Source organism: Stenotrophomonas sp. RS-48 (assembly GCF_030053245.1).
GTDB classification, from domain to species: domain Bacteria; phylum Pseudomonadota; class Gammaproteobacteria; order Xanthomonadales; family Xanthomonadaceae; genus Stenotrophomonas; species Stenotrophomonas maltophilia_P.
Map to the genome: position 1 here is coordinate 1 of NZ_JASGBV010000016.1, position 56,399 is coordinate 56,399.

Genomic DNA, 56,399 nt, shown 5'->3' on the forward strand with positions numbered 1-56,399 from the left:
CCATGCCCCCGAGCAGGCCGACGTGCTCTGCCCGCTGGGCGGTGATGGCTTCATGCTGCAGACGCTGCATCGTCACGGCCACCTGGGAAAACCGGTGTTCGGCATGAAGCTGGGCACCGTAGGTTTCCTGATGAACCAGTACCGGGGCGACGACGACGTCAATGCACGCATCGCCCGCGCGGAACCGGCCAACCTGCGTCCGCTGGAGATGGTGGCGCTGACCGAATCGGGCACCAGCACCGGTTCGCTGGCGTACAACGACGTGTCCCTGCTGCGGCAGACCCGCCAGGCTGCGCACATCGGCATCGACCTCAATGGGCAGGAGCGGGTGGCCGAACTGATCGGCGACGGCGTGCTGGTTGCCACGCCCGCAGGCAGCACCGCCTACAACTATTCGGCCCACGGACCCGTGCTGCCCTTGGGCTCGCACACCATCGCGCTGACGCCATTGGCACCGTATCGCCCGCGACGCTGGCGTGGTGCCATTCTCAAGGCGGATACGGAGGTGCGCTTCCGCGTGCTGGACCCCTACAAGCGACCGGTCAGCGTGACCGCCGATTCGCACGAGACGCGCGACGTGGTCGAGGTGACCATCCGCGAGTCGCGCGACCGCCGGGTGACATTGCTGTTCGACCCGGAACACAATCTGGAAGACCGGATCCTGAGCGAACAGTTCGTTTTTTGAGGACAATAGGTTGCCGGTCGCGTCGACCGCCAGAAGGACCCCCACCGATGGGTGACAACTCCCCCCGTTTGCTGACCGTCGCGGTGACCTCGCGCGCCCTGTTCGATCTCGAGGAAAGCCACGCGCTGTTCGAGACCGATGGCGTGGCGGCCTATGCGGAGTACCAGCGCCAGCACGAGGACGACATCCTCGGTCCCGGCGTGGCCTTCCCGGTGGTGCGCAAGCTGTTGGCGCTGAACCAGGGCGCCAGCCCGGAGAACCCGCGCGTCGAGGTGATCCTGCTGTCGCGCAATTCGGCCGATACCGGCCTGCGCATCTTCAATTCGATCCAGCACTACGGCCTGGGCATCATCCGTGCCACCTTCACCGCCGGTGAGCCGACCTGGCCCTACGTGAAACCGTTCGGCACCGATCTGTTCCTGTCGGCCAATCCGGAGTCGGTCCGCAGTGCGCTGCGCCACGGAATCGCCGCTGCGACGATCCTGCCCAAGCCACCCGGCGAGACCGCTGCGGCCGCCGCGGACCAGATCGACACCGGCCGACCGTCCGGCCAGCTGCGCATTGCCTTTGACGGTGATGCGGTGATCTTCGGTGATGAAAGCGAGCGCATCTCGCGTGAACAGGGGGTCGAGGCATTCGGCCGCCACGAGCGCGAACGTGCGCGCGAACCGCTCAGCGGTGGCCCGTTCCGCGGCTTCCTGTCCGCGCTGCACACGCTGCAGGAGGTGTTCCCGGCCGGTGACAGTGCGCCGATCCGCACGGCGCTGGTCACCGCCCGCTCTGCGCCCGCGCACGAGCGGGTGATCCGCACGCTGCGCGAATGGGGCGTGCGCCTGGACGAGGCGCTGTTCCTGGGCGGCCGCCACAAGGGGCCGTTCCTGCAGGCCTTCGGTGCCGACATCTTCTTCGATGATTCGCAGCACAACATCGACAGTGCCCGCGAACACGTTGCCGCGGGCCATGTGCCGCACGGTGTCGCCAACGAGGGATGACGCGGTAGCGCCGGGCCACGCCCGGCGAGCGTAGCGGCACCTGTAGGAACGCCGGGCCACGCCCGGCGTTCTGCATCATGGGGTGCCGGCCATTCCCAACTGCACGTCAACCACTTTCCAGCGCAGCCCCTGCGGTTCCAGCACGACCTTCAACGGTGGTTGGCCCGGGCCGCGATCAACGTCGACGACGAAGCGGTCGAACGCTTCGAAACGGTGGCGGGCGTTCTTCAAAGGCCGTGCCGGTTCGGTCGCCGCGAAGGCATCTCCGCCCTGCAGCTCGTTGCGCCCACGCTTCCACAGCACATGGCCCTGCAGCATCGCACCGATGCCGGTCGGGGTCATCAGGGTGTCCACCGCTGCGCCCCCAAGCTGGTCGCCCAGGCCGTAGAGCAGGGCGCCGAACGGACTGCTGGCCACATCGGGGCCGGCCTGGCGCACGAGGTAATCATTGAGTTGCGCACGCAGGCTGACGCGCACGCGCGGAAAGTCGACGTAGCGTTCCAGTGCGGCGGTATCGCGCTGTTCGATGGCCTTGGACAGACCGTGTATGGTCAGGTAGGGGCCGCCGAACCACACGCCGGCCAGGGCAATCACCAACAGGACCACGATCGCAGTGAGCTTCTTCATGCCGCCAGACTGCCGCAAGTGCGGCCGGGCGGGGTGAAGACTCAATGACTGGGCGAACCGCTGCCGTCGCCATAGGCCGCGACCAGGCGTTGCCGGTCGGCGGGGCGCAGTGCTTCGGGTCGCGTGGCCAGCACCTCCTCCAGACTGCCGACGCGGGTAGTGCCCAGGATGCCGGCGGCCACGCCGGGGTGGCCCAGAACGTAGGCAAACGCAGTCTGGGCCGGACGCTGGCTGTCGATCGCCGCAATGGCCCGGCGCATCGCACGTGCGCTGCGCATCAGACGGCGGCTGCTGGGCTTGAGCCACGCGCGCGCCAGGTACCAGGCATCGGCCAATCTCGGCCGGCGAGGCTGGCTGGGCAGCAGGTGGCCCTGTGCGAGCACGGTGCCTGCCAGTACGCCGATTCCGGCCGCATGCAGCTGGTCGATCAGCGGCGCACGATCCTGCTGCAGCGCGTTGTAGTCCAGCAGGACCACGTCGAATGCCTGTGGATGCGCAAGCATCCAGTGCAGCGTCGAGGCTGAGTGGGTGTTGATGCCGGTGGCGCGGATCAGGCCACGTTCGCGCAGGCGCTGCAGCGCATCGAGCAGATCGTCGTTGATGTCGTGCGCGGTGGCGCCATGCAGCTGGTAGATGTCCAGGTAATCCAGGCCAAGGTTGCGCAGCGAGGCTTCGCAGCTGGCGGTGATGGCCGCAGGCGAGAAATCGCGCTGTTCTGCGCCACTGATGCCGGCCTGTCCGGTCAGTGTGCCGCCCTTGCTGGAGATGACCAGTGACTCACGCGGGTAGCGGGCCAGCAGCGGTCGCAGGATGCGGCCCAGGCGCGGTTCGGCATGGAAGCCGGAGTAGTTGTGGCCGGTGTCGAACAGGTTCACGCCCTGGGCCAGCGCGTGCTCGACGATCGCTGCGGCGGCATGCTCGGCAAAGCGGCGATGGCCCCAGAAGCCCGAACAGCCCAGCCCGACCGGCGATACGGACAGGCCGGTGCGGCCGAGCGGGCGGCGTTGCCGGGCCAGTGGCATCAGAACTCCAGATCCAGTGCCGCGCACAGATAGTCGACGAAGGGGCCGAGCGCGGCCAGATCCTTGCCGAGCGTGGACAGCAGGCGCGGCCCGGTCATCGTCTCATCGTCCAGCGAGCGCCACATCACCCAGTTGCGATGCTTGAGATCGTCGATGAACTCGAAATCGGCGGGGAAGCCACGCGGCGGCCTGACCAGCTTCTCGCTCTGCTCGAAATCGAAACGCCGGCGCAGGGCGGGTGCATGCGCTGCGGCCTTCCAGCTGCCGGGGTTGTCCAGGATGAAATGGCGCACGCGGCGCTGGGTGTCCGGTTCGGGGTGCCACAGGCCGGCACCGACGAAGCTCTCGCCCGGCTGCAGATGCACGTAGAACGACGGAGCGGCCACTTCGCGGCGGCGTTCATGGAACAGGCGTGCGCCCTGCCAGGTCTTGTACGGCGATTTGTCGTTTGAAAAGCGCGCATCGCGATGGATGCGGAACAGCGAACCACCGACGCCACGGGTATCGGCACGGAAATGCGCGCTGACCTCGGCCAGCGCGGGCTGCAGGTCGCCCAGCAGGCGCAGGAACGGCTGCCGTACATGGTCTTCGTACTGCTGGCGATGGTCGTTGAACCAGGCCTTTTCATTGTGCCGCGCAAGGCTGCGCAGGAACCTGAAACTGGCGTCGCTGAAATAGGTGCTCACAAGCTCTCCTGCAGATGCTGGCCCCAGTCGCGCAGCGATTGCAGCAGGGCCAGGCGGCGATCGTCGTCCGGCGCCTCGGCGGCCAGTGCATCGAGCTGCTGCTGGTACTGGGGCAGGTTGAGTTCGCCCAGGCGGCCGTCACCGAGCAGGCGCTGGCGGCGGTAGTCCTGCCAGCGCTGGCGCTCGGCCGGTGCCAGGGTGTCGGGATGGTTGCGGGCGCGATAGCGGAACAGCAGTTCGGGCAGGCGCGGATCGCGGAAGCGGCCTTCCAGCGCAGCCAGCTCTGCGGGCGGCGTGGTCCGCGCCAGGGCCAGCAGTGGCTTGTCGCCATTGCCGAGGAAGCCGTCGTACAGCGAAGCATCGACGTCGGCCACGACGGCGTCCCGTGGTTGGTTGTACACCTGCCGTGCCTTCTCGGCCAGTTGCGGCGCGAATGCACGCAGCCGCTCGACCTTGGCTTCGATGGCGGCGACATCCAGGCCCAGGCGGGCGTGATCGTCGGGCCGCAGGTGGTTCCAGGCGACCAGCGCCGGGACCTTGTTCAGATGTACTTCCTTCAGCGGCACCCGGGCGACGCCTTCGGGCAGTTCGCTGGCGCGCAGGTAGAGCCGCTCGGCGATCGTCTCGGCTGGCAGCTGCAGCAGGTCGTCGATGTCACCTTCCAGATCGAACACGATCACCCGGTTGTTGATCGTCGGGTGCACCGCCAGCGGCAGCACCGGAGCCGCGCACAGCCGGCTGGCCGGGTATCGCATGGAAATGTGCAGCACCGGCTTCAGCGCGCCCACGTCCAGCAGGCTGCCGACGAAACGCTTGTCGCGCAGTTTCAATGCGTACTCCCACAACCGCGGCTGCGACTGCTTGAACAGGCGGGCCATGCCGATCGTGGCGCGCACGTCCGACAGCGCCTCGTGCGCATCGCCATCGCGCACATTGTTGGCTTCGGCCAGGTGCTCGAGCTTGAACGACGTGGCGCCGTCCTCGCGCAGTGGCCAGTGGATGCCTTCGGGACGCAGGGCGCGCATCAGCCGCAGCATGTCCAGCAGGTCCCAGCGCGAGTTGCCGTTGCGCCACTCGCGCTCGTAGGGGTCATGGAAGTTGCGGAACAGACCGTAGCGGATGAATTCGTCGTCGAAGCGCAGGGTGTTGTAGCCCAGGGCACAGGTACCCGGGCGCGACAGCTGTTCGTTGATGCGGTCGAACGCTTCGGCTTCGCTGATGCCTTCAGCCAGTGCCCGCTGCGGCGTGATGCCGGTGACCAGGGTGGCCATCGGCGAGGGCAGCAGATCGTCGGCGGGGCGCACGAAGAAACTCACCGGCGTGTCGATCTCGTTCAGATCGGCATCGGTGCGGATCGCCGCGAACTGCGAGATGCGCGTTCGCCGTGGGTCCTGGCCGAAGGTTTCCAGGTCGTAGAACAGGAAGCTGTCAGCCATCAGTGTGCGCCCTCCAGAACCGGCAGCCGGGCATGGATCTGTGCCTCCAGAGCTGCCCAGTCGATGTTCTCCAGCGACGTATGGCCGATCGTGGCGGCCACCAGCATGTCGCGCTGGATGTCGGTCCGGCGCAGTGCCTCGGCGTAGGGCGTGTGCAGGAACGTGACCATGGTGTAGTGCGGTACGAAGCGGGTCGGCCAGCGATGCTGAAGCGCCTGCTCCAGCTCGCGCTGCAGCAGGAAGGCCGGGTCGGCGACGCGATCACGCATCTCCAGGTAGTTCTCCAGGGCCATCTGCTGGATTGCATGCGCGTTCGGCTTGCGTTCTTTCTCGAAGGCGGCGAACGCGCTCTGCAGGTCGTCGGCTTCCATCAGGTGGCGGGCCAGTGCCACGCAGTCCTCGAACGCGCAGTTCATGCCCTGCCCGTGGAAGGGCACCATCGCATGCGCGGCATCGCCGATCAGCACGGCCTGGCCCTGCTGGTGCCAGCGCTCCAGCGTCAGCGTGCCGAGCAGGCCGGGCGGATGCTGCTCCCAGTCCGTGCGCAGGTCGGGGATCAGCGGCAACGCATCGGCGAACTCGCGCGCGAACAGGGCTTCGGCCTGGGCGCCGGTATTGACGGTGGCGAAGCTGGGCTCGCCCTGGTTGGGCAGGAACAGGGTGACCGTGAACGTGCCTTCGTGATTGGGCAGGGCGATGCACATGAAGTGGCCCCGTGGCCAGATGTGCAATGCGTTGCGTTCGATGCGGAAGCCGCCATCACGGTCCGGTGGAATCTCCAGTTCCTTGTAGGAGTGATCGAGGAAGGCGATGTCCTCGCCCAGCGGCGCGCGCCGGTTCATCGCCGCGCGCAGCGCCGAGCCGGCGCCGTCAGCGCCGATCAGGCTGTCGAAGTGGATGTCGTGCGGGCTGTCGTCGCGATCGTCGATGAAGCGCGCATGGCCGGCATCGAAATCGACGGTATGCAGCCGGCGGTGGAAATGTACGGTGGCACCTGCCTGCTCGGCCAGTGTCAGCAGCGTGGTGTTCAGGTCCCTGCGATGGATCGACCAGATCACTTCGCTGTCGTCGCGGCCATAGCGCTGCAGCTGCGCGGCGCCTTCGCGCGGATGCACCATGCGTCCACGCATCATCACCGCGCGGGCCATCACCTCGTCCTCCACGCCGGCCTGCCGCAGCGCGTTGCGCCCGCGCTCGGCCAGCGCCAGGTTGATCGAGCGGCCGCTTTCGTAGTCGGCCACGCGTGGGTCGCCACGGCGTTCGTACAGGGTGATCCGCCAGCCCTGCCGCGACAGCAGGATGGCGAGCAGGGATCCGGCCAGGCCGGCACCAATGATGCTCAACGAGCGGGAGGCATGTGCGATCAACGAACTGTCCAGCAGGAGGGGAGGTGCCGGCTCAGAGGCCGGCCCAGGCTTCCACTTCCTCGACGAAATGGTGGACGTCCAGGTAGCGGTTGTAGAGCGGGGTGGGGGAGATGCGGATCACATCCGGCTCGCGCCAGTCGCCGAGCACGCCGACCGAGCGCAGGTGCTCGAACAGGGCGCGGCCACGCTCGCGGCCGGCGATCACCCGCAGCGAGAGCTGGCAGCCGCGCCGGTCCGGCTCGGCCGGGGTGACGATGTCGAGCACGTTGGCCAGGCGCGCGCGCACCAGGGCTTCGAGCATGCCGGTCAGTGCCAGCGACTTGCTGCGCAGGGCGTCCATGCCGGCCCGTTCGAACAGGTCCAGTGAAGCGCGCAGCGGCGCCAGGCCGAGGATCGGCGGATTGCTCAGCTGCCAGCCTTCGGCGCCGGTGGCGGGCGTGAACTGCGGGGACATCTGGAAGCGGGTGGCTTCGTCATGGCCCCACCAGCCGGCGAAGCGTGGCAGGGTGCTGTCACGGTGGTGACGCTCGTGCACGAACGCCCCGGCGACGGCCCCCGGGCCGCTGTTGAGGTACTTGTAATGGCACCACACGGCAAAGTCCGGCGCCACATCGTGCAGGCGCAGGGGCAGGTTGCCGACCGAATGCGCCAGGTCGAAGCCGATGCGCGCGCCCTGCAGGCGTGCGGCGCGGGTGATCGCATCGAGGTCGAAGGCCTGGCCGGTGCGGTACTGCACGCCTGGCCACAGCACCAGAGCCAGGCGAGGGCCATGCGTGGCGATCGCGCGTTCGATCGCGGTCATCGAGATCGTGCCGCTGGCCTCGTCCGGCTGCACCTCCACCAGGCAGTCGGCCGGGTCGAAGCCATGGAAACGGATCTGCGCTTCCACCGCGTGACGGTCCGTCGGGAAGGCGCCGGCTTCCATCAGGATCACCGGTCGTTCCCGGGTCGGCCGGTAGAAGCTGACCATCATCAGGTGCAGGTTCACGCTCAGCGTGTTCATCGCCACCACTTCGCTGGGCAGCGCACCGACCACCCGCGCCAGCTGCGTGCTGACCAGACGGTGGTAGGACAGCCATTGGGTGGGGCCGGTGAAGTGGCCTTCCACCGCCAGTTCAGCCCACTGCTTCATCACCTCCTGCACCGCCGCCTGTGCGCCGCGCGGCTGCAGTCCCAGCGAGTTGCCCACGAAGTAGGTCTGCTCGCCACCGCCGTGGCGCGGAATCAGGAATTCACTGCGCAGCGGCCGCAACGGATCCGCGGCGTCGAGAGCGATGGCATGGGTGCGGTTCAGCAGGTCGGACATGGTCGGGCAACAGGCTGCAACGGGGCTGCCAGTGTAGCGCCTGGGGCCTGCGTGATGCCGCGCAGTACGCTCGCCGGGCATGGCCCGGCGCTACCTGGAGATCACGCGCATCGGCCATGCCGGGCCATGCCCGGCGGGGGCATCAGCAATCGCAACACCGGTAGCGCCGGGCCATGCCCGGCGATCGATCAGTCCGCCGCCGGTGCCGGCAACGGGTCGATGTGGCCGCATTTGCCGCAGGTACGCAGTTCCAGGCTGGCGTGGTAACGCGCGAAGACCTTGGGCAGGTCGGTTTCGATGTTCTGCAGCGCGAAGAACTCCTCATGCAGCTTGTGGTTGCAGCGCTCGCAATGCCAGATCACACCGTCCATCTCGTGCGGCAGCCGCCTGCGTTCCACGACCAGCCCGACGCCGCCCGGTGGCCGGCGCGGCGAGTGCGGCACCTTCGCCGGCAGCAGGAAGATCTCGCCGGCACGGATCGGGATGTCGCGGACCGCGCCATCCTCCTGGACCTTCAGCACCATCTCGCCTTCGAGCTGGTAGAACCACTCGGGGCCTTCGTCGTAGTGATAATCGGTCCGCGAGTTCGGCCCGCCGACCACCATGACGATGAAGTCGCCGTTGTCGATCATCTTGTTGCCCACCGGCGGTTTCAGCAGGTGACGATGTTCTTCGATCCAGGCGTGCAGGTTGATCGGTGAGGCGAGCATGGTCGGGCTCCGTGGGGAATCAGTCGCGCTTGCCCTTGCGGGGGACATAGGAAAGCGCTTTCTCGTAAGCCGGCTGCAGATCTTCCGGCGAGCCGACATCGATGCCCATTTCGCGCACGCGGCCATCCTTCAAGCTGTAGACCCAGCCATGCACCATCAGCTTCTGGCCGCGTGCCCAGGCGTCCTGCACGATGGTCGAGCGGCACAGGTTGGCGACCTGCTCGATGACATTCAGCTCGCACAGGCGGGCATGACGCAGCTCGTCGGTCTCCAGCGCATCGATGATCGCCGCGTGCTTCTGCATCACGTCGCCGACGTGGCGCAGCCAGTTGTCCGCCAGGCCGACGCGGGTGTTGTGCAGGCAGGCATGCACGCCGCCGCAACCGTAGTGGCCCACGATGAGGATGTGCTTCACCTTCAGCTGGTCTACCGCGTACTGCACCACGCTCAGGCAGTTCAGGTCGGTGTGGGCGACCACGTTGGCGACGTTGCGATGCACGAACACTTCGCCCGGTGCCATGCCGATGATCTGGTTGGCCGGCACGCGCGAATCGGAGCAGCCGATCCACAGGTATTCCGGGTGCTGCTGCTTGGCCAGCTGATGGAAGAACTCGGGATCTTCCTTCTCGATGCGGTCGGCCCAGTCGCGGTTGTTCTGCAGCAGCTTGTGGATGTCTTTCATGTTCGGGTCCCTGACCTCGGTGGGGGCAAGTCGCGGCTGTCCGGCCGCGTCGTCGCGGGAGTCGGTGCGTTCAGCCGCCGCTGGCGGCCTCATCGCGGAACCAGCGCATCCACTGCGCCAGTTCGGTGGAAGGTGGGGCGTGCAGGCGACCCAACGCGTCGATCACCGCCTGCTGGTTGGCATCGGGATGGTTCTGGCTGAGCTTCAGTTTCAGCTGTACCTGTTCGACGTGGAAGTGAAACCCGACGATGGCGCGCAGCTCCGGGCCGTGCTCGGGACGATCAGCCTCGAACCGCCACTGCTGGCCGACGCTGGCTTCAAAGCGGTCGCTGATGTCGCCGACCAGCTGGGCCAGCGCATCGGTGCCGTCGAACGGCTGCAGCTGTCCGCGCAGCTCGGCAGCGGCATAGTTCCAGGTCGGAACGCGTGCCGCCGGTTCCTTGTCCGGATACCAGCTGGCCGAGACGTAGCCATGGGGGCCATCGACCAGCACCTTGGCGGTGCCTTGGCGACGCGACTGCGGGTTGGCCCGCGCCCAGTGGCCGCGCAGTTCGATGCGCTGGCCATCACGCCGGTACAGCACCGGCACGCGGGTCAGCTCGGGCAGGCCGTCGTCACCGGTGGTGAGCACGGTGACGAACGGATCGCGCGCCAGCAGGCGGTCCAGCCAGATCAGATCGGTCTCGGCGAAGGCGCGCGGAGTGAACATCGGCCTGGGCTCAGGCGCGCCCGCCCAGCGATTGCACCATGCGCCCACGCAGGCCCTCGTCGCTGTCGGCGTGCGGTGGCTGCACCTCATGCAGGCTGAAGCCGCGCACCAGCGCATCTTCTTCGTCCAGGCCGTCGAATTCGACGAAATCGGCGTCGAACAGCTGCGCGCGGGCGGTGTCCTCGCTGTCGTAGCTGAGGGTGTTGCCATCACTGTCGAGCACTTCGGCCGTGCCGGCCGGGCGCACGCGCAGGCGGGCCCAGATCAGGGTGTTGCCGAGGCTGGCCAGCCACCAGCTGTCGTGCGGGGCGGAGAGATCGTTCATGTAGGCGTTACCAGAGCGAAGCCAGCCAGAGCAGGGCGGCCATGCCCAGTCCGGCCAGCAGGGTCAGCAGCGAAACCCAGGCCGGCGTGGCCAAACCGGACAGCGAGCGATCCGGCTGCTGCCGGTAGTCGCGGCGCAGCAGCCAGGCCAGGGCATCGGGCTTGAGGAAGGCGCCGCTGCCGAAGCGCTGTGCCAGCGCCGGATGGCGGTCACGCACGTGCACCAGGGTCAGCGGCCAGAAGATCACGAAGGCACTGAACCCGGCCACTGCGACGCCGACAAAGCAGAGGGCGAAGAACAGGGTCATGGGGGCAGTACCTCCGTGGTCGGTGGTGGGGCTTAGAAGTCCGCGCTGCCGGGAGCGCGCGGGTAAGGAATCGCATCGCGGATGTTGGACAGGCCGCAGACGTACACCACCAGGCGCTCGAAGCCCAGGCCGAAGCCGGCGTGCGGCACCGAGCCGTAGCGACGGAAATCGCGGTACCAGCTGTAATGCTCACGGTCCAGGCCGAACTGGGCCATGCGCGCGTCCAGCACGTCCAGGCGCTCTTCGCGCTGGCTGCCACCGATGATCTCGCCGATGCCCGGCGCCAGCACGTCCATCGCGGCGACCGTCTTGCCGTCGTCGTTCAGGCGCATGTAGAACGCCTTGATGTGCTCGGGGTAGTTGGTCACCACCACCGGGCGGCCGACGTGTTCCTCGGTCAGCCAGCGCTCGTGTTCGGTCTGCAGGTCCAGGCCCCATTCGACCGGGAAGTCGAACTTCCGGCCAGACTTCTGCAGCAGGCTGACCGCATCGGTGTAGTCGATGCGCTCGAACGGCGCGTTGATGAAGTCTTCCAGCTTGGTGATCGCGTTCTTGTCCACGCGTTCGGCGATGAAGGCCAGATCATCGCTGCGCTCGTTCAGCACCGCGCGGAACAGGTACTTGAGGAACTCCTCGGCCAGGCGCGCATCTTCGGCCAGGTCGGCGAAGGCGATCTCCGGCTCGATCATCCAGAACTCCGCCAGATGGCGGGTGGTGTGGCTGTTCTCGGCGCGGAAGGTCGGGCCGAAGGTATACACCTTGCTCAGGGCCAGGCAGTAGGCCTCGACGTTCAGCTGGCCGGACACGGTCAGGAACGTCTCCTTGCCGAAGAAGTCGCGGCTGAAATCGATCGCGCCCTTCTCATCGCGCGGCAGGTTCACCATGTCCAGCGTGGACACACGGAACATCTGGCCGGCGCCTTCGGCGTCGGAGGTGGTGATGATCGGGGTGCTGATCCAGTTGAAACCGTTCTCGTGGAAGAAGCGGTGCACGGCCTGGGCCAGGCAGTTGCGGATGCGGGTGACCGCGCCGAACAGGTTGGTGCGCGGGCGCAGGTGCGCCACTTCACGCAGGAACTCCGGCGTCATCGGCTTGGGCTGGATCGGGTAGGTGAGCGGGTCTTCGACCCAGCCGACCACTTCGACCGCACTGGCCTGGATCTCGAACGACTGGCCCTTGCCCTGCGATTTCACCAGGATGCCGGTGGCCACCAGCGAGCAGCCGGTGGTGAGGCGCTTGATCTCGTCGAAGTTGACCAGGGTGTCGTTGGCTACGACCTGGATCGGGGCGAAGCAGGAGCCGTCGGTCACATTCACGAAGGCCAGATTCGCTGAACCGCGCACCGTGCGCACCCATCCGCGTACCGTGACTTCGCCGCCTTCCGGGATCTTCCCGGCAAGCGCATGTTCAACGCTGACCACCGTCATGACTTGAATCCTCTGCTGATCGACTCGATCTGTGAACACGGGAGTTTACCGGTTGCAGCGTTCTGCTTGCGAGGCATTTCTGCGGCCCAACGTCCCTATAATGTCCCTGTTCCTCTGGAGTAGTCCCATGGCTGTCAGCCTGACCCCCATTGCCTTCGAGCGCGTGCAGCGCTTCGTCGCCCAGACCCCGGGCGCGCTGGGCCTGCGCTTCGGCGTGACCAAGACCGGCTGCTCCGGCTGGGGCCACGTGACCGACCTGGCCCGTGACGAGCGCGAGGGCGATACGGTGTTCGACCAGGACGGCGTGAAGATCTACGTCGATGCACAGAGCCTGGCCCTGGTCGACGGCACCGTGATCGACTTCGGCAAGCACGGCCTGAGCGAGACCTTCACGTTCAGCAACCCGAACGCGACCGCCGAGTGCGGCTGCGGCGAGAGCTTCACCACGGACGCCGACAAGGCCTGAGGGCCGCTTCCCCGGGGGCCTGCCGGCCGGTCCTCGGGCAGGTCCCGGTGCTGCCGGGTTCAGGTTCGGCCGCGGTTGCCCGGCCGCCCCATCTGCGCCATAATGCGCGGCTTCCTGCCTTCCTGGCGGGAACCCTTGCCCCACCGCGGTCTCAACGGCGGGGGGCTGTCCGGCCGCAAGGCCACATCCGAAAGGTAGAAAAAACATGAGTCGTCATTACGAAATCGTGTTCATGGTCCACCCGGACCAGAGCGAGCAGGTCCCGGCCATGATCGAGCGCTACAAGTCGCTGGTCGAGAACGGCAACGGCACCATCCACCGTCTGGAAGACTGGGGCCGCCGCCAGCTGGCATACCCGATCCAGAACCTGGTGAAGGCGCACTACGTGCTGCTGAACATCGAAGCCGACCAGGCCGTGCTGAACGAGCTGACCGAAAGCTTCCGCTTCAACGACGCCGTGCTGCGCAACCTGGTCATCAAGCGTGACGAGGCTGACACCGAGCAGTCGCTGATCATGAAGAGCAAGGACGAGAAGGGTGACAAGCCGGAGCGCGGTGAGCGCCGTCGTCGTGACGACGAAGAAGGCGAGTCCACCACCACCGCTGACAACGAAGCCGGCGAAGACGCCGCTTCCGCCGCCTAAGGAGCCTTCCCATGTCCAAGTTCTTCCGTCGCCGCAAGTTCTGCAAGTTCACGGCTGAAGGTGTCAAGGAGATCGACTACAAGGATCTCAACACCCTGCGCCAGTACCTGACCGAGAACGGCAAGATCGTGCCGAGCCGCGTCACCGGTACCAAGTCGAAGTACCAGCGTCAGCTGGCGACCGCCGTCAAGCGCGCTCGCTTCCTGGCCCTGATTCCGTACACCGACAACCACGACGTCTGATGCCCGGCGGGGTGGCCGCGTGCCGCCCCGTTGTGCCAGCTATTCGGACAGCCTTTGTTGCGGGGCATCGCCTCGCTAACGAATAACTTATCTGGAGTAAAACCATGCAGCTGATCCTCCTGCAGAAGGTCACCAACCTCGGCAACCTGGGTGACCTGGTCACCGTCAAGCCGGGCTACGGCCGCAACTTCCTCGTGCCGCAGGGCAAGGCCGTGCCGGCCACCGAGAGCAACAAGGCAGAGTTCGAAGCCAAGCGCGCCGAGTACGAAGCCAAGGCCCAGTCCATCCACGCCGAGGCTGAAGCCCGCAAGGCGAAGCTGGAAGGCGCGAGCGTCACCATCGCCGCCAATGCTTCGACCGAAGGCAAGCTGTACGGCTCGGTCGGCCCGCGCGACATCGCCGAGGCCTTCACCGCCGCCGGCCTGCCGCTGGAAAAGAGCGAAGTCATCCTGGGCGAAGGCGCGTTCCGCAACATCGGCGAGTACGACGTGCTGATCCACCTGCACGCCGACGTCGAGACCACCGTCAAGGTCGTCGTCGAAGCCGAAGCCTGATCCCACGCCACAAGGCCTGGCATCACCGCAGAACGGGCGCCCGCGAGGGTGCCCGTTTTGTTTTGTCGGCCCGCCCGGCGGGTGCGCGGGCCCCGATGTTCCACGCCCATTCGTAGAACACGGCCACATCGGTATACTCAGGGCGTCACACCCGTTCCACGGTCGGCGATCCCAGCAGGATCAATGACTTGGAGGGTAAACGCAGGCCGCTTGCCGGCCCCAGTCCGGAACCCCTATGCGTCTTTCCACGATCAAGCTGTCCGGCTTCAAGTCTTTCGTCGATCCGACCACCCTGCATCTGCCGACCAACATGACCGGCGTGGTGGGGCCCAATGGCTGCGGCAAGTCGAACATCATCGACGCCGTGCGCTGGGTCATGGGCGAAAGTTCGGCCAGCCGCCTGCGCGGCGACTCGCTGACCGACGTGATCTTCTCCGGTTCCAACGCCCGCAAGCCCGTCTCGCAGGCCACGGTCGAGCTGATCTTCGACAACTCCGACCACACCATCTCCGGCGAGTACGCCTCGTTCAACGAGATCTCGGTCAAGCGCACGGTCAGCCGCGACGGCACCAGCAACTACTACCTCAACGGCACCAAGTGCCGCCGCCGCGACATCACCGATCTTTTCCTGGGGACCGGCCTGGGCCCGCGCAGCTACTCGATCATCGAACAGGGCATGATCAGCCAGATCATCGAGGCGCGTCCCGAGGATCTGCGCGTCTACCTGGAAGAGGCGGCCGGAATCTCCAAGTACAAGGAGCGGCGCAAGGAAACCGAAACCCGCATCCGCCACACCCGCGAGAACCTTGATCGCCTGGGCGACCTGCGTGAGGAGATCAGCAAGCAGCTCGAGCACCTCAAGCGCCAGGCCCGGCAGGCGGAGCAGTACCAGGCGTTGCAGGAAGAGCGCAGGGTCAAGGATGCCGAGTGGAAGGCGCTGGAGTTCCGAGGCCTCGATGGGCGCCTGTCGAAGCTTCGCGAGGGCCTGTCGCAGGAAGAAACCCGGCTTCAGCAGCTGATCGCGGACCAGCGCGACGCCGAGGCCCGCATCGAGACCTCGCGCATGCGCCGCGAGGAAGCGGCCGACGCACTCAATACCGCGCAGGCCGCGGTCTACCAGGTCGGTAGTACCTTGGCCCGACTGGAGCAGCAGATCCAGCACCAGCGCGAGCTGTCGCAGCGCCTGCACAAGGCCCGCGACGAGACGCGGCAGGCATTGGCCGAGCTGGGCCAGCACATCAGTGGCGACGAGGCCAAGCTGATGGTGCTGCGCGAGGCGGTGGACGCCGCGACCCCGCAGCTGGAGGCGCTGCAGGAAGAGAACGAGATCAAGCAGGAAAGCCTGCGCGAGGCCGAAGCCCGCCTGGCCGACTGGCAGCACCGCTGGGAACAGCACACCTCACAGAGTTCCGAGGCCTCGCGCGCCGGCGATGTCGAGCGCACCCGCGTGGACTACCTGGACCGGCAGATCCTCGATGCCGACCGGCGTCGCGAGGCGCTGGCCGCCGAGCGTGCCGGGCTGGACGTGGACGCGCTGGAAGAAGCCTTCGAGCAGCTGCACCTGCAGCACGACACGCAGAAGACCGCACTGGACGAGCTGAGCGAACAGGTCGAGCAGCGCAAGCAGGGCGTGGCCACCGTGCAGGAACAGCAGCGCAACGGTCAGAACGAACTGGCCGAGCTGCGCAAGCAGGTCAATGGCCTGCGCGGTCGCCTGGCATCGCTGGAAACCCTGCAGCAGGCCGCACTCGGCCAGGAGCAGGGCGCCGCGGTTGCCTGGTTGAAGGCGCGCGGGCTGGATTCGGCCGCGCGCGTGGGCGAGCGCCTGGATGTCGATGCCGGTTGGGAAAATGCGGTGGAAAGCGCCCTCGGCCAGCTGATCGAAGGCGTGCTGGTGGACGACCCGGCAGGCCTGGTCGATGCGCTGGGCGAACTGGGCGAAGGCCGCATCGCACTGGTGTCTGACGATGCCAGCGATCTGGACGTCGCCGCGACATCGCTGGCCGCGCGCGTGCGCGGACCGACGGCGATCCGACGCCTGCTGGCGCATCTGCATGGCGCGCGGGATCTGGACGAGGCCCGTGCCCTGCAGGCCCGGCTGCCCGCCGGTGATTCGATCATCACCCAGAGCGGTGAGCGTCTCGGCCAGGGCTGGGTGCGCGTGTCGCGCTCCGGTGCGGCCAAGCAGGGTGCGCTGCTGCGCGAGCGCGAGATCAATGAGCTGCGCGAGCAGATCGAACAGCTGCAGAACCGTGAGGTCGAGCTGGAAGATCAGCTGTCCGGCTTCCGCGAGCAGCTGCTGGCCGCCGAACAGCAACGCGAAGATGCGCAACGGGCGCTGTACCTCGCGCATCGTGCGGTATCCGAACTGGCGGGTCAGCTTCAGGGCCAGCAGGGAAAGGTGGAGGCCGCACGCACGCGCATCGATCGCATCGAAGGCGAGCTGAGCCAACTGCTGGAGACCCTCGAGGTCAACCGCGAGCAGGCGCGCGAGGCACGTTCGCGGCTGGAGAGTGCCGTCAGCAGCATGGGCGACCTGGAATCGACCCGGCAGGCCCTGGAAAGCGAACGCCGGCAGCTGGCCGAAGCACGCGACCTCGCCCGCGAAGCCGCACGGGCGGTGCGCGAACGCTCGCATTCGCTGGCACTGACCCTGGAATCGCAGCGCGCACAGGTGGCATCGCTGAGCCAGGCGCTGGAGCGCATGAGCACCCAGCGCGGGCAGCTGGATTCGCGCCTGGGCGAACTGCATTCGCAGCTGGACGAGGGTGATTCGCCGGTCGAATCGCTGCAGGCCGAGCACCAGAATGCGCTGGAAGAGCGCGTGCGTGCCGACCGCGTGCTGGCCGAAGCGCGTACTCTGCTTGACGGCATCGACGCCGAGCTGCGCAATTTCGAACAGACCCGCCACCAGCGTGATGAGCAGGCGCTGGCGCAGCGCGAGCGTATTTCCCAGCGGAAGCTGGACCAGCAGGCCCTGGTGCTCAGTGCTGACACCCTGCAGGCTGCGGTGGAGAAGGCCGGCTTCGTGATGGCCGACCTGCTCAACGCATTGCCCGAGGACGCCCGCCTGGGGGACTGGGAGCAGGCCGTGCACCAGATCGACGGTCGCATGCGCCGGCTGGAGCCGGTCAACCTGGCGGCGATCCACGAGTATGGCGAGGCATCGCAGCGGTCGGAGTATCTCGATTCGCAGCATGTGGACCTGACCACGGCGCTGGAGACCCTGGAAGACGCCATCCGCAAGATCGACCGCGAAACCCGCGGCCGATTCAAGGATACGTTCGACCGGGTCAACGCCGGTGTGCAGGCCCTCTATCCGCGCCTGTTCGGCGGTGGCCATGCCTATCTGGAACTGACCGGTGAAGATCTGCTCGACACCGGCGTGACCATCATGGCGCGTCCGCCGGGCAAGCGCGTATCCAGCATCTCGCTGCTGTCCGGCGGCGAGAAGGCGATGACCGCAGTGGCGCTGGTGTTCGCGATCTTCCAGCTCAATCCGGCGCCGTTCTGCCTGCTGGACGAAGTGGACGCACCGCTGGACGAGGCCAACGTGGGCCGCCTGGCCAACATGGTCAAGGAAATGAGCGAGAAGGTGCAGTTCCTGTTCGTCAGCCACAACAAGGCGACGATGGAAGCTGCGCAGCAGCTGTCGGGCGTGACCATGCGCGAGCCGGGCGTCAGCCGCCTGGTCAGCGTGGACCTGGAAGAGGCCGCGCGATTGGCGGGCGCGGCCTGACGTGCCATCCTAGTTACCTGAATGAACTAGCCGGAGAACCTATCGAATGTCCGACACGGCACTGTTGCGCATCGGCATCCTGGCCGCCGGCCTGCTGTTGATCGCCGCGATCTTCCTGTTTGGCCGTCCGAAGAAGAAGCCCCAGGGCCGCCGCGTGGAAGGCACCGAACCGACCAGCAGCGAGCGCCGCGAACCTGTCCTGGGCGAGGACGGCGTACCGTTGGCCGATACCCGCCTCGATCCGGCACTGGGCGAAGAGGGTCAACAGGCCGAACTGGGCCTTGCCGACACCGACGCCGGCGCGGCCAGCGACCTGGGCAAGCGCGCCACCCAGGATTTCGACAAGATCGTCTCGCTGTTCGTGGCCGCACGGGCCGGCGAGCAGCTGCGGGGCGAGGACATCGTCGTGGCGGCCGAGAAAACCGGTCTGGTGTTCGGCCACATGAACGTGTTCCATCGTCTGGTGGAGGGCCATCCGGAACGGGGGCCGATCTTCTCGATGGCCAGCATCATGAAGCCGGGCAGTTTCGACATGGCCAACATCCGCGCCATGGAGACGCCGGCCATCGCCTTCTTCCTGACCCTGCCGGCGCCGCTGACCGCGCTCGATGCCTGGGAGAAGATGCTGCCGACCGTGCAGCGCATGGCCGAGCTGCTCGATGGCGTGGTGCTGGACGACAGCCGCAACGCGCTCGGCCGCCAGCGCATCGCCCACATCCGTGACGAGCTGCGTGCCTATGACCGCCAGCACCAGGCGCCGCCCCTGACCAAGACCCCGCGCTGGTAAGCGCGGTCATCCCGGGCATGCCGACCCACGGTCGGCACCCACCACCACGGCAGATCCATCGCCTGCGTGGATGAAGTCAGGAAGGCACCCCGGCGACCTGGGCGAACGCGGCGCGGAACGCTGCCATCTCCTCCTCGGTGCCAACGGTCACACGGACGCGCTGCGGCCAGATCGGCCAGCTGCGACCGATCACCACACCCTGTGCGGCCATCGCCCTGGCAAAGGCGGCACCGTCGCGCTGGACGTCCACCACGAAACAGTTCGCTTCCGACGGCAGGCAGCTGAAGCCACGCTTGCCCAGCCAGGCGATGGTCGCCTGCCGGATCTTCGCGTTCTGCAGACGGCGCTGCGGAACCAACTGCGGATCGTGCAGGCTGGCCAGAGCGGCCGCCAGCGCCGGCACCGGCAACGGGTTGTCGCCGAGGCTGCCCAGCTCGCGCAGGCGATCGGGATGGGCCGCTGCCGCGCCCAGACGCAGTCCGGCCATGCCATACAGCTTGGAGAAGGTGCGCAGCACGATCAGGTCATCGCGCTCCGCCACCTGCGCGATCAGGCTCGGCTGGTCGCTGTACTGCAGGTACGCTTCGTCCAGCAGCACCCGGGTTCCGGCGGGCTTGCTGGCCAGCAGCCAGGCGAGCTCGGCGGGCGGGCTGATCGAACCCGTGGGGTTGTTGGGGTTGCACACATACATCAGCCCGGTCGGGCGCGCGTGCGCGGCAGCCACCATCGCGCGCACATCGTGCGCGCCGTCGCTGCGCAGAGGCACTCGGCTGACGTGTGCGCCCCGCGCGGCGGCCACGTCGCCAATCGCCTCGAAGGTCGGATCAGCCACGACCAGGCCCTGCTGCGGGCCGGTCCAGATTGCGGCGGCGCGGTTCAGGGGCTCGCTGGAGCCCGGGTACAGGCGCAGGTGATCGGCACTGACGCCGCTGTGTTCGACGAATGCATCACGGACCTGCGCCGCCAGCTCGAAGCGGTAGCGGCCGCAGCGCGCGATGCTGTCGCGAGCGGCCGATTGCGCAGCGGCGGAAGGCCCGTACGGGCATTCATTGAAGTTCAGCAGCACCGGCCCATCGGCGCGCGGCGACGCGGGAGCCGCAGCCGGGGCGGTTTGCGCGTATCCCAGGCCCGGCAGGCCACTGCCGGCGACGGCGAGGCCGGCACCGGCCAGCTGCAGGAAGCGACGACGGGAGGCAGGCAGGGTCATGGGCAGGTTTCCGGAGGGCGGCCGACGCACGCTAGCGCTGCCGGTGGAGGGCGGCAAGCCCGTCTTTCGCGGAGCGGGGCCCGGCACTGCCGGGGCGGGGACGTTACAGGGCATGACGGCCGGGCGCGGTAGAATCCCCAGCCGCCCCAGAATCACCGATCACGATGAGCCCCAGCCCCGCCGAACGCGTCGATGAACTCCGCCGGCAGATCGCCCAGGCCAACCGCGCCTATCACGAGCTGGATGCGCCGGAGATCCCCGACGTCGATTACGACCGGCTGGTGCGCGAGCTGGAAGCACTGGAACGTGCGCACCCCGAACTGGCCCGCGCGGACAGCCCGACCCAGCAGGTCGGCGCGCGTCCCTCCGGGCGTTTCGCTGAAGTCCGCCACGCGGTGCCGATGCTGTCGTTGTCCAATGCCTTCAGCGATGAGGAGGTGACCGACTTCGTGCGCCGCATCGACGAACGCCTGCGACGCGGTGCCGCGCGCTTTTCGGCGGAGCCGAAGATGGACGGGCTGGCGATCAGCCTGCGCTACGAGGATGGACATTTCGTTCTGGGTGCGACCCGCGGCGATGGCACGACCGGCGAAGACGTGACGGCCAACCTGCGCGAGATCGGCGACATCCCCCGGCGTCTGCACGGCAAGGGCTGGCCGGACGTGCTGGAAGTGCGCGGTGAGGTCTACATGGCCCGTGCCGACTTTGAAGCCTACAACGATCGCGCGCGGCTGCATGGCGGCAAGGTACTGGCCAACCCGCGCAATGCGGCGGCCGGGTCGCTGCGGCAGCTCGACCCGAAGATCAGCGCACAGCGCAAGCTCAGCTTCTTCGCCTACGGCACCGGAGAAGTGCAGGGCGGCGAACTGCCCGATACCCACTCGGGCACGCTCGCGCAGCTGGGTGCCTGGGGCTTCCCGGTCAGCGATCTGTGCAGGGTGGTGGAAGGCGCCGATGGATTGCTGGCCTACTACCGCGATATCGGCGCACGCCGCGATGGCCTGCCCTTCGACATCGATGGCGTGGTCTACAAGCTGGACGACCGCGCTGGCCAGCAGGCGATGGGTTTCGTCTCGCGCGCACCGCGCTGGGCCATCGCGCACAAGTTCCCGGCGCAGGAACAGAGCACCACGCTGGAAGCGATCGAGATCCAGATCGGCCGCACCGGCGCTGCCACTCCGGTCGCGCGCCTGGCGCCGGTCGCCGTGGCCGGCGTGATCGTCTCCAACGCAACCCTGCACAATGCGGACCAGATCGAGCGCCTGGACGTGCGGGTGGGTGACAGCGTGATCGTGCGCCGTGCCGGCGACGTGATTCCCGAAGTGGTCAGCGTCATCCTCGACCGCCGGCCGCCGGGCACCACGCCGTGGCAGATGCCCACGCGCTGCCCGGTCTGTGGCTCGGAGATCGTGCGCGAAGAGGGCGCGGCCGCGTGGCGCTGCTCCGGTGAGTTGTCGTGCCCGGCGCAGCGCAAGGAGGCCATCGCCCATTTCGCTTCACGTCGCGCGATGGATATCGATGGCCTGGGTGACAAGTACATCGAAACCCTGGTGGATGCCGGCATCGTCAAGGGCGTGGCGGACCTGTACCGGCTCACCCGCGACCAGCTGCTGCACCTGAAGCTGGTGCTCGACGCGGAAGATCCGTCCGCGCTGGCCGCCAGCCTGGCGCCGCACCTGCCGGCCGAAGGCAGCGGCACCGTGCTCAATGCCGTGCTCAAGCTCGATGGCAACGATGTGGCCTGGCGCGCGAACGCACTGGCGCAGCCGGCCAGCTTCGAGTGGAACACGAAGAAGATCGCGACCCGCTGGGCCGACAACCTGATCGCCGCGATCGACACCAGTCGTGCCACCACGCTGGAACGGCTGTTGTTCGCGCTGGGCATCGAACATGTCGGCGAAAGCACGGCCAAGGCGTTGGCGCAGTGGTTCGGTGATCTGGCCTTGATCCGACGGCTGCCCTGGCCACTGTTCAAGCGCGTGCCGGACATCGGTGGCGAAGTGGCACGTTCGCTCGGTCACTTCTTCGAGCAGCAGGGCAACCAGCAGGCCATCGACGATCTGCTGCAGGTCGGCCAGGTGCGCATCAGCGACGTGCATCCGCCCAGTGCGAAGCTGCGTGAGGGGCTGGACCTGGCTCAGCTGCTGGTGGAATCGGAGATCCCCGGCATCACCCGCCTGCGCGCGGAAAAGCTGGTGGCGGTGCTGCCCAGCGCGCAGGCCGTGCTCGATGCCGAGCATGGCCAGTTCGTCAATGCCGGATTGCCCGAGGACACCGCGCGCGGCCTTGCCCAGTGGCTGGAAGCGGACAGCCATGGCGTGATGCTGCTGGCTGCCGAGGAGGCGATGCAGCAGATCCTGGCCAAGGCGCCCGCGCTGACCGAAATCGTCGCCGGTCCGCTCGACGGGCAGACCGTGGTCCTGACCGGCACCCTGGCCCAGCTCACCCGCGATGTGGCCAAGGAGCGACTGGAGGCGCTGGGAGCCAAGGTGTCCGGCAGCGTGTCGAAGAAGACCCACTTCGTGGTGGCGGGTACCGAAGCCGGCTCCAAGCTGGACAAGGCGCTGGCCCTGGGAGTGCCGGTGTGGGACGAAGCGCGTCTGCTGGCCTTCCTCGCCGACCACGAATGATGACCCCGCCGGGCGTGACATGCGCCCGGCCCGAAACAGCAAAGGATTCCCGATGCAGACTGCCCCGCTGGACTTCCGCCTGGCCACCCGTGCCGACGAGGAACTGCTGATCTCGCTGATGCGCGCGTTCTACGCCGAGGACAGGATCGAGTTCGACGACGTGCGCGTGCGTCGCGGTGTCGATGCACTGCTCGCCGATCCGCGCAACGGCGAAGTGCTGCTGTGGCTGGACGAAGCCGGTCAGGTGGTCGGCTATGCGGTGATCGCGATGGGCTTCAGCCTGGAGCAGGGCGGACATTTCATGCTGCTTGACGAGCTCTATCTGGGGCCGCGGGCACGCGGCCGTGGCCGGGGCAAGCAGGCGCTGGCCATCTGCGAACAGCGTGCGCGCGGACGCGGGGTCAGCCGCCTGCGCCTGGAGGTGAACCACCACAACGAACTGGCGCGTCGGCTGTACCTGGCCAGTGGCTACATCGATGACACCCGCGACCTGCTGACCCTGCCGCTGGATCACCCGCGCCCGGAGGGCATCCTGTGAGCGACGCCCTGCGGCGCAAACTGCAGCAGCGTGCCGCGCTGAACGCGCTGGTGCGCCGCTTCTTCGCAGAGCGTGACGTGCTGGAGGTGGAGACACCGATCCTGTCGGTGGCCGGTAATACCGAGCCCAACATCGACAGCTTCCATACCGACTTTAGCGGCCATGTCGACGCCGGCGGCCGCCGTCGCTGGCTGCGCACCTCGCCAGAGTACCCGCTCAAGCGGCTGCTCGCTGCCGGTGTCGGCGACTGCTACGAACTGGGGCGGGTGTTCCGCAACGGCGAGGCCGGCGGGCGCCATAACCCGGAGTTCACCCTGCTGGAGTGGTACCGGGTTGGCTGGGACCATCACCGGCTGGTGCAGGAAACCGCGGAGCTGGTCCGCCTGGCTCTGGGCCTGGTCGGACGCAGCGCCAGCCTGCGTGTGCTGAGCTACCGCGAGCTGTTCCAGCAGCAGGTGGGCGTGGATCCGTTCCAGACCGATGAGGCCGGGCTGCGCGCTGCGCTGGGTGACGTGCATATCGACCCGGTCGGGCTGACCCGCGACGACTGGCTGGATCTGCTGATGACCCATCGCATCCAACCGCATTTCGATGACGCGGTCATGACCGTTGTCCACGACTGGCCGGCGAGCCAGGCAGCACTGGCCCGCATCCGCCCTGGTACGCCGCCGCTGGCCGAGCGGTTCGAGCTGTACCTGGGGGCCGTGGAGCTGGCCAACGGCTATCACGAACTGAACGATGCCGACGAACAACGGGCGCGTTTCCAGCACGACCTGCAGCGCCGCCATGCGCGCGGGCAGGTGCAGCCGGCGCTGGACGAGGCACTGCTGGCGGCGCTGCCCGCGATGCCTGCGTGTGCGGGAGTTGCGGTCGGCATCGATCGCCTGTTGATGGCGATGAACCGCACGCCCCGCATCGCCGACGTGCTGGCCTTCGATTTCGCCGACGCCTGAGCGCACGCGGCTTTCTGAACCAGACAGACTGAACGGATTGCCGCGTCCGCGCGCTTGATTCAGCAAGCACGATGATGCTCTCATCACTCCCGATGCCAGACACTGGCATGGCAGTTCGTCCAGTCCTATGGGGAAGGCTTTGGTCAAGTGGTTTGCGGTTGTGGCGGCACCGGTCTACTCCATTGCGATGTGGGGAGTGCTGACGCCGTTGCCGGCATCGGCGCAGCAGGCCGGCTATGACGGCGAAGTCGTCACCTGCGAGTCACGCGACATGGCATGGGTGCATTGCGATATCGATGTCAGCAACGGCGTCGATCTGGTCCGCCAGTTGTCCAGCAACAGCTGTATCCGTGGCAGCGAATGGGGCACCGACCGCAGCGGCGTGTGGGTCACCCTCGGCTGCCGTGCCGAGTTCCGGGCGCGCCCGGCGCAGGGAGTGGCTGCGGCCGAGCCAGGCAGCAAGCGCAAGGTGCGCCGCGTGGTCCGCTGTGAATCCAATGGCCGTCCGCAGAGTTGTCCGGTGCGTTTGGACGGCGCACCGGTGCGCCTGCTGCGGCAGCTGTCGGTGCTGCCATGCCGGGAAGGGCAGGGCTGGGGTTACAAGCGCAACGAGGTGTGGACCAGCCGAGGCTGCCAGGGTGATTTCGAGGTGGCCGATGAGGATGGCCGTTTCGTCGACGTGCCGCGCCGGTTGACCTGCGAATCAAAATCGAAGAAGCGCCGTTTCTGCGGCGCCAGCATCTCCGTCGGTGCCGCGGTGCGACAGCAGCTGTCCAGCACAGAGTGCGTGGAGGGCAGCACCTGGGGCTGGAGCCGCAACGGCATCTGGGTGGACGGCGGTTGCCGCGCCGAATTCTCGGTGAATTGAATCCGGCCGGGTGCCTGCGCGAGGGGGCGTGGCCCTACAATGGGCCCATGAACACTGCCACCGACCTCGATTACGCCCGCTACGACCACATCCGCCCGATCCTGTGGACCGGCGATGCCCTGCAACTGCTGGACCAGCGCAAGCTGCCGTTCGTGGTCGAGCATGTGGTATGCCGGGACAGCGATGAAGTCGCCGCGGCCATCCACGCCCTGACCGTACGTGGCGCCCCGGCCATCGGCATCGCGGCTGCCTGGGGCGTCGTGCTGGCGGCGCGTGAGGTGCAGGCTGCCGATGGCCCGCTCGCCCTGCAGCAGCTTGAGCCGGCGCTGCAGCGGCTGAACGCCTCACGCCCGACCGCCGTCAACCTGGCCTGGGCACTGGCGCGGATGCGTCGTTGCCTGGGCAGCGCCGGTGCGGACTGGAAGACGCTGCTTGAAGCGGAAGCGCGGGCCATCGCCGAGGAAGACCTGGCCGCCAACCGCCACATGGGGGCGCTCGGCGCCGGCCTGATCGATGCCGGCAGCGGCGTGCTGACCCACTGCAATACCGGCTCGCTGGCCACCGCCGGCTTCGGCACCGCGCTGGGCGTGATCCGCGCCGGCATGGCCCAGCACCGGATCGCCCGCGTATTCGCCGGCGAGACCCGGCCGTGGCTGCAGGGGGCGCGCCTGACCGTCTGGGAACTGCAGCAGGATGGCATCGACGCCACCCTGATCGCCGATTCGGCCGCCTCGCACCTGATGAAGACCGGGGCCGTGCAGTGGGTGATCGTCGGCGCCGACCGCATCTGCGCCAATGGCGATACCGCCAACAAGATCGGCACCTACCAGCTGGCCATCGCCGCGCGCCACCATGGCGTGAAGTTCATGGTCGTGGCGCCGTCCTCGACGGTCGACATGGAGACCGTCGACGGCAGCCAGATCGAGATCGAACAGCGCGATCCGGGCGAGCTCTACGGCGTGGGCGGGACGCGCACGGTGGCCGAAGGCATCGCTGCCTGGAACCCGGTGTTCGACGTCACCCCGGGCGAGCTGATCGACGCCATCGTGACCGAGCGCGGCGTGATCCTGAACCCGACCGTGGAGAACATGCGCGCCGCCTTCGGCGGTTGAGACGCACAGGCGGTCTGCGCCGCGGGAGCCGGGCGCATCTTCCGGGTTCGCCGCGGCCAGCCCCGGGCGTGGCCCGATGGGCCCCGTCCTGCCCCTAAGTTCCTGATTTGTGCCGGTAAAACCCCTGTAAACACAGGCGGGGAATGGTCCGATGTGGTAGTATCCACAGGTTGAATCGAGGTTCCGGCATGGTCACCCCCGCAGGTGTCCGCGCCGGACTGGACCGCTACCAGACAACGGAACCCGAATGGCAGAAACCGCCAAGGAAATCATCCAGGTCAACCTGGAAGACGAGATGCGCAAGAGCTACCTCGATTACGCCATGAGCGTGATCGTGGGCCGCGCGCTCCCGGATGCGCGCGATGGCCTCAAGCCGGTGCATCGCCGCGTGCTGTACGCGATGAACGAGCTCAACGCGCACAGCAACAAGCCCTACTTCAAGTCGGCGCGTATCGTCGGTGACGTCATCGGTAAGTACCATCCGCATGGCGATCAGTCGGTGTACGACACGCTGGTGCGCCTGGCCCAGCCGTTCTCGCTGCGTTACATGCTGGTCGATGGCCAGGGTAACTTCGGTTCGATCGACGGTGACTCCGCCGCGGCGATGCGATACACCGAAGCGCGCATGTCGCGCCTCGCGCATGAGCTGATGGCCGACATCGACAAGGAAACCATCGATTTCCAGCCCAACTACGACGAGAAGGAACTGGAGCCGACGGTCATGCCGACCCGGTTCCCGAACCTGCTGGTCAACGGTTCGGCCGGTATCGCGGTGGGCATGGCGACCAACATCCCGCCGCACAACCTGAGCGAATCGATCAATGCCTGCATCGCGCTGATCGACAACCCGGAAATCGACGTCGACGGCCTGATGGAGTACATCCCGGGCCCGGATTTCCCGACTGCGGGCATCATCAACGGCACCGCCGGCATCGTCGCCGGCTACCGTACCGGCCGTGGCCGCGTGCGCATCCGCGCCAAGGCGGATATCGAAGTGGCCGACAACGGCCGCGAATCGATCATCGTCACTGAAATTCCTTACCAGGTGAACAAGGCGCGTCTGATCGAGAAGATCGCCGAGCTGGTCAAGGAAAAGAAGATCGAAGGCATCAGCGAGCTGCGCGATGAGTCCGACAAGGACGGCATGCGCATCTACATCGAGATCAAGCGCGGTGAATCTGCCGAGGTTGTGCTGAACAACCTGTACCAGCAGACGCAGATGGAATCGGTGTTCGGCATCAACATGGTGGCGCTGGTCGACGGCCGCCCGCAGTTGATGAACCTCAAGCAGATGCTGGAGGCATTCGTCCGCCACCGTCGTGAGGTGGTCACCCGCCGCACCGTGTTCGAGCTGCGCAAGGCGCGTGCCCGTGCCCACGTGCTGGAAGGCCTGACCGTCGCGCTGGCCAACATCGACGAGATGATCGAGCTGATCAAGACCTCGCCCAATCCCAACGAGGCGCGCGAACGCATGCTCGCCCGCCTGTGGGAGCCGGGCCTGGTCGGGGCCATGCTGGGCGCCGCCGGTGCCGAGGCCTCGCGTCCGGAAGACCTGCCCAAGGGCGTGGGCCTGATCGAGGGCGGCTACCAGCTGACCGAGATCCAGGCCACCCAGATCCTGGAAATGCGCCTGCACCGCCTGACCGGGCTGGAGCAGGACCGCCTGACCGACGAGTACAAGCAGCTGCTGGAAGTGATCGCCGGTCTGATCCACATCCTGGAAGATCCCGATCGCCTGCTGCAGGTGATCCGCGAGGAGCTGGTCAGCGTCAAGGCCGAGTTCGGCGACGAGCGTCGCACCGAGATCCGCCACAGCGAAGAAGACCTGGACATCCTCGACCTGATCGCCCCGGAAGACGTGGTGGTCACCCTGTCGCACGCCGGCTACGTCAAGCGCCAGCCGGTCAGCGCCTACCGTGCCCAGCGTCGCGGCGGCCGTGGCCGCAGCGCGGCAGCGACCAAGGAAGAGGATTTCATTGAACAGCTGTGGCTGGTCAACACGCACGACACCCTGTTGACCTTCACCAGTTCAGGCAAGGTGTTCTGGCTGCCGGTGTACCAGCTGCCCGAAGCGGGCTCCAACGCACGCGGCCGGCCGATCATCAACTGGATTCCGCTGGAACCGGGTGAGCGCGTACAGGCCGTGTTGCCGGTGCGCGAATACGCCGATGGCCAGTTCGTGTTCTTCGCCACGAAGAACGGCACGGTCAAGAAGACCCCGCTGGGCGAATTCGCCTTCCGTCTGGCCCGCGGCAAGATCGCGATCAACCTCGACGAGGGCGATGCGCTGGTTGGCGTCGGCCTGACCGATGGCGAGCGTGACATCCTGCTGTTCGCCTCCAACGGCAAGACCGTGCGTTTCGGCGAGGACAAGGTCCGCTCGATGGGCCGTACCGCCACCGGCGTGCGCGGCATCAGGATGCCGCCCGGCGAGGAAGTGGTCAGCCTGATCGTGGCCGAGAGTGCCGGTGGTGCCGAGGACGAGAACGAGGACGACAACGGTATCGAGGAAGCGGTCGCCAATGGCGATGCGGTGATCGACGGTGCCGACGACGCCAACCTGCAGTACATCCTCACCGCCACCGAGAATGGTTACGGCAAGCGCACCCCGCTGCCGGACTATCCGCGCAAGGGGCGTGGTACCCAGGGCGTGATCGGCATCCAGACCACCGAGCGCAACGGCAAGCTGGTCGCTGCGGTGCTGATGGGCTCCAGCGATGAAGTGCTGCTGATCTCCGATGGCGGCACGCTGGTGCGCACGCGCGGTTCGGAAATCAGCCGCGTGGGCCGCAACACCCAGGGCGTCACCCTGATCCGCCTGTCCAAGGACGAGAAGCTGCAGGCGGTGGAGCGCATGGATGCCTCGATCGACGAGGACGAGGACGAGGTGGCCGCGGTCGCCCCGGCCACGGCCGAAGGCGCCCCGGTTGCCACCGGCAGCGAGGATGCCGCGCAGGAGTGATCCGGTCGCGCTGACGAGGTACCCGACGACGCCGGCCCCGTGCCGGCGTCGTCGTATGCGGGAGCATGGAATACGCACGCGCTTCACGGCGGCGGTGGGATAAGGGCAGCATGCTGCTCCCGGAGATCGCCGATGTCCGCCACGCCGCAGTCCGCGCCGGCGCCTGTGCGCCGCCACCCCTTGGTCACGGTCCTGTCGCTGCTGCTGGTCATCCTGGGCCTGGTGATCGGCGGGCTGGGTGCATGGCTGTTCCAGCTGGGTGGCTCGGCCTATTACCTCATCGCCGGCTGTGGCCTGCTGGCCAGCGGCATTTTGCTGTGGCTCAACCGTCGCAGCGGTGCGCTGCTGTACGCGCTGGTGTTCGTCGGCACGCTGCTGTGGACGGGGTGGGAATCGGGCAGCGATTACTGGCGCTGGGTGCCACGGCTGGGGCTGGTCACCGCGCTGGGCATCGTTCTGGCGCTGCTGACGCCGACGTTGCGCGCGCCGCTGTCCAAACGGCTGTCGTGCAGCATCGCCGCCGTGTTGCTGCTGGTGTTCGTCGGCGCGTTTGCCCTGGCGTTCAGTCCGCACGGCAGCGTGGACGGCCATGCGCCGTTCCCGGAAGCAGCCTTCAGCGCAGGCCTGGAGCCGACCCGCGACACCACCGGCCTGCAGCCGGCCGACCAGCCCGCCGAGGGTGACTGGCCCGCCTGGGGCCGCAGCAACGCCGCCACCCGCTTCTCGCCGCTGCAGCAGATCACGCCCGCCAACGTGGCTACCCTGCAACTGGCCTGGCAGTTCCGCACCGGCGACCTGCCGAAGAAGCGCTGGGGTGCCGAGACCACGCCGTTGAAGATCGGCGACCGGCTGTACCTGTGCACGGCACGCAACCGCCTGATCGCCCTCGAGGCCAGCACTGGCAAGGCGCTGTGGCGGTTCGATCCAAAGGTGAAGGACGCCTCCATTCCGTACACCGCCGCCTGCCGTGGGGTGTCCTACTACGAGCAGCCCGCCGTGCCGGTATTCGCCGATGCGGCATTGGCGGATGTGGCTGCCGATCTCGCCTTGCCCCTGCCACCTCCCAGCGTTCGACCGGGCGCGGCGGCGGGCGCGCGGCCTGCCTGCTGGGCGCGCGTCATCGAAGGCACGCTGGACGGACGCATCATCGCAGTGGATGCCGACAGCGGTCGGCCGTGCGTCAATTTCGGCAACAACGGCCAGATCGACATCACCCTCGACATGGGCGAGGTGCCGCCGGGCTATGTCTCGATCACCTCGCCGCCAGCCATCGTGCGCGGCGTGATCGTCACCGGCCACCAGGTGCTGGACGGGCAGCGCCGTGACGCGCCTTCCGGCGTGATCCAGGCCTATGACGCGATCAGCGGCAAGCTGCGCTGGGCGTGGGACATGGAGCGGCCCGAGCGCACCGGTCCGCCCCCCCGCGAGCAGGTCTATACCCGGGGTACGCCGAACATGTGGACCACCGCCACCGGCGATGAACAACTGGGCCTGGTCTACCTGCCGTTGGGCAATGCCGCCGGCGACTACTGGAGCGGCTCGCGCAGCGAGCAACAGAACCGCTATGCCACCTCGCTGGTGGCACTCGACGTGGCCACCGGCAAGCCGGTCTGGCATTTCCAGGCCGTACGCAAGGATGTCTGGGACTACGACCTCGGTTCGCAGGCCAGCCTGATCGATTTTCCGACCGCGGCAGGCAAGGTGCCCGCGATCCTGCTGCCGACCAAGCAGGGTGACCTGTACATCCTCGACCGGCGCAACGGCCGGCTGCTGACACCTGCCGAAGAGCGCAGGGTTCCGCAGGGCGGCGTGGAACCGGAGCAGCGCTCACCGACGCAACTGTTCTCGCTCTATCACACCCTGCGGCGCGAGCAGCCGCTGACCGAGCGTGACATGTGGGGCATCACGCCGATCGATCAGCTGGTCTGCCGCATCCAGTTCCGCAGGGCGCACTACCAGGGCTTCTATACGCCGCCCACCAGTGATCGCCATTCCATCGAGTATCCCGGTTACAACGGTGGCTCGGACTGGGGTGGCGTGGCCATCGATACCCGCCGGGGCGTGATCGTGGCCAACTACAACGACATGCCCAACTACAATCGGCTGGTCCCGCGTGCCGAGGCCGACCGGCGGGGATGGCTGCCGCGTGAGCAGATCCGCGCCGACCGCGGCGCTGGCGAAGGGGCAGGCGACCCGCAGGTGGGTACGCCGTATGCCATCGACGTCAATGCAGGATGGCGGCTGCCATTGACCGGCCTGTCGTGCAAACAGCCGCCGTATGGCGGCATCCGCGCGATCGATCTGCGCACGGGCACGCTGCTGTGGGACCGGCCGTTCGGAAGCGCGCGCGGCAACGGCCCGTTCGGCATCCGCTCCGGCCTGCCGATCGAGATCGGAACGCCCAACAATGGCGGTGCGGTGATCACTGCCAGCGGCCTGGTGTTCATCGCCGCCGCGACCGACGATCTGCTGCGCGCCATCGATCTGAAGACGGGCCGGGAACTGTGGCATGCCAGGCTGCCTGCCGGGGGCCAGGCCACCCCGATGATCTACGAGCAGGGGGGACGCCAGTACGTGGTGATCGTCGCGGCAGGCCATCACTTCATGGAGACCCGTCCCGGCGATTACGTGATGGCGTTTGCCCTGCCCGAACATTGAGCATCGTTCGCGGCGGGGCCTGTCCGCCGATTCCCGGAAGCGGCGATTTCCCACCCGATGACGTGGTGTCCACCGATGCAGTAGCGGTGTGCCGGCGGGCACGCTGTTGCGCATGCCCAGCCTGTCGAACCCTGTCAGTCGCGAGCCCATCATGGGCAATGTCCATCTGCTCACCGTGACCTGCTGCAATCGGCAGCGCCTGTTCGAGAACGCGGCGCATGCGGATGTCGCGATGCAGCTGTTGGCTGCGATGGACCGCGAGGGGCTGACCACCTCGCTGGCCTGGCTTGTCATGCCCGACCACGTGCGATGGCTGGCGCAGCTGCGTGGCTATCCACCCGGATACTGCGTACAGCGCTTCAAGGCGCGCAGCAGCTTCCTGATCAACCGCCATCGTGGCCGCAACGGAGCGGTCTGGCAGGCCGGCTATTTCGATCAGGTGATCGACAATGATGCTTCGTTGCCTGTGCGGGCCCGGCAGGTGCTGGCTTACCCGGTCAGTGCGGGGCTGGCCAGGCAGGTGGGCGAGTATCCCCATGGCTGGTGTCGCTGGCCGCTGCAGGACGCCACGATTGCGCGGTAGTGGCGTCCTGCCGTGTTACTGCGGCACCCGTACCATCTTCGTCATCAAATGTTCGACCACACCCGCCGGGTTGGCTGTGCGGCCCACATGCGTGCTGGACATCTGCACGATCGAGCTGCGTTTGGCGGTGAGGAAATGGAAGCGTGCGCGTGCCGGAAGCTGCGCGATGGGGCCGGCGGTGGCATCGCCGCGGCAGATGGCCACGATGGCATCCAGCCACGGTTGCAGCGCCTGCTGGTCCAGCGCCGGTGCGAACGCCTGCAGGCGTGCCGGGTCGATCTCGATGGCCGCTTCCAGATGACGCGCACCGGGACAGGACACGATCACCCCGACGTTGATGAATTCCTCGCGCTCCACCCGCGGTACAACGCGGATGACCGCATAGTCATACGTGTGCAGCGTGGGCACGGATGGCCTCCTGCACGAACACCGCACGCACCTTCAGGCGATGCTTGAGATAGTCGATGTAGCCCTGGCGGTAGGCCTGAGCGCTGTCGAACGCCGGCTCGTTGACCAGCCAGCTGTCTGGCACGAGGCCGACGATCCGCTCGATCTCGGCATCGGTCAGGCGAGCCGCCAGCTCGGCATCCACCTCGGCGATGCGGCTGGCGAACGACAGCAGCACGTGGTCGCGGATCAGCACGAACGGCCTTTCGCACGCATCGCCGGCGTTGGCCCAGTCGTGGTGGAAATACATCGCTGCACCGTGGTCGATCAGGTACAGCTGGCGGTGCCACACCATCAGGTTCGGGTTGCGCGTGGTGCGATCGACATTGCTGGTGAATGCATCGAACCAGACGATGCGCGACGCCAGGTCGGCGTCCACCGGCATGGCCGCCGGGTCGTAGTTGATCGCGCCGGGCAGGTAATCCAGGCCCAGGTTCAGGCCCTCGCTGGCGCGGATCAGTTCCTGGATCTCCGGATCCGGTTCGGTACGCGCGAACTCGCTGTCCAGTTCGACGAACAGCAGTTCGGGAATCGGCAGGCCCAGGGTACGGGCCATTTCACCTGCGATCAGTTCGGCGATCAGGGCCTTGGGCCCCTGGCCCGCACCCCGGAACTTGAGTACGGCCATGCCGTCGTCGTCGGTCTCGACCACGGCCGGCAGGGAGCCGCCCTCCCGCAGGGGCGTAATGTAACGAAGAGCATTCACGGTGCGCATGCACGCATTCTAGCGTGGCACGCGGTGCTGCATTGCATGCGCCGCAGAGCACACGCCGCGCATGCCGACGCAACGCAGGCAATGCTGAATGCACGCTGCGCAATGTGCCGCGCTTCACACGATCCTCCGGACGGCGCGGGCAACATGCTGTCCATGGCGTTCGCGGAAACGCCGCGCGGATCCTGCTCCACGATGTCTCCACCAGATGCGGAGGTACAGGGATGAGCGACCAACTGAATGCGGCACTGCCGCCTCTGGATGATGCCAAGGCCGAAGAAATGATCGGCAAGGTGGTGCTGGTGGGCGTCACCCGTTACGGCGGTGACGGGCAGGTTCAAGGGCTGGAGCAGTATGCCGGCACGGTGCTGCGCATCAGCGCGTTCGAAGGCGTGGTGCTTGCCGACGAAAACGATGGGCACGAGCGCTACCTGCCGCCCATGCTCGACCAGTACCTGCCAGCCCAGCCGGGCGAGTACTGCATGCGCTCCACCGGGATGATCGTGGTGGACCCGGACTATCTGGCCACCTGGGACCTGCACGCCCGGCAGTAGTGACCCGGCCTGCGCTTTGCCTTATCCGGTGACTAGCCCATCCGGCCCATTGAACGCGGGCCGGGCGGTGCTAGATTCGGCGCATGCCCGCTTCGCGGGCAGCCCGACACTACCAGGGGATAAGGATGCTCATCCGTCGTACCTCTCTGGCGGCTGCCATTGCCGTCGTTGCCGTCACGCTGTTGTCTGCAGGCCCGGCATGGGCCGACTATGCCAAGCCGCCGGAGCATCTGCTGAAGGTGCTGAAGGCACCGCCGCCGCCAATGCCGAACGTGGACCCCAGTGGCCAGCGTCTGTTGCTGACCACCGCGCAGACCTATCCGTCGATCAGCCGGGTGGCGCAGCCCTACCTGAAACTGGCCGGCGTGCGCCTGGAGCCGAAGAACCGCAGCCGCCATGACACGCCCGGAGGCTATGGCATACCGGCCTGCGTGGCCGACTTCACCCTGGTCGAGATCGGCAGCGGCAAGGAGACCAAGGTCAACCTGCCGCAGGGCTGCGCCGGTGGCGCGCTGTGGTCGGCCGACGGCAGCCACTTCGCGTTCCAGAATGCAGTCGAGACCAGCGTGCAGCTGTGGGTGGGCGATGCCGCCACCGGTCAGGTCAAGCAGGTACCGAACGTCCAGTTGAACCCGATTTTCGGCAGCACCGTGCAGTGGCTGGGTGGCAGCCAGACACTGCTGGTGAAGCTGGTACCGGCCAACCAGGGGCCTGCACCCTCCAATGGCGGCGTGCCGACCGGACCCGATGCACAGGAGTCGCTCGGCAGCAGTGGCGAGAGCAGCACCTATGAGGCACGCGACACGCTGACCAGCGTGCATGACGAAGCGTTGTTCGCCTACTACGGGGCCTCGCAGCTGGCGGTGGTGGATACCGCGGCGGGCACCGTGCGAACGGTCGGCCAGCCGGCCATCTACAACGATGTCAGTGCGGCGCCAGACGGCGTGCATGTGCTGACCGAGTCGATCAAGCCACCGTTCTCGCATGCGGTTACCTACCAGCGTTTCGCCAACGACGTCGCGGTACTGGATGTCAGCAGTGGGCGCACGACCCCCATCGCCCGCCTGCCGTTGGCCGACCGCGTGCCGGTGCACGGCGTGCCGGAGGGGCCGCGCGGTTTCGACTGGCGCTCCACCGATCCGGCGACGCTGGTGTATGCCGAAGCACTGGACAAGGGCGACTGGAAAGTGAGTGTGCCGCACCGTGACCGCGTGCTCATGCTCAAGGCGCCGTTCACCGGCAAGCCGGTGGAGATCGCGCGTACCGCGCAGCGCTTCGAAGGCATTGCCTGGACGGCGGACCCGGCCGTGTCGTTCCAGTTCGAGAATGACGAGAACCGGCACTGGGTGCAGACCCGCATCGTCGATGTGGACAAGCCCCGGCAGGAGGGCCGCCTGTTGTGGGACATGTCCAGCGACGAGCTGTACGGCGATCCGGGCAACCTGGTGTTCAAGCGCCTGCCCAATGGCGCACCGGTGGTGCGGCAGGAAGGGACGTACGTGTTCCTGCGCGGGCAGGGCGCTTCGCCGCAGGGGGATCGCCCGTTCCTGGACCGTCTGGACCTGGCCACACTGAAGAGTGAGCGCCTGTTCCGCAGCGATGCCGATGCCTACGAGCAGTTCCTGGGCTTCAGCAATACGCCCGGCCGCTACCTGACGTGGCACCAGTCGGTGATGGACCCGCCGAACGCCTTCCTGCGCCAGCAGGGCGATGCTGTGGCGGACGCCAAGCAGGGCGAGGCGCAGTACACCTCCACCGCGACGGCCCTGACGAAGCTGGTCGATCCCACGCCTGAAGTGCGGCAGATCAAGAAGCAGCTGGTGACCTACAAGCGCGCCGACGGCGTGGACCTGTCGTTCACCCTGTACACGCCGCCCGGCTACCGGGAAGGCCAGCGCGTGCCGGCCATCCTCTACGCCTATCCGGCAGACTTCGCCAATGCCGCGCAGGCCGGGCAGGTCTCCGGTTCGCAGCAGACGTTCACCCGCCTGCAGCCGTACCGCCTGATGCTGCTGGCCGGCTACGCGATCATCGACAATGCCTCGTTCCCGATTGTCGGTGATCCCAGGAACGCCTACGACACCTACCTGGAGCAGTTGGAAGCCGATGCCAAGGCGGCCGTGGACAAGGCCGTCGACATGGGCGTGGTGGATCGCAACCGTATCGGCGTGACCGGCCACAGCCACGGCGGCCTGATGACCGCGAACCTGATCGCGCATACCACCCTGTTCAAGGCGGGCGTGGCGACCAGCGGCTCCTACAACAAGACCTTCACTCCGTTCGGATTCCAGAACGAGCGGCGTTCGGTCTGGCAGGCACAGGATGTCTACCTGAAGGCATCGCCGTTCTTCTACGCCGACAAGATCAAGCTGCCGCTGCTGCTGGTGCATGGCGAGGACGATGCCAATCCGGGTACCGAGCCGTTCCAGTCGCGCAAGCTGTACCAGGCGATCCGTGGCAACGGCGGCACCACCCGCCTGGTGATGCTGCCGAACGAGCCGCACTGGTATACGGCGCTGGAGTCGAACGAGCAGCTGGTGGCGGAGATGCTCAACTGGTTCGACACCTACGTGAAGAACGCCAAGTGAGGAATGGAAAGGCCGCCCTCGGGCGGCCTTCCTGCATCCTGTGGAGCCGAGCCATGGTCGGCTGCTGTAGTACAGAGCCGGGGAAATCACATGAAGGCATGGATGTTGGCGCTCGCTCCGCTGTTGGTTTCTCCTGTGGCCATGGCGGTCCAGCGGCCGATGAGCGTGCACGTCACGTACGACTGGTCTGGCTGGGGTTCCGTATCTGAGCGCTGGGTCATCCGGCGCGATGCCTACGGCGTGACCACCCGCGTACAGGTGGTTGACGCGCCCGACGTGCAACCGCGGGTGCCGGAGCTGCTGCCGTTCGGCGCGATGTCAGCGTTCGAGGCTGCGCTGCAGGCAGCGCCGTTGACCCGGGATGCCACGGTGGATCTGATCGCTTCGCGGCTGGACCGGTCCACCATGCTGACGCTGGATCCACAGTTGCGCAGCACGCCGCCGGCCAGATGCTCGTTCGCCCAGCAGCAGGCCTGGGCACGCCGGGCGCTGGCCGGGCAAGGTCTGCAGGAGCGCGTTGCAGCGCATTTCCGCGGCCTCTGGACTGACGACCATCCCAGCATGACCGTGGTCGTAAGCCGTCCGGGCCGCCCGGACACCGTGCTGGTGTCCACTTCCCAGTACGCAATGATGCTGCCATGGAAGCGCGTGTCATCGACGAACTTCGACCAGCACGTTCTGGCAGGCGCGCAGGAGCAGTGGCGTCCGGCGTTGAGCGATGCACTGATGGCGCTGCTGCCTGCGGGGGAACCCAGCCGCGAACGTTTCAGGATCAGCTGGTTGCAGAACAGATTACGAGACGACATTGCCCAGGAGGCGCTGCGTTGTGGGACGCTGCGCAAGGAAACCGCAGATTGATCATCCACGGATGCTCTGCGATCAACGGTGCAGACTCGATAGCGACAGGTCGATCGCGGTGCGGCCGGACAGGCGCCCCAGCAGGGAAGTTGTGCGTGGAGAGCGCTGCCTGGGCATCCGCGCTCACGCCAGTGGCAGGCGGTCCTGCGCGTGCGAAAGGCGATCATGCAGGTCGCGCACATGCTCGGCCCTGGCATGTGCCCGGGTGGTGTCGCCGAAGCTGCGCAGATAGGCGCAGGCGGCGAAGCCGTCACTCTTGCTTTCATACTCCGTAATCCAGGCCAGTCGGTCCGGATTGTCGGCCTGCTCGGCCGACCACGCGGCGGCGGGCGGGCGGATGCGGTACTTCAGGCCGACACGCCATGGTTTGGGTGTCAGCCGGGCCCGGAAGCAGTGCTGCAGCCGGCACATGCGCGCGTACAGCGTGTCGGCGCCCAGTGCGTTGAAGAACGCCTGCAGCGCCTCGTCGCCGGGGGAGAACGTGGCATGCATGGCCAGTATCCGCAGCCCGGCCGGCGTCCGGTACGCGCGCAGATGCCAGTCCGGGTGCTGCCTGCTGAAGTCCGCAACCCGCTGCAGGGCCACGCCCTCGGCGCCACCGGCAGCGGCCAGGCGACGCCTGCGTTGCATCAGCATCGCGGTATTCACCAGAGCCACGGCTGCCACGCCCAGTACCAGCCCCACCAGCCAGTGCCAGAGCAGGGTGCCGATGAGGGCGACGGCGGGCAGCAGGGCTGCCGTGATGACGACGGGCATCACACATCCTGCCGGTGGTTGCGGGTGGTCAATGTCGGCGAACAGGACGTCCGGAGTGTTCAGGCACAGCGCACCGTAGCTGTTGCGGGTGATCACCACGCCGCCATCGCGCTGCACGATCTGCTCGCGGATCGGCACGCCTTCCACGCCGTAGTTGCTGCGGACCTCGCGGCGCGGCAGTGCCTGACCGGCGAGGATGGCATTGAGCGCTTCGTTGGCCCGGCGTTCGGCGTGGCCCTGAGCGTCGGCAGGGCTTGTGTCGGACCATCCGAAGCGGCGCACGACCACCGGCCGGCCGCGGAAACGGGCCTGCAGGCGGGCTTCGGCCCAGTACGCGGGAACGATCATCATCGTGCGGTGCGCCATCATCCATGGCAGATGCCGAGGTGAGTCTGGCACAGTGGCGTAACGGCCGCACCCGCCTGCTGCGACGAGGCGGGCGCAGTGATAGATTGCGTGCCTGGCATTGTCTCCAGCAAGGACGGATCGATGTTGGTTTCCCTGCGTGGCCTGCTTGCCCTGGCGCTGGCCGGGACGGCCGGCGTGGCCCATGGTGCAGCGCCCGGGCCCGAGATCCTGATATCCGACGCCAGCCGCTTCTATGCCGTTTACGACACAACCGATGGCCAGCCCAGCGTGGCCCAGTTGGCGCAGTACCTGGCCGAAGGGACGCCCAGCCTGGGCGAGTTCGCGAGCCGGCGACGGGTCACCGCCGAGCGCATCGCCGACGCCATGCGTCGTGACCCGGCGATGTATGCCAATGGCAGGGCCTGTCTCGATGAACTGCCTGCGGTACGCCAGCGGCTGGTGCAGGTGTTCGCCAATCTGCAGGCGATCTATCCGCAGGCGAGGTTTCCCCCGGTCGCGATCATGGTCGGTCGCGGCCGCCCGGTCGGCCTGACCTATCCGGGAGGCGTGCTGATCGGGCTGGAAGCCCTTTGCGCGGCTGACTTCATGAACCCCAATGTGCAGGACCGCTTCGTGCACGTGATCGCGCACGAGTACGTGCACATCCAGCAGACCGGTGCGATCGATTTCGAGCAGGGCGATCCGCGCGCGACGGTGCTGCGCCTGTCACTGGCCGAAGGCGTGGCCGAGTTCATCACCGAACTGGTTTCCGGCAACGTCGGCAACGGACGCCACGCGGCATGGACCCGGGGCAGGGAAGTGCACATCGAAAGTGCATTCGCGCTGGACCTGGACAGTACCGATCTGTCGCCCTGGCTGTACAACTACACGCCCGGTTCCGACGCGCCCTACGATCTGGGCTACTGGGTGGGCTACCGCATCGCCAAGGCGTACTACCTGCAGGCCAGGGACAAGCGCGAAGCGGTGCGCGCCCTGATCGAACAGGACGATCCAAAGGCGATTCTGGCGGCCAGTGGCTGGACGCCGGGCATGTGGATGCCGGCGAAGGTGACTGGCGTGGCCGCGCGTTGATGTTGATTGCTGGCGCAGCCATTCATGCTTGAGGAATGATCGCACCGTTGAGCATTCTGTATTAACGTTTAGCGATAAGGAGATCGCGTGATGAAGCTGACGGTGAATGATTACGCAGCAGTTGCCTCGGTGCTTGTTTCAGCAGTCTCGGCCCTTTGGGCATGGAGCAGCGCTCGGATTGCGAAACGCGCGCTTGCATTGGCGCAGGCTGAGGCTGACCAGAACCAGGAGGGAATAACCGCTGAGCTGATAAGAGCTCTGAAATGGCAGCGAAACGGTTCTTCCTTCATGTCGATCTCCTGCTCTGTCAATAACTCATCGAAATCGCCAACAGTCGTCAATAGAATGGAGTTGATGATTCACTTCTTTGATCCATCCGGTATAGGAAATAAAATGCTACTCCCTTCCTGTGCCTCATCACCGAGCGGTTCTGACTTCTCCAGACTGGAACAGCCTCTGAACATTCAGCCCAGGTCTGCAGTATCTGGTTGGGTATCGTTCGATATCTCACAGTTGCCCGAGGGTAGCAAAGTGGAGCGTCATGAGATGGTGGGTACGACCTGGTCTGGGAAGAGGTTCTCCGTCAACGTCTATCAATTCGTCCGGGAGGCTGGTGATGAAGGTGGTGGTCAGTAGGGTTGTGGAAGTTGGAGCCATTGCCAACCCTGTTGTGAGTGATCGCAAGCTTATTCCATATTTGACGATTGATTGCAGCGGGAATCGTGACTTGGAATTTGCGATTGAAGCGCATTCGAGCGCGGATGAGCCGGGGGACGTGACAGCTACCTGGGCCCTTCAGAGATTTTCTAAGAAGAGTGTCTTCCTTAAGCTCGAGTTCCAACGGCCGGGAATCGCGGTTGGATTCTTGGAGTTCGATCTGCAGGCTCACGGTTTTGCCGTGGAATGGATTAGGTCTGTTTATGGCGCATATCTGCAATCGCTCAAGTACGGTTCCCGTCTTTCAGAGGGAATGGGAGCTCCCGCCATCCTGGTCGAAGTTCCACACACCGCCACCTTTCCTTCTTGGAATGGGATTTATGAGAAGGCATTGCGGAAGAAGTTCCGAAATGCGGGTGTTCCCCGGTCGCAGATCTCTAGCGAGATCGTCAATTACAAAGCCCGAATGCGAGAGCTCTGGTATCGCTTCTCAGTCGATGCAAGGCAGAAGCGAGAGCCAGTAGAAATCGATACGTCGAGTTGATTCGCTGAGTCTCGTGCTGAGATTGGCCTTCATTGCAGATGAATATTTAGCTTCAGATTGAATAGTAGATCCATGCTCGTACAACGGATGCTATCGGCATGCACATTCCTGCTTTGACGGCCGGCGCCATCGCGCTGGCATTGGCGATGACCGGCGGTGTGAAAGGGGCCGATGCACCCGCCATCAACCCGTTGCTGACACGGCCAGTGGAGCAGCTGCGGCCGGACGAAGTCCGTTTCATGCAGCAGCGTCTGGCGGATTGGCCACAGCTGCAGCGCTATCGTGACGCCAACGCAGCACTGCCTGCTGCCCGGCCCGGACAGCCACGCGTGGTGTTCTACGGCGACTCGATCACCGAGGGCTGGGGGGCTGAGGGCAGTGCCGCCTTCTTCCCCGGCAAGGGGTATCTCAATCGTGGCATCGGGGGCCAGACCACGGCGCAGATGCTGGTTCGCTTCCCGCAGGATGTGCTTGCGCTGCATCCCCAGGTGGTGGTGATCCTGGCCGGCACCAACGATATCGCCGGCAATACCGGCCAGGCCACGCAGGCGATGATCGAAGACAACGTGCAGGCGATGGTGGCGCTGGCGAAAGCGCAGGGCATCAGCGTGGTGCTGGCCTCGGTGCTGCCGGTCAGCGAGTACCCCTGGATGCCTGGTATCGAGCCCGCCGCGAAGGTGCGCGCATTGAACCGTGCCCTGAAACGCCATGCCGACGAACAACAGCTGGTCTACCTGGACTACCACACGCCGTTGGCCAACGCGCAGGGCGGTCTGGATGCCGACCTGGCCGGCGACGGCGTGCATCCCACCACGAAAGGCTACGCGGTGATGGCACCGCTGGCCGAGGCTGCGATCAACCAGGCACTGGCGAGGCGCGCCGCCCGGTGATGGTCGGCAGGACCATGCCGCAGGTCGCGCTGTGCTGGTGGGAACTCAGTCGTCGTCGCGCTTCAGCGCAGCGTCGGCAGCCAGCAGAGCTTCGGCGGCGGCGCTGAGTGCGGGGGAGGGCGGCAGCGGCGAACCGATGGCGTCCATCATCTGCTGCATGCCCACGAATGCACGCGCGCGGCGATCATAGATACCGGTGACCAGCAGGGCGCGCGTGGCGATCTTCTGGCCGTCGCCGACCAGCACGCGCTGCTCCATGATCACGCGCGTGCCGACCCAGCCGGCCAGGCGTGTTTCCAGGGTGAAGCGCTGGAATGGCCGGAGCTCGCGGCGGAACTGGATGGTGCCGGCGCCGACGATCGGCGCCCATTTCTCGCGCAGCGCCACCTTGCCCAGGCCCATGCGCAGGATCAGGTCCAACCGGCCCAGATCGAAGATGTTCCAGTAGCGGCCGTTGGTCATGTGCAGGTTGCTGTCCAGATCGTTGGGCAGCACCCGGAACTGCAGCCGCGACACGCCGAAAGGCGCCTCCAGCCTGGGCCGGAACAGACTGCACAGCAGCAGATGGAGCAGGCGGAACCAGAGATTCATGATTATTACGAGTGTTATAGAATCGACGGTACGCTAGTCTATGGCGACTGTCTTAGCAAGGCGCAGCCATGAGTCCGCGAACGTCCGACGCTCCCCAGCGCGTGATCGATGCCGCCGCGCAGATGCTGGCTCGGGTCGGGCTGAATGCAACCAGCATCCGTGAAGTGACCAAGCTGGCCGACGCGCCGCTGGGGTCCACCTACCATCACTTTCCCGGCGGCAAGCAGGAGCTGCTGGCGCGCGCCACGCTTATGGCCGGCGACAAGGTGGAAGCGCTGCTGGTGGCGCTGCTGAAGGGCGGCGCAGTGCAGGGCCTGCAGCAGTTCCTGGCGATGTGGCGCGAGCGCCTGCTGCGCTCCGGGTTCCGCGCGGGTTGCCCGGTGCTGGCCGCTGCCGTTGAGGAGCCGATGGACGCGGTGCCGAGCCAACCCCGCGCAGCAGCTGCCGAGGTGTTCGCGCGCTGGCACGATCATCTCGCCAGGGCGCTCGTCGCCGAAGGACATGCGCCAGCCGCTGCGGGTGAGCTGGCCAGCCTGGTGATTGCCAGCGTGGAAGGCGCGGTGGCGATGTGCCGCGCGCTGCAGGATATCGCTCCGTTTGACCAGGTCGCTGCGCAGCTGCTCAGGGCTGTCGCGCCACCTGCGCGCTAGAATCAACGCGAACGCGCTGCTGCGTGCCCGGCAAGGACGTCCCCATGTTGCACCACCTCTCCCTCGGCGTCCGTGACCTCGATGCCGCAGGCCGCTTTTACGATGCCGCACTCGCCACGCTTGGGTTTCGCCGGGTCTTCGAGGACGAGACCGCGATCGGTTATGGGGTGGTCGATGATGAGGATGCGCTGTGCCTGAAGCTGCGTGATGACGCCGCAGCGCCGGGTCCCGGTTTCCACGTAGCGTTTGCCGCGGACTCGGCAGCGGCCGTGGATGCCTTCCACGCAGCCGCCGTGGCCAACGGGGGCGCTGACAACGGTGCGCCCGGGCCGCGCCCCGATTACGGTGACTTCTACTACGCGGCGTTCGTGGTCGACCCCGATGGCCATCGCATCGAAGCGGTGACCAAGGCGCGGCCGGAGTGACGCAGCCAGGTGTTTCGGCGCCCGCACGCTGACAAGCACAAGCGCACGCAGTAGCTCACGCCAGCGATGGTTCGCGCGGTGGGACGCTGCCGGGTACGTCGTCGAAGTGGCTGAAACGACGACGCCGGATCACACCCGGCGCCGCCCGGGGCGATCAATCGAAACGCCAGCGCACGCCTGCATAGATGCCCCGGCCTTCGCCAGGCGTGGAGCGGGCGACATCCTTGCCGGCGTCGTCGTAGCCCGGCGTGACCGTGGCCGCGTAGTGGCGGTTGCCGAGGTTGCGCATCTCCGCCCACGCCTGCCAGCGGCCACCGGGTGCGTCGTAGCCGATGCGGCTGCCGAAGATCACGTGGCTGTCGGCCCAGTAGCTGTTGGCGTAGTCCACCGCGATTCGCGAGGCGTATTCGGTGTTCAGCGCGGCGTACAGGCCGGAGGCATGATCGAAGCGCAGCTCGGCCTGGTAGCTGTGGCGCGGCAGGCCCGGCAGGCGGTTGCGGTCGAACCGGGCGTCATGGCGGTAACGGAAATCACTGAAGGTGTACGCTTGGCGCAACGACAGGCGCCCCGGCGCGGCCTGCCACAGCGTGCTGTCCAAACCGGCTTCGATGCCGCGGTGAACGGTGGGGCTGGCGTTGTTTTCTGCGATGAACAGGTTCGGCACCGGTTGCAACTCCACGCTCAGCAGCTCGTGGTTCACGTGCGCGTAGTAGCCGGTCAGCTCCCAGCGGCCCAGCACGGCATCGCCGCGTGCACCCAGTTCCAGCGTGGTGGCGGTCTGGTTCTGCATCGGTAGCGGCGCGCGCTGGCGCCCGCTGGACGGTCCGTTGCCCGGCCCGAAGTATTGGTTCGAGCCCCAGATCATCGACCAAGGATGCGGCGCTTCCACCGAGCGGCTGAGGTTGCCGAACCACTGGGTCTGCGCGCTGTGCTGCCAGGTGAAGCCCAGTCGCGGTGCGTAGTCCCAGTCGTGGTTGCGCAGGCGGCCGCCGCTGCTCGGCCAGGTCACCTGCACATCGCGGCGGGTGTTGATCAGTGCCAGCCCGGCCTGCATGCGCAGGCGGTCATTGAAGGCGAGGGTATTGCTGACGTGCAGTGTGCTGTCGGTGCCGTGGTGGCGGAAGTCACGCGTGCGCGTACCGGCGGCATAGCCGTTGCTGGCAAAGCGCAGCGACTCGCGCACATCGGCGTCCAGATCGTGGGTGACGCGCAGACCGATCGTGGTTTGGCTGTCCAGGCCGAACAGCCGGTGGCGGTGGTGGTAGTCCAGCGTGGCGTTGAGGTTGGCGTAATCCAGCTGCTGGCGGTACAGGCTCTCGTTCAAGTCCATCGGATACGTGTGATAGACCAGCCCGGCCTGCAGCGAAGAATCCTCGTCGATCTGCAGCGTGGTGACATTACCGACCCAGGTACTGCCCGGCTGCGGGCGGCGCGCATCGATGGCCAGGTTGGCCGCGTTCGCCGCATGCGGATCGTTGCGGATCTGATCGCGGGTCAAGCGACCGGGCGTTTCGTGATTGGTTTCGCGGTAGCGAACGAAGAAACGCGTCTGCAGGTCGGGCGTGATCTGCCAGCCGAGGTTGGCCATCGCGCCCTTGCCGTCACCGCGCGCATGGCGCTGATAACCATCGAACTCGGTATCGGTGTAGGCCAGGAAGTAATCGAGATCTCCGTTGACACCGCCCCAGCTGATGCCGCGTTTCTGGTAGCCACGGCTGCCCGCTTCGTAGTGCAGCTGCACGCCGGCCGAATCACGGCCGCTGCGGCTTACATAGTCGATGGCACCGCCCAGCGCCAGCGCGCCGCGCTCGAAGCCGTTGGCCCCGCGCAGCACCTCTACCCGCGACAGCCACAGCGGTTCCAGCAGTTCGTAGGGCGTACCGCCGGGGCCGGTCAACGGCAGGCCGTCGATCGATACGGCGATGCCCGAGGCATGTGCGCCCGGGCCGCGATTGATGCCCGAGCCACGGATCGAGACCTTGGTGCCTTCGTTGCCGGGCGACTGCGCACTGATGCCCGGCTGGAAGGCGAGTACATCGGCACTGCTGGCCAGTCGGCTGTCGGCCTTGGCCACGTCGATGACGTTGCTGGCGCCGGGTACGCGCTTCAGCGCTTCGCGTGCCTGTGCGCTGGCATCGGCCGCAGTGACCTGCACGGCATCAAGGGTGGTGGCCTGCGGAGCGGCCTGGGCGGTTGGGGCCAGGCCAAACGAGACGGCCAGGAACAGCAGCGACGGGGTAGGGCAGTACGGCGCGAGCGACATGCGGAAATTCTGTAAACCATGAAAGTGGCGCGCAAGTTAACAGGTCGACACCGCCACGTCACCCATCACCGGCGTATGGGGCTGGTGCACCTGTAGAGCCGAGCCCATGCTCGGCTGCTTTTTTTACGGAGCCGAGCATCGGCTCGGCTCTACAAAGACGGTTTCGCCAGCGCCTTGGACTTCGCATACAGCCGCTCTGCGACATCCTTCTCACCCAATGCCGCATGACACTGGGCCAGGCTGTCCCACACATTGGCCGAATCCGGATACAGCTCGGTGTTGAGGGCGAATACCTTCAACGCGCTGCGCGCACCGAGGTTCGCGAAGATGGCGTAGCCATCGCTGTTGATCGCACGTTCCAGCTCGCTGCCGGTGACGCCGTGGTCGTCGCGCAGCCAGGCCCGCATTGCCTGTGCAGCCCCTGCGTCATCGTCCAACGCATAGGCAATCAGGCGTTCGGACAGCGCAGCGTGCGGAAACACCTTGGGTGCGGCGACGGCCATCGTGCTCTCCACCAGGGTGCTCGACCAGACGTTGCGGGCGCTGCCGTTGGTGAGGTACACGAACAGCCAGTAGCCGCTGGCCAGGGTGTCCTTGTACGCCAGCCGCGCGCGCACGCGGGTGCCACCGTCGTGACCAACCTGGGTGTAGCCATCGCTGCGCGTGGTATCCCAGCCGGTGGAGAAGAAATTGCTGCGGCCATCGGTCAGCCTCTGCGGCTGCCAGAGCTTTTCCAGTGTTGCCGTACGCAGCAGCTTGCCGGTGGCCAGCGCCTGCAGGAAACGGTTCATGTCGCCCACGCTGGTCTGCAGATCCGCATGGCCCCAGCCGTAGTCCGGCCACGGGTCTTCGTTGGCCGGCTGCAGCTGCCCATCCTTGCCGATGTACGGCACGGCCGCGCGCTGGGCTGGCACGCTGGCGACACCCCACGAGGTGCTGGCCATCTTCAACGGCTGCAGGATGCGTTCGCGGGCGATCGCCGGGTAGGGCCTGCCGTAATGCGTTTGCAGCAATGCGGTCAGCACCAGATAGTTGGCCTGCGTGTACTGCACGCGGCTTCCGGTGGCGAACTGCATCGGTGCCGCGCCGGCCACCTTCAGTGCAGCGGCAAGATCTGGCGCCACACCGGTGTAGCCCTTGCTCACCCAGCGGTTGTTCACCCGCTCGTAGTACTCGCCGATACCAGAGCTGTGGTTGAGGAAATCACGCACACGGATCGCCTGCCATGCTGCGGGCAAGTCCGGCACGTAGCGGCTGGCGGGTGCATCCAGATCCACCTTGCCCTCATCGACCAGCTGCATCACCAGCGTGCTGGTCAGCAGCTTGGCCATCGACTGCGCGGCGAAGATGGTATCGACGGTGGCCGGTGAATGGGTAGCGGGATCACGTTCACCGCTGGCGCCCTGGTACAGCACCTGGCCGTTGTGTGCGACCAGTACCGCCTGGCCGGCGATGCCATAGCGTTCGCGGTTGGCCTGCAACTGCGCATCCATCCGGGTCGGAAGATCGTTGCGAACATCCCCCGCCAGAGCAGGCAGGGCAACGGTCAAGGCACAGAAGAGCGCGGCAAGGGCGCGGTACATCGCGATGATCCGTCAGTGGCGATGGCGCATCTTGGTCAGCGGCGGGGGCGGGGTCAAGCGCATGGCGCCGGGCCATGCCCGGCATCGCAGGTACCGCGCCGGGAGCGCCGGGCCATGCCCGGCGACACCCGGGTCACGATCAGCCCAGAATTCCTGGCAGATCCAGCCCCTTCTCCTTCGCGCACTCGATCGCGATGTCATACCCCGCATCGGCGTGGCGCATCACGCCGGTGGCCGGGTCGTTCCACAGCACACGACCGATGCGCTTGGCGGCCGCCTCGGTGCCATCGCAGACGATGACCATGCCGGCGTGCTGCGAGAAGCCCATGCCCACGCCGCCGCCGTGGTGCAGCGATACCCAGGTCGCACCGCTGGCGGTGTTGAGCAGCGCGTTCAGCAGCGGCCAGTCGGAGACTGCGTCGGAACCGTCGGCCATGGCTTCGGTTTCGCGGTTCGGCGAAGCGACGCTGCCGCTGTCCAGGTGGTCGCGGCCGATCACCACCGGCGCCTTCAGCTCACCGTTGGCGACCATTTCGTTGAAGGCCAGCCCCAGCCGATCACGGTCACCCAGGCCCACCCAGCAGATGCGCGCCGGCAGACCCTGGAACTTGATCTTCTCGGCGGCCATGTCCAGCCAGCGGTGCAGGTGCGGGTTGTCCGGAATCAGCTCCTTCACCTTGGCATCGGTCTTGGCGATGTCTTCCGGATCGCCACTCAGCGCGGCCCAGCGGAACGGGCCGATGCCGCGGCAGAACAGCGGACGGATGTAGGCCGGGACGAAGCCGGGGAAATCGAAGGCATTGGCCACGCCTTCTTCCAGCGCCATCTGCCGCAGGTTATTGCCGTAATCGACGGTCGGCACGCCCAGTGCGTGGAAGCCGAGCATGGCGCGGATGTGGTTGGCCATCGAGGCACGCGCGGCCTTTTCCACTTCCTTCGGCGCGGAAACCCGCTTCTCGTCCCATTGTTCGACGGTCCAGCCCTGCGGCAGGTAGCCGTTCACCGGGTCGTGCGCGGAGGTCTGGTCGGTCAGCAGGTCCGGCTTCACGCCGCGCTTGAGCAGTTCGGCCAGCACATCGGCAACGTTGCCGAGCAGGCCCACCGATTTCGGCGTGCCCGCCTTGCAGGCTTCATCGATCAGGCGCAGGGCTTCGTCCAGGTTGTCGGTCCAGGTGTCCAGGTAGCCGGTGCGCAGGCGCATGTCGATGCTGCTCCTGCGGCACTCGACCGCCAGGCAGGACGCACCCGCCATCACTGCCGCCAGCGGCTGAGCGCCGCCCATGCCGCCCAGGCCGCCGGTGAACAACCACTTGCCGGTGAGATCGCCGCCGAAGTGCTGGCGGCCCATTTCCACGAACGTCTCGTAGGTGCCCTGCACGATGCCCTGGGCGCCGATGTAGATCCAGCTGCCGGCGGTCATCTGGCCGTACATGGCCAGGCCCTTCTTATCCAGCTCGTTGAAGTGGTCCCAGTTGGCCCAGCGCGGCACCAGGTTGGAGTTGGCGATCAGCACGCGCGGCGCATCGGCATGCGTGCGGAACACGCCCACCGGCTTGCCCGACTGCACCAGCAGGGTCTGGTCATCGTCCAGGCGCTTGAGCGTTTCGACGATGGCATCGAAGCTCTCCCAGTCGCGCGCGGCGCGGCCGATGCCGCCGTACACCACCAGTTCCTGCGGCCGTTCGGCCACGTCCGGATGCAGGTTGTTCATCAGCATGCGCAGCGGTGCTTCGGTCAGCCAACTCTTGGCGTTGAGCGTGGTGCCGGTCGGTGCGGCAAGGGTGCGGGACGGGTCGTTGCGGGTCATGCGGCGCTCCGGTTCGTAGCAAATTCAAGGCAGGCATTGAGCACCTGCGCCAGGGTGTGGCGCAGCGGTGCGGCGTGGTCGGGATCGAGCGGGGTGGGCCAGCTGTGCTCGTCCACCTGGTCCGGCAGGGGTTCGTGCATGTAGCCGCGGCAGGCCAGCTCCATCTGCAGGCTGTGCACGCCGCCGGCCACGTTGCTGTAGTGGCGGGTGATCCAGCCGCCCTTGAAGCGGCCGTTGCGCACCTGGCTCATGCCGCTGATCTTCAGCAGGTTCTCCACCACGTCGCTCAGTGCGTTGTCGCAGGAGGTATCCGGTGCGCCGGACGGACCGGCGGTGCCGAGATTGAACTGCGGCAGTTCACCGTCGAACAGGTGTGGAATGTGCGAGCGGATCGAGTGCGCGTCATACACCACCACCGTGCCGTGACGTGCGCGCAGCCGCGCGATCTGCGCGGCCAGCGCGTCGTGGTAAGGCGCGAAATAGGTGTCCCGACGGCGCGCGATCTCCGCTTCGTCCGGCTCGCGCCCGGTGTGGTACAGCGGCTGGTTGTCGAAGGTGGTCAGCGGGCACAGGCCGGTGGTGTTCTGGCCTGGGTACAGCGATACCCCGCTGGGATCGCGGTTGAGATCGATCACCGAACGCGAGATCGCCGACCGCACTGTGGTCGCGCCCATGCCGCGTGCGAAGTCGTACAGTTCGTGCACCCACCAGTCGGCGTCGCGACGCGCCAGCCATGGCGAGTGATAGTCGCCGATCAGATCGTGCGGCAGCTCGCTGCCGGTATGCGGGAAGCTGACGATCAGCGGGGCATCGCCCTCGTGCACCGTCAGCCATTCGGGGTGGGCATTCATGCCTGCGGCTCCACGGTCGGAAGGACAGCTTCCAGGCCCCGTGCCAGCGCGCCGCTGCGCACGAGCGAGGTGGCAACCACCATGTCCGGGTGGAAGTAGCGGTCGTCCTGCAGGGTCGGCACCTGCGCACGCAGGGTGGCGCGTACGTTCTCCAGTGCAGCGCTGGAGCGCAGCGGCGCATGGAAGTCGCAGCCCTGTGCGGCGGCGAGCAGTTCGATGCCGATCACATTGGCCGCGTTCTCGGCCATCTGCATCAGCCGGCGCGCACCGTGCGCGGCCATGGACACGTGGTCTTCCTGGTTGGCCGAGGTCGGGATCGAATCCACACTGGCCGGATAGGCCCGCTGCTTGTTCTCGGACACCAGCGCGGCGGCGGTCACCTGCGGAATCATGAAGCCGGAATTCAGGCCGGGGCGCGGGGTCAGGAAAGCCGGCAGGCCGGACAGTGCCGGATCCACCAGCATGGCCAGGCGGCGTTCGCTGATCGAACCGATCTCGCACACCGCCATCGCCAGCATGTCGGCCGCGAAGGCCACCGGCTCGGCGTGGAAGTTGCCGCCGGACAGCGCCTCGCCGGTGTCGGTGAACACCAGCGGATTGTCGGACACGCCGTTGGCTTCGATTTCCAGCGTGGTGGCGGCCTGGCGCAGGATGTCCAGTGCCGCACCCATCACCTGCGGCTGGCAGCGCAGGCAATACGGATCCTGCACCCGCACGTCGTTGTCGCGATGCGATTCACGGATGCCCGAGTCCTGCATCAGCGTGCGCAGCGTGGCGGCCGTGGCGATCTGTCCGCGCTGACCACGAATGGCATGGATGCGCGGATCGAACGGTGTATCCGATCCCTTCGCCGCTTCCACCGACAGTGCGCCGGTGACCAGCGCGGCCTGGAACACGGTCTCGATCTCGAACAGGCCGGCCAGCGCATAGGCGGTGGAGAACTGGGTGCCATTGAGCAGGGCCAGGCCTTCCTTCGCGCCCAGTTCAACCGGCTGCAGGCCGGCCCGCGCCAGTGCGTCCCGGGCCGGCAGCCGCTCATCGCCGATGAAGGCTTCGCCCACGCCCAGCATCACGCTGGCCAGGTGCGAAAGCGGTGCGAGGTCACCCGATGCGCCGACCGAGCCCTGCGCCGGCACTACCGGCAACACGCCCTTGACCAGCATCGCCTCCAGCAGCAGCAGCGTCTCCTCGCGCACACCGGAAGCCCCCTGGGCCAGGCTGACCAGCTTCAGCGCCATCATCAGCCGCACCACGCTGGCGGGCATCGGCTCACCCACGCCTGCGGCGTGCGAAAGAACGATGTTCCGCTGCAGCGTGGCCAGGTCTTCGCGCTCGATGCGCACGCTGGCCAGCTTGCCGAAGCCGGTATTGATGCCGTACACCGGCGCACCCTTGGCGACGATGGCTGCCACGGCGGCGGCACTGGCGCGTACCACCGGCAGCGCCGCCGGATCCAGCGCAAGCGGCGCACCGCGATAGACCTGTCGCCACTGGGCGAGGGTGACATGGCCGGGGCGAAGAACCAGGGTGTTGCTCATGTGTTGCTCCAGGAGGCAGGCAGGTCGGGCTGACCGCGCACCACGCGCGCGTGCAGCGGGTTGAATCCAATGCGGTAGACCAGGTCGGCGGGCGCGTCGATGTCCCAGATCGCCAGGTCGCAGTCCATGCCCACGGCCAAGCGCCCGATGCGGTCGCCATGGCCCAGCGCACGCGCTGCTTCGCGGGTGAAGCCGGCGATGCACTCGTCCACCGTCAGGCGGAACAGGGTCGCGCCCATGTTCATCGCCAGCAGCGGGCTGGTCAGCGGCGAGGTGCCCGGGTTGCTGTCGGTGGCCAGTGCCAGCGGCACACCCGCTGCACGCAGCGCGGCAATCGGCGGCGGGGTGGTATCGCGGGTGAAATAGAACGCGCCCGGCAGCAGCACGGCAACGGTGCCGGCCGCCGCCATGGCGGCGATGCCGGCGTCATCCAGATGTTCGATGTGATCGGCCGACAGCGCGCCGAAGCCGGCGGCAAGCTCTGCGCCGTGCTGGTTGCTCAACTGCTCGGCATGGATCTTCACCGCCAGTCCGTTCGCGCGTGCGGCGTCGAACACCTGCCGCGCCTGCGCAGGGGAGAATGCGATGTTCTCGCAGAACACGTCCACGGCTTCGGCCAGGCTCTCGGCCGCGATGGCCGGAATCATCACGTCGCAGACCTCGTCGATGTACTCCTGCGCCTGGCGGCCCGGGGGAACCGCATGGGCGCCCAGGAAGGTCGGCACCACATTCACCCGGCATTCCTCGCCCAGCGCGCGTGCGACCTGCAGCTGCTTGCGCTCGTCGTCCAGGGTCAGGCCGTAGCCGGACTTGATCTCGATCGTGGTCACGCCCTCGGCGCGCATCGCCAGCAGGCGAGGACGGCTCTCGGCGGCAAGCTGGGCTGGCGTTGCGGCGCGGGTGGCGCGCACGGTGGAGACAATGCCGCCGCCCGCGCGGGCGATGTCGGCATAGCTCACACCCTGCAGGCGCTGCTCGAATTCGTTGGCGCGGTTGCCGGCGTAGACCAGGTGGGTGTGGCAGTCGATCAGGCCGGGCGAGACCCAGCGGCCTTCGCCGTCGATGCGGGTGGTCGGCTGCAGATGGGCATCGCTGCCGGCCGGGCCGACGTGGACGATGCGGCCGCCCGCGCAGGCCAGCACGCCGTCACGGAGGACACCCAGGCCCTCACCGTCGAGGGTGATCAGATGGACGTTGGACCAGAGGATATCGACATGCATGGCATCCACACTGCGGCTGTGCTTATATGTCTATACAATATAGGTGTCCATTTCGGGTTGTCCAGCCATGTCCGATTCGCGTTCCCCGTCCTGTTTCCATGCCGCCCACGCCCTGCTGGCCGATGGCTGGGCCCGCGATGTCCGCCTGCAGGTGCAGGACGGCCGCATCACGGCGATCCACATGGGGCAGGGCGCCCAGCACGGCGACACCCGCGTCGACATCCTGGTGCCGGGCCTGCCCAACCTGCACAGCCACGCCTTCCAGCGCGGCATGGCCGGGCTGACCGAGATCGGCGGCGGTGACGGTGACAGTTTCTGGAGCTGGCGTGAGCTGATGTACCGCTTCCTGGCCCATCTGCGCCCGGACGCAGTGCAGGCCATCGCCGCCCAGGCCTACATGGAAATGCTGGAAAGCGGCTTCACCCGCGTCGGCGAATTCCATTACCTGCACCACGACGCCGATGGTCGCGCCTATGCCAACCGCGCTGAGATGAGTGCGCGGATCGCGGCGGCGGCCGACCAGACCGGTATCGGCCTGACCCTGCTGCCGGTGTTCTATGCACATGCCGATTTCGGTGGCGCGCCGCCGAATCCGGCGCAGCGTCGCCTGATCCACGACGTGGACGGTTTCGCGCAGCTGCTGGACGCCGCCAAGCCGGCACTGGCCGCGCTGCCGGACGCGGTGCTCGGCATCGCGCCGCACAGCCTGCGTGCAGTCACCGGCGAGGAATTGAGTGCGTTGCTGCCGCTGACCGACGGCCCGGTGCACATCCATATCGCCGAGCAGATGCGTGAAGTCGAGGCCTGCCTGGCCTGGAGCGGCCAGCGTCCGGTGCAGTGGCTGTACGACCATGCACCGGTGGATGCGCGCTGGTGCCTGGTGCACGCCACCCACATCACCGACGATGAGCGCGCCGCCATCGTGGCCAGCCAGGCCGTGGCCGGCCTGTGCCCGATCACCGAAGCCAATCTGGGCGACGGCCTGTTCCCGATGCAGGCGTTCGCGCGCGAGGGCGGGCGCTTCGGTGTCGGCTCCGATTCCAATGTCCTGATCGATGCGGCCGAAGAACTGCGCCTGCTCGAATACGGCCAGCGCCTGACCCTGCGCGGTCGCAACGTACTGGCCCCGGATGCCACCCGCAGCACCGGCCGCTTCCTGTTCGAAGGCGCACTGCACGGTGGTGCACAGGCGTTGGGCGTGGCCGCAGGTCTGCAGGTCGGGGCCAGTGCCGACCTGCTCGAACTGGACGCCGCACACCCCGCGCTGCAGGCGCGACGGGATGACGCATGGCTTGACAGCTGGGTGTTCGCCGCACGTAATGGCGCGCTGCGATCGGTCTGGTGCCATGGCCGCCAATGCGTGGCCGAAGGCCGCCACCTCCAGCGCGAGGCGATCACCACCGCCTTCGCTACCGCCCTGCGCGGCGTGCTGGGCTGATCGCTTCCCGCCACCGAGACCTGTCACGTGAAGGCCAGCAAGTCCGCCACGCTCAACCAGCGTATCCGCAGCGACCTGGAAAGCCGCATTCTCAGCGGAGAGTGGGCGCCGGGTTTCCGCATCCCCTATGAGCACGAACTGATGGAGCAGTACGGCTGCTCACGGATGACCGTCAACAAGGTGCTGACCGCGCTGGCCGAGAGCGGCATGATCGAGCGTCGCCGCCGGGCCGGTTCGTTCGTCGCCCGGCAGCCACCGCATCTGGAACAGGTGGCGCTGGAGATTCCGGACATCGCGATGGAGGTCGGCTCGCGTGGCCACCAGTACGGGTACCGGCTGCTGCAGCGCGAGCTGCGCCTGGCCGACGCCGGCAATGCCGGTGAAGTGGAGCTGGCCGGCAGTGAAATGCTGCTGGCGATGCGCTGTCTGCATCTGGCCGACGGCCGCCCGCTGGCGTTGGAGCACCGGTTGATCAGCCCGGTGGGTGTACCGGAGGTGCTGGAGGTGGACTTCAGCACCACCGCGCCGGGCAGCTGGCTGCTGCAGAACGTGTCCTGGACCCGGGCGCAGCACCGCATCAGCGCGTGGGGTGCGGACACGGCGTCTGCCCGCCTGCTGGACGTGAAGCCGGGCACCGCCTGCCTGGTGATCGAACGCCTGACCTGGCGGGGCGAACAGCCCATCACCCGCGTGCGCCAGGTGTTCCTCGGCGACGCCTGGGATCTGGTGGCCCGCTTCGCGCCCGGCGCGCGCTAGCGCGCACGCTTCCGCGCGTTCAGATCAATACGTCGCGCACTGCCGCCAGCGCACCGGCTCATCCACGCCGGGGCGGGCATTGAGCTGCACGCGCACCGTGCGCAGCGCGGGGTAGCGCAGGACCTGTGTGCAGACGCGCGGCCACACATCGTCAAGTTCGCCGGTGCGGTTGATCGCCAGGGTCTGCCGGGTCAGCCAGACGCCGCTGGCAATGCCGGGCTGGCCAGCCAGCGCCCGGGCCAGATCCGCCTGGTAGCGGTCAAGGGTCGCCATATCCGGGTTGGGGTCGCTGTGGCCATCGTCTGCCGGCGTGGAAACGGCAGCAGCAGGCGCTGCCGCTGCCGGTGCGGGCGCCTGGGAGACAGCGGCAGGCGCCGCGGCGGCGATGTCGGCGGAGGCAGGGGCGGTCACCGCCTGCGGCGCCGGTGACGCCAGGTGCAGGCCCTGCAGGCCGAGGCCGACCAGCAGGCCGACGGTTACCGAGGCCAACGCGGCAATGGCGATGCGACGCAGGGCCTCGAGGCGTGCAGTGGCGCGCACGCGCGCATCGATGTCGGCCGGCAGATAGGGCTGCAGCAATGGCCACAGGCGCGGGCCGTCCAGCACCTCCACGGCCTGCAGCTCGGCGGCACTACGGCCATCGCGCTGGATCCGGCCTTCGGTGATCAGCACGCCGCCCTTGGCCCCGGCCAGCCGCGCTGCCGCGCCCAGTTCGTTCACCGCAGCGGTACCGATGCGATAGGCCAGGCCATGCTTGCAGGACACCCGCCAGGTATTGGGGCCATCGCTGAGCAGGAAATCGCTGCTGGGCTCGCGGGCATCCTCGGCAGGAACCTCCAGTTCGCGCAGGCCGCGCTGCTCGCGCAGCATCCGCTTGACCAGCGCGGAGAACTCCCGCCAGTGCATGCCGGCCAAGGCCTGCAGGCCCAGTTGCATCTCCTTCCGCCGCCGCTTGATCCACCACAGGTGAACGACGGCCAGGGAACAGATAAGCAGGGCCGACAGCAGGGCCAGAATCCAGGGAAGCATGCAGGGAGAGCGCGGAAGGGGCGAAAACGGAAGCAGACAGTGTAAAGCGCGCACTGCCTGGCAGGGTCAGGACGTTCCCCACAGCAAGCGTGATGGAACGCTCAGATCGGCGTTCCGCAGGCACGAAAAACCCGCCAATCCTGAAGCCGTGAGGGGAGGGAACAAACGGCAGGCGAAGCGATTGGCGGGTTGCTCGTGATTGTCAGGCAAATTTTATTGCATTGCAACAATCCATCGTCAGGGCACGCTGCCCGGCGACTGGTGGCTGCCCGGGGCCGGCGCATCGCTGCCCGAGGCCGCCCGCGTCTCCAGCTTGGCCAGGCGCGCATGCAGGGCGTCCAGGCGTGCCTCCAGCGCGGTGAGCTCGTCGGCGGTGGGCACATGCAGGCGCCTGAGCACGCCCTGCACCTGGTCGTCGAAGGCCTTTTCGACCTTGTTCCAGGTGCCCGAGGCCTTCTCGCGCGCCTCATCCAGCGAGGACTCGACGTTGTCGCGCCATCCCGGGCCCTGCTCGCTGGCGCGCTCACGGCGGCGGGCCTCCCAGGCCTCGCCTTCCTTCACCAGTCCATCGAAGAAACG

52 protein-coding genes (1 of these 52 running past the window's edge) are annotated in these 56,399 nt (G+C 67.0%); 27 read left to right on the plus strand and 25 right to left on the minus strand.

All coding sequences use genetic code 11. The features are described from left to right. On the plus strand, positions 1 to 685 hold a 685-nt coding region (locus QMZ25_RS03620), incomplete at its 5' end, for an NAD kinase (protein ID WP_283219139.1). Positions 686 to 732: 47 nt separating this feature from the next. Further along, on the plus strand, positions 733 to 1,677 hold the full coding sequence (locus QMZ25_RS03625) for a 5'-nucleotidase (protein WP_053515425.1): 945 nt from the start codon (positions 733 to 735) through the stop codon (positions 1,675 to 1,677). 75 nt (positions 1,678 to 1,752) lie between these two features. Here the strand turns inward: QMZ25_RS03625 and QMZ25_RS03630 are convergent, their stop codons facing one another. The 12 genes from QMZ25_RS03630 to asnS all read right to left on the minus strand — a co-directional run bounded on the left by QMZ25_RS03630 (position 1,753) and on the right by asnS (position 12,281). Then, the gene (locus QMZ25_RS03630) at positions 1,753 to 2,304 is read right to left on the minus strand and encodes a DUF2939 domain-containing protein (protein WP_053515427.1); all 552 of its coding nucleotides are present in this window, start codon (positions 2,302 to 2,304) and stop codon (positions 1,753 to 1,755) included. A 41-nt stretch (positions 2,305 to 2,345) separates the two neighbouring features. Beyond that, positions 2,346 to 3,326 (minus strand): aldo/keto reductase, encoded by a 981-nt coding sequence (locus tag QMZ25_RS03635; RefSeq protein WP_053515428.1) that lies wholly within the window; start codon positions 3,324 to 3,326, stop codon positions 2,346 to 2,348. Then, positions 3,326 to 4,012, minus strand: coding sequence for a DUF2461 domain-containing protein (locus tag QMZ25_RS03640; RefSeq protein ID WP_053515430.1), 687 nt, complete (start codon positions 4,010 to 4,012; stop codon positions 3,326 to 3,328). Before QMZ25_RS03640 ends, QMZ25_RS03635 begins: the two co-directional genes overlap by 1 nt. Further along, positions 4,009 to 5,448, minus strand: a complete 1,440-nt coding sequence (gene sbcB, locus QMZ25_RS03645; protein ID WP_065176050.1) for an exodeoxyribonuclease I — start codon at positions 5,446 to 5,448, stop codon at positions 4,009 to 4,011. The genes QMZ25_RS03640 and sbcB overlap by 4 nt, the downstream gene beginning before the upstream one ends. Further along, entirely contained in the window at positions 5,448 to 6,815 is a 1,368-nt protein-coding gene (locus QMZ25_RS03650; protein ID WP_065176049.1) for an NAD(P)/FAD-dependent oxidoreductase, read from the minus strand. Before QMZ25_RS03650 ends, sbcB begins: the two co-directional genes overlap by 1 nt. A gap of 31 nt (positions 6,816 to 6,846) precedes the next feature. Then, complete coding sequence (kynU, locus tag QMZ25_RS03655) at positions 6,847 to 8,121, minus strand: kynureninase (RefSeq protein ID WP_053515435.1); 1,275 nt, start codon at positions 8,119 to 8,121, stop codon at positions 6,847 to 6,849. Between the two features lie 188 nt (positions 8,122 to 8,309). After that, the gene (locus QMZ25_RS03660) at positions 8,310 to 8,831 is read right to left on the minus strand and encodes a 3-hydroxyanthranilate 3,4-dioxygenase (RefSeq protein ID WP_128987771.1); all 522 of its coding nucleotides are present in this window, start codon (positions 8,829 to 8,831) and stop codon (positions 8,310 to 8,312) included. Between the two features lie 19 nt (positions 8,832 to 8,850). After that, positions 8,851 to 9,513 (minus strand): carbonate dehydratase, encoded by a 663-nt coding sequence (can, locus tag QMZ25_RS03665; protein ID WP_053515439.1) that lies wholly within the window; start codon positions 9,511 to 9,513, stop codon positions 8,851 to 8,853. Positions 9,514 to 9,583: 70 nt separating this feature from the next. Beyond that, entirely contained in the window at positions 9,584 to 10,222 is a 639-nt protein-coding gene (locus tag QMZ25_RS03670; protein WP_283219140.1) for an FMN-binding negative transcriptional regulator, read from the minus strand. 10 nt (positions 10,223 to 10,232) lie between these two features. Next, positions 10,233 to 10,547, minus strand: coding sequence for a hypothetical protein (locus QMZ25_RS03675; protein WP_053515443.1), 315 nt, complete (start codon positions 10,545 to 10,547; stop codon positions 10,233 to 10,235). A 7-nt stretch (positions 10,548 to 10,554) separates the two neighbouring features. Continuing rightward, positions 10,555 to 10,854, minus strand: coding sequence for a hypothetical protein (locus QMZ25_RS03680; protein WP_053515445.1), 300 nt, complete (start codon positions 10,852 to 10,854; stop codon positions 10,555 to 10,557). Positions 10,855 to 10,886: 32 nt separating this feature from the next. Further along, positions 10,887 to 12,281, minus strand: coding sequence for an asparagine--tRNA ligase (asnS, locus tag QMZ25_RS03685; RefSeq protein ID WP_065182902.1), 1,395 nt, complete (start codon positions 12,279 to 12,281; stop codon positions 10,887 to 10,889). 127 nt (positions 12,282 to 12,408) lie between these two features. On the opposite strand from asnS, the gene QMZ25_RS03690 reads away from it, so the two are divergent. From QMZ25_RS03690 to zipA, 6 genes are all read left to right on the plus strand, one after another. Then, a complete protein-coding gene (locus QMZ25_RS03690) occupies positions 12,409 to 12,747 on the plus strand; it encodes an iron-sulfur cluster assembly accessory protein (protein ID WP_053515449.1) in 339 nt (112 codons plus the stop codon). Between the two features lie 205 nt (positions 12,748 to 12,952). After that, positions 12,953 to 13,390 carry a 30S ribosomal protein S6 gene (gene rpsF, locus QMZ25_RS03695; RefSeq protein ID WP_053515451.1) on the plus strand — a complete coding sequence of 146 codons (438 nt, stop codon included), beginning with the start codon at positions 12,953 to 12,955 and terminating at the stop codon, positions 13,388 to 13,390. Positions 13,391 to 13,401: 11 nt separating this feature from the next. Next, a complete protein-coding gene (rpsR, locus tag QMZ25_RS03700; RefSeq protein ID WP_002804494.1) occupies positions 13,402 to 13,632 on the plus strand; it encodes a 30S ribosomal protein S18 in 231 nt (76 codons plus the stop codon). A gap of 104 nt (positions 13,633 to 13,736) precedes the next feature. Further along, a complete protein-coding gene (rplI, locus tag QMZ25_RS03705) occupies positions 13,737 to 14,186 on the plus strand; it encodes a 50S ribosomal protein L9 (RefSeq protein ID WP_053515452.1) in 450 nt (149 codons plus the stop codon). A gap of 235 nt (positions 14,187 to 14,421) precedes the next feature. After that, on the plus strand, positions 14,422 to 17,925 hold the full coding sequence (smc, locus tag QMZ25_RS03710; RefSeq protein ID WP_164152480.1) for a chromosome segregation protein SMC: 3,504 nt from the start codon (positions 14,422 to 14,424) through the stop codon (positions 17,923 to 17,925). Between the two features lie 46 nt (positions 17,926 to 17,971). After that, the gene (gene zipA, locus QMZ25_RS03715; RefSeq protein WP_111186144.1) at positions 17,972 to 18,712 is read left to right on the plus strand and encodes a cell division protein ZipA; all 741 of its coding nucleotides are present in this window, start codon (positions 17,972 to 17,974) and stop codon (positions 18,710 to 18,712) included. 76 nt (positions 18,713 to 18,788) lie between these two features. On the opposite strand, the gene QMZ25_RS03720 is transcribed toward zipA, so the two are convergent. Further along, positions 18,789 to 19,919, minus strand: a complete 1,131-nt coding sequence (locus tag QMZ25_RS03720) for a pyridoxal phosphate-dependent aminotransferase (RefSeq protein WP_283219141.1) — start codon at positions 19,917 to 19,919, stop codon at positions 18,789 to 18,791. Between the two features lie 158 nt (positions 19,920 to 20,077). Here QMZ25_RS03720 and ligA point away from each other — a divergent pair, with 158 nt between their 5' ends. The 8 genes from ligA to QMZ25_RS03760 all read left to right on the plus strand — a co-directional run bounded on the left by ligA (position 20,078) and on the right by QMZ25_RS03760 (position 32,223). Beyond that, positions 20,078 to 22,549 carry an NAD-dependent DNA ligase LigA gene (gene ligA, locus QMZ25_RS03725; protein WP_283219163.1) on the plus strand — a complete coding sequence of 824 codons (2,472 nt, stop codon included), beginning with the start codon at positions 20,078 to 20,080 and terminating at the stop codon, positions 22,547 to 22,549. 52 nt (positions 22,550 to 22,601) lie between these two features. Continuing rightward, positions 22,602 to 23,087 carry a GNAT family N-acetyltransferase gene (locus tag QMZ25_RS03730; RefSeq protein ID WP_053515463.1) on the plus strand — a complete coding sequence of 162 codons (486 nt, stop codon included), beginning with the start codon at positions 22,602 to 22,604 and terminating at the stop codon, positions 23,085 to 23,087. Further along, positions 23,084 to 24,040 (plus strand): EF-P lysine aminoacylase EpmA, encoded by a 957-nt coding sequence (gene epmA, locus QMZ25_RS03735; RefSeq protein ID WP_065176043.1) that lies wholly within the window; start codon positions 23,084 to 23,086, stop codon positions 24,038 to 24,040. The genes QMZ25_RS03730 and epmA overlap by 4 nt, the downstream gene beginning before the upstream one ends. A gap of 139 nt (positions 24,041 to 24,179) precedes the next feature. Continuing rightward, entirely contained in the window at positions 24,180 to 24,908 is a 729-nt protein-coding gene (locus QMZ25_RS03740; RefSeq protein WP_080375199.1) for a DUF3011 domain-containing protein, read from the plus strand. Positions 24,909 to 24,955: 47 nt separating this feature from the next. Then, the gene (gene mtnA / locus QMZ25_RS03745; protein WP_065176042.1) at positions 24,956 to 26,020 is read left to right on the plus strand and encodes an S-methyl-5-thioribose-1-phosphate isomerase; all 1,065 of its coding nucleotides are present in this window, start codon (positions 24,956 to 24,958) and stop codon (positions 26,018 to 26,020) included. A 247-nt stretch (positions 26,021 to 26,267) separates the two neighbouring features. Further along, positions 26,268 to 28,982: a DNA gyrase subunit A gene (gyrA, locus tag QMZ25_RS03750; protein ID WP_283219142.1), complete on the plus strand. Its 2,715-nt coding sequence runs from the start codon at positions 26,268 to 26,270 to the stop codon at positions 28,980 to 28,982. A 132-nt stretch (positions 28,983 to 29,114) separates the two neighbouring features. Further along, a complete protein-coding gene (locus QMZ25_RS03755; protein ID WP_283219143.1) occupies positions 29,115 to 31,640 on the plus strand; it encodes a membrane-bound PQQ-dependent dehydrogenase, glucose/quinate/shikimate family in 2,526 nt (841 codons plus the stop codon). Between the two features lie 112 nt (positions 31,641 to 31,752). Next, complete coding sequence (locus tag QMZ25_RS03760) at positions 31,753 to 32,223, plus strand: transposase (protein ID WP_283219144.1); 471 nt, start codon at positions 31,753 to 31,755, stop codon at positions 32,221 to 32,223. A 15-nt stretch (positions 32,224 to 32,238) separates the two neighbouring features. Here QMZ25_RS03760 and QMZ25_RS03765 read toward each other — a convergent pair whose 3' ends face one another. Next, on the minus strand, positions 32,239 to 32,631 hold the full coding sequence (locus QMZ25_RS03765) for a DUF3037 domain-containing protein (RefSeq protein ID WP_053515475.1): 393 nt from the start codon (positions 32,629 to 32,631) through the stop codon (positions 32,239 to 32,241). Beyond that, entirely contained in the window at positions 32,609 to 33,385 is a 777-nt protein-coding gene (locus tag QMZ25_RS03770) for a HipA family kinase (RefSeq protein WP_180876885.1), read from the minus strand. The genes QMZ25_RS03765 and QMZ25_RS03770 overlap by 23 nt, the downstream gene beginning before the upstream one ends. A 221-nt stretch (positions 33,386 to 33,606) precedes the next feature. On the opposite strand from QMZ25_RS03770, the gene QMZ25_RS03775 reads away from it, so the two are divergent. The 3 genes from QMZ25_RS03775 to QMZ25_RS03785 all read left to right on the plus strand — a co-directional run bounded on the left by QMZ25_RS03775 (position 33,607) and on the right by QMZ25_RS03785 (position 37,382). Continuing rightward, positions 33,607 to 33,936: a hypothetical protein gene (locus tag QMZ25_RS03775; RefSeq protein ID WP_053515479.1), complete on the plus strand. Its 330-nt coding sequence runs from the start codon at positions 33,607 to 33,609 to the stop codon at positions 33,934 to 33,936. Positions 33,937 to 34,061: 125 nt separating this feature from the next. Next, positions 34,062 to 36,524 carry a prolyl oligopeptidase family serine peptidase gene (locus QMZ25_RS03780; protein ID WP_283219145.1) on the plus strand — a complete coding sequence of 821 codons (2,463 nt, stop codon included), beginning with the start codon at positions 34,062 to 34,064 and terminating at the stop codon, positions 36,522 to 36,524. Positions 36,525 to 36,626: 102 nt separating this feature from the next. Then, positions 36,627 to 37,382, plus strand: coding sequence for a hypothetical protein (locus QMZ25_RS03785; protein ID WP_283219146.1), 756 nt, complete (start codon positions 36,627 to 36,629; stop codon positions 37,380 to 37,382). A 123-nt stretch (positions 37,383 to 37,505) separates the two neighbouring features. On the opposite strand, the gene QMZ25_RS03790 is transcribed toward QMZ25_RS03785, so the two are convergent. Continuing rightward, positions 37,506 to 38,489, minus strand: a complete 984-nt coding sequence (locus QMZ25_RS03790) for a hypothetical protein (protein ID WP_283219147.1) — start codon at positions 38,487 to 38,489, stop codon at positions 37,506 to 37,508. Between the two features lie 138 nt (positions 38,490 to 38,627). On the opposite strand from QMZ25_RS03790, the gene QMZ25_RS03795 reads away from it, so the two are divergent. From QMZ25_RS03795 to QMZ25_RS03810, 4 genes are all read left to right on the plus strand, one after another. Beyond that, complete coding sequence (locus QMZ25_RS03795; RefSeq protein WP_283219148.1) at positions 38,628 to 39,578, plus strand: DUF2268 domain-containing putative Zn-dependent protease; 951 nt, start codon at positions 38,628 to 38,630, stop codon at positions 39,576 to 39,578. 90 nt (positions 39,579 to 39,668) lie between these two features. After that, a complete protein-coding gene (locus tag QMZ25_RS03800) occupies positions 39,669 to 40,214 on the plus strand; it encodes a hypothetical protein (protein ID WP_277380853.1) in 546 nt (181 codons plus the stop codon). Continuing rightward, entirely contained in the window at positions 40,195 to 40,779 is a 585-nt protein-coding gene (locus tag QMZ25_RS03805) for a hypothetical protein (RefSeq protein ID WP_283219149.1), read from the plus strand. Before QMZ25_RS03800 ends, QMZ25_RS03805 begins: the two co-directional genes overlap by 20 nt. Positions 40,780 to 40,925: 146 nt before the next feature. Continuing rightward, positions 40,926 to 41,669, plus strand: coding sequence for an SGNH/GDSL hydrolase family protein (locus tag QMZ25_RS03810; protein WP_283219164.1), 744 nt, complete (start codon positions 40,926 to 40,928; stop codon positions 41,667 to 41,669). Between the two features lie 45 nt (positions 41,670 to 41,714). Here QMZ25_RS03810 and QMZ25_RS03815 read toward each other — a convergent pair whose 3' ends face one another. After that, complete coding sequence (locus QMZ25_RS03815; RefSeq protein ID WP_065176034.1) at positions 41,715 to 42,260, minus strand: thioesterase family protein; 546 nt, start codon at positions 42,258 to 42,260, stop codon at positions 41,715 to 41,717. A 68-nt stretch (positions 42,261 to 42,328) separates the two neighbouring features. On the opposite strand from QMZ25_RS03815, the gene QMZ25_RS03820 reads away from it, so the two are divergent. Together QMZ25_RS03820 and QMZ25_RS03825 are read left to right on the plus strand one after the other, a co-directional pair. Then, a complete protein-coding gene (locus QMZ25_RS03820; RefSeq protein WP_111186136.1) occupies positions 42,329 to 42,910 on the plus strand; it encodes a TetR/AcrR family transcriptional regulator in 582 nt (193 codons plus the stop codon). 44 nt (positions 42,911 to 42,954) lie between these two features. Further along, positions 42,955 to 43,335, plus strand: coding sequence for a VOC family protein (locus QMZ25_RS03825; protein ID WP_065182888.1), 381 nt, complete (start codon positions 42,955 to 42,957; stop codon positions 43,333 to 43,335). A 154-nt stretch (positions 43,336 to 43,489) separates the two neighbouring features. Here the strand turns inward: QMZ25_RS03825 and QMZ25_RS03830 are convergent, their stop codons facing one another. The 6 genes from QMZ25_RS03830 to hutI form a co-directional block, all read right to left on the minus strand. Further along, a complete protein-coding gene (locus QMZ25_RS03830; protein ID WP_283219150.1) occupies positions 43,490 to 45,598 on the minus strand; it encodes a TonB-dependent receptor in 2,109 nt (702 codons plus the stop codon). A gap of 149 nt (positions 45,599 to 45,747) precedes the next feature. Continuing rightward, positions 45,748 to 47,181 (minus strand): serine hydrolase domain-containing protein, encoded by a 1,434-nt coding sequence (locus QMZ25_RS03835; protein ID WP_283219151.1) that lies wholly within the window; start codon positions 47,179 to 47,181, stop codon positions 45,748 to 45,750. A 139-nt stretch (positions 47,182 to 47,320) separates the two neighbouring features. Beyond that, positions 47,321 to 48,988, minus strand: a complete 1,668-nt coding sequence (gene hutU, locus QMZ25_RS03840) for a urocanate hydratase (RefSeq protein ID WP_065182885.1) — start codon at positions 48,986 to 48,988, stop codon at positions 47,321 to 47,323. Next, positions 48,985 to 49,839 (minus strand): N-formylglutamate deformylase, encoded by an 855-nt coding sequence (hutG, locus tag QMZ25_RS03845; RefSeq protein ID WP_128987787.1) that lies wholly within the window; start codon positions 49,837 to 49,839, stop codon positions 48,985 to 48,987. The genes hutU and hutG overlap by 4 nt, the downstream gene beginning before the upstream one ends. Next, entirely contained in the window at positions 49,836 to 51,377 is a 1,542-nt protein-coding gene (hutH, locus tag QMZ25_RS03850) for a histidine ammonia-lyase (protein WP_053515500.1), read from the minus strand. Before hutH ends, hutG begins: the two co-directional genes overlap by 4 nt. Beyond that, positions 51,374 to 52,597 carry an imidazolonepropionase gene (hutI, locus tag QMZ25_RS03855; RefSeq protein ID WP_065176027.1) on the minus strand — a complete coding sequence of 408 codons (1,224 nt, stop codon included), beginning with the start codon at positions 52,595 to 52,597 and terminating at the stop codon, positions 51,374 to 51,376. The genes hutH and hutI overlap by 4 nt, the downstream gene beginning before the upstream one ends. Before the next feature lie 67 nt (positions 52,598 to 52,664). Here hutI and QMZ25_RS03860 point away from each other — a divergent pair, with 67 nt between their 5' ends. Continuing rightward, positions 52,665 to 54,035, plus strand: coding sequence for a formimidoylglutamate deiminase (locus tag QMZ25_RS03860; protein ID WP_283219152.1), 1,371 nt, complete (start codon positions 52,665 to 52,667; stop codon positions 54,033 to 54,035). 27 nt (positions 54,036 to 54,062) lie between these two features. Then, a complete protein-coding gene (gene hutC / locus QMZ25_RS03865) occupies positions 54,063 to 54,791 on the plus strand; it encodes a histidine utilization repressor (protein WP_053515504.1) in 729 nt (242 codons plus the stop codon). Between the two features lie 24 nt (positions 54,792 to 54,815). Here the strand turns inward: hutC and QMZ25_RS03870 are convergent, their stop codons facing one another. Both QMZ25_RS03870 and QMZ25_RS03875 read right to left on the minus strand, forming a co-directional pair. After that, on the minus strand, positions 54,816 to 55,820 hold the full coding sequence (locus QMZ25_RS03870) for a restriction endonuclease (RefSeq protein WP_283219153.1): 1,005 nt from the start codon (positions 55,818 to 55,820) through the stop codon (positions 54,816 to 54,818). A 237-nt stretch (positions 55,821 to 56,057) separates the two neighbouring features. After that, a protein-coding gene (locus QMZ25_RS03875; protein WP_180876863.1) for a phasin family protein crosses the window boundary here: on the minus strand, positions 56,058 to 56,399 show its 3' portion. It continues 150 nt past the right edge of the window; the window shows 342 of its 492 coding nt (coding positions 151-492); the start codon falls outside the window, past its right edge — the gene reads right to left on this strand; it ends in the stop codon at positions 56,058 to 56,060.

What these genes read in the sequence shown, in the direction of transcription:
- QMZ25_RS03625 (WP_053515425.1), top strand. Translation starts at nt 733, where the DNA reads ATGGGTGACAACTCCCCCCGTTTGCTGACCGTCGCGGTGACCTCGCGC.
- QMZ25_RS03630 (WP_053515427.1), bottom strand. Translation starts at nt 2,304, where the DNA reads ATGAAGAAGCTCACTGCGATCGTGGTCCTGTTGGTGATTGCCCTGGCC.
- QMZ25_RS03635 (WP_053515428.1), bottom strand. Translation starts at nt 3,326, where the DNA reads ATGCCACTGGCCCGGCAACGCCGCCCGCTCGGCCGCACCGGCCTGTCC.
- sbcB (WP_065176050.1), bottom strand. Translation starts at nt 5,448, where the DNA reads ATGGCTGACAGCTTCCTGTTCTACGACCTGGAAACCTTCGGCCAGGAC.
- kynU (WP_053515435.1), bottom strand. Translation starts at nt 8,121, where the DNA reads ATGTCCGACCTGCTGAACCGCACCCATGCCATCGCTCTCGACGCCGCG.
- QMZ25_RS03660 (WP_128987771.1), bottom strand. Translation starts at nt 8,831, where the DNA reads ATGCTCGCCTCACCGATCAACCTGCACGCCTGGATCGAAGAACATCGT.
- can (WP_053515439.1), bottom strand. Translation starts at nt 9,513, where the DNA reads ATGAAAGACATCCACAAGCTGCTGCAGAACAACCGCGACTGGGCCGAC.
- QMZ25_RS03670 (WP_283219140.1), bottom strand. Translation starts at nt 10,222, where the DNA reads ATGTTCACTCCGCGCGCCTTCGCCGAGACCGATCTGATCTGGCTGGAC.
- QMZ25_RS03675 (WP_053515443.1), bottom strand. Translation starts at nt 10,547, where the DNA reads ATGAACGATCTCTCCGCCCCGCACGACAGCTGGTGGCTGGCCAGCCTC.
- QMZ25_RS03680 (WP_053515445.1), bottom strand. Translation starts at nt 10,854, where the DNA reads ATGACCCTGTTCTTCGCCCTCTGCTTTGTCGGCGTCGCAGTGGCCGGG.
- asnS (WP_065182902.1), bottom strand. Translation starts at nt 12,281, where the DNA reads ATGACGGTGGTCAGCGTTGAACATGCGCTTGCCGGGAAGATCCCGGAA.
- QMZ25_RS03690 (WP_053515449.1), top strand. Translation starts at nt 12,409, where the DNA reads ATGGCTGTCAGCCTGACCCCCATTGCCTTCGAGCGCGTGCAGCGCTTC.
- rpsF (WP_053515451.1), top strand. Translation starts at nt 12,953, where the DNA reads ATGAGTCGTCATTACGAAATCGTGTTCATGGTCCACCCGGACCAGAGC.
- rpsR (WP_002804494.1), top strand. Translation starts at nt 13,402, where the DNA reads ATGTCCAAGTTCTTCCGTCGCCGCAAGTTCTGCAAGTTCACGGCTGAA.
- rplI (WP_053515452.1), top strand. Translation starts at nt 13,737, where the DNA reads ATGCAGCTGATCCTCCTGCAGAAGGTCACCAACCTCGGCAACCTGGGT.
- smc (WP_164152480.1), top strand. Translation starts at nt 14,422, where the DNA reads ATGCGTCTTTCCACGATCAAGCTGTCCGGCTTCAAGTCTTTCGTCGAT.
- zipA (WP_111186144.1), top strand. Translation starts at nt 17,972, where the DNA reads ATGTCCGACACGGCACTGTTGCGCATCGGCATCCTGGCCGCCGGCCTG.
- QMZ25_RS03720 (WP_283219141.1), bottom strand. Translation starts at nt 19,919, where the DNA reads ATGACCCTGCCTGCCTCCCGTCGTCGCTTCCTGCAGCTGGCCGGTGCC.
- QMZ25_RS03730 (WP_053515463.1), top strand. Translation starts at nt 22,602, where the DNA reads ATGCAGACTGCCCCGCTGGACTTCCGCCTGGCCACCCGTGCCGACGAG.
- mtnA (WP_065176042.1), top strand. Translation starts at nt 24,956, where the DNA reads ATGAACACTGCCACCGACCTCGATTACGCCCGCTACGACCACATCCGC.
- gyrA (WP_283219142.1), top strand. Translation starts at nt 26,268, where the DNA reads ATGGCAGAAACCGCCAAGGAAATCATCCAGGTCAACCTGGAAGACGAG.
- QMZ25_RS03755 (WP_283219143.1), top strand. Translation starts at nt 29,115, where the DNA reads ATGTCCGCCACGCCGCAGTCCGCGCCGGCGCCTGTGCGCCGCCACCCC.
- QMZ25_RS03760 (WP_283219144.1), top strand. Translation starts at nt 31,753, where the DNA reads ATGCCCAGCCTGTCGAACCCTGTCAGTCGCGAGCCCATCATGGGCAAT.
- QMZ25_RS03770 (WP_180876885.1), bottom strand. Translation starts at nt 33,385, where the DNA reads ATGCGCACCGTGAATGCTCTTCGTTACATTACGCCCCTGCGGGAGGGC.
- QMZ25_RS03775 (WP_053515479.1), top strand. Translation starts at nt 33,607, where the DNA reads ATGAGCGACCAACTGAATGCGGCACTGCCGCCTCTGGATGATGCCAAG.
- QMZ25_RS03780 (WP_283219145.1), top strand. Translation starts at nt 34,062, where the DNA reads ATGCTCATCCGTCGTACCTCTCTGGCGGCTGCCATTGCCGTCGTTGCC.
- QMZ25_RS03785 (WP_283219146.1), top strand. Translation starts at nt 36,627, where the DNA reads ATGTTGGCGCTCGCTCCGCTGTTGGTTTCTCCTGTGGCCATGGCGGTC.
- QMZ25_RS03790 (WP_283219147.1), bottom strand. Translation starts at nt 38,489, where the DNA reads ATGATGATCGTTCCCGCGTACTGGGCCGAAGCCCGCCTGCAGGCCCGT.
- QMZ25_RS03795 (WP_283219148.1), top strand. Translation starts at nt 38,628, where the DNA reads ATGTTGGTTTCCCTGCGTGGCCTGCTTGCCCTGGCGCTGGCCGGGACG.
- QMZ25_RS03800 (WP_277380853.1), top strand. Translation starts at nt 39,669, where the DNA reads ATGAAGCTGACGGTGAATGATTACGCAGCAGTTGCCTCGGTGCTTGTT.
- QMZ25_RS03805 (WP_283219149.1), top strand. Translation starts at nt 40,195, where the DNA reads ATGAAGGTGGTGGTCAGTAGGGTTGTGGAAGTTGGAGCCATTGCCAAC.
- QMZ25_RS03810 (WP_283219164.1), top strand. Translation starts at nt 40,926, where the DNA reads ATGACCGGCGGTGTGAAAGGGGCCGATGCACCCGCCATCAACCCGTTG.
- QMZ25_RS03815 (WP_065176034.1), bottom strand. Translation starts at nt 42,260, where the DNA reads ATGAATCTCTGGTTCCGCCTGCTCCATCTGCTGCTGTGCAGTCTGTTC.
- QMZ25_RS03820 (WP_111186136.1), top strand. Translation starts at nt 42,329, where the DNA reads ATGAGTCCGCGAACGTCCGACGCTCCCCAGCGCGTGATCGATGCCGCC.
- QMZ25_RS03825 (WP_065182888.1), top strand. Translation starts at nt 42,955, where the DNA reads ATGTTGCACCACCTCTCCCTCGGCGTCCGTGACCTCGATGCCGCAGGC.
- QMZ25_RS03830 (WP_283219150.1), bottom strand. Translation starts at nt 45,598, where the DNA reads ATGTCGCTCGCGCCGTACTGCCCTACCCCGTCGCTGCTGTTCCTGGCC.
- QMZ25_RS03835 (WP_283219151.1), bottom strand. Translation starts at nt 47,181, where the DNA reads ATGTACCGCGCCCTTGCCGCGCTCTTCTGTGCCTTGACCGTTGCCCTG.
- hutU (WP_065182885.1), bottom strand. Translation starts at nt 48,988, where the DNA reads ATGACCCGCAACGACCCGTCCCGCACCCTTGCCGCACCGACCGGCACC.
- hutG (WP_128987787.1), bottom strand. Translation starts at nt 49,839, where the DNA reads ATGAATGCCCACCCCGAATGGCTGACGGTGCACGAGGGCGATGCCCCG.
- hutH (WP_053515500.1), bottom strand. Translation starts at nt 51,377, where the DNA reads ATGAGCAACACCCTGGTTCTTCGCCCCGGCCATGTCACCCTCGCCCAG.
- hutI (WP_065176027.1), bottom strand. Translation starts at nt 52,597, where the DNA reads ATGCATGTCGATATCCTCTGGTCCAACGTCCATCTGATCACCCTCGAC.
- QMZ25_RS03860 (WP_283219152.1), top strand. Translation starts at nt 52,665, where the DNA reads ATGTCCGATTCGCGTTCCCCGTCCTGTTTCCATGCCGCCCACGCCCTG.
- QMZ25_RS03870 (WP_283219153.1), bottom strand. Translation starts at nt 55,820, where the DNA reads ATGCTTCCCTGGATTCTGGCCCTGCTGTCGGCCCTGCTTATCTGTTCC.